We start from the raw sequence: 57,671 nt of genomic DNA on the forward strand, positions 1-57,671 counted from the left end.
CGCCCGCGACCCTCGAATCCTCACTGCGCGCGGCGGATATGGCGTGCTACATGGCCAAGGAAAAAGGCCGCAACCGGGTTCAGGTGTATCACGCCGACGATTCGGAGTTGTCCCTGCGTTTTGGCGAAATGGCCTGGGTCCAGCGCCTGCATATGGCTCTGGAGGAGGACCGTTTTTGCCTGTACTCGCAGGAAATTTCCGCGCTGGGTCAGACCGATCATGCAGAGGGTCATGTAGAAATCCTGCTGAGACTGCATGATGAAGCGGGGCGGATGATCCTGCCCGACAGCTTTATCCCGGCGGCCGAGCGCTACGGATTGATGAACCAGCTGGACCGCTGGGTGGTGCAGAACGTGTTCAAGGTGGTTGCCCAGTGCATTGCCCTGAAGCGCGAAGAGCCGATGGCGATGTGTGCGATCAATCTGTCAGGCACTACCATCGGCGACGAGAACTTCCTCGGCTTCCTCCACGAGCAATTTGCCCTGCACGGGATTCCGCCGCAGTTGATCTGTTTTGAAATCACTGAAACCAGCGCTATTTCCAACCTTGGGAGCGCCATTCGTTTTATCAATGAACTCAAAGGTTTAGGTTGTCACTTCTCTCTGGATGACTTTTGTGCGGGCATGTCTTCATTCGCATATCTTAAACATTTGCCTGTAGACTTCCTGAAGATCGATGGAAGTTTCGTAAAGGATATGCTGGACGACCCGATTAACCGCGCCATGGTCGAAGTGATCAACCACATCGGCCATGTCATGGGTAAGCGAACCATTGCAGAGTTTGTTGAAACGCCGCAGATCGAGCAGGCATTGCTGGAGATCGGTGTGGATTATGCTCAGGGCTATGTGATCGAACGCCCGCAGTTGTTCACGTGCGACAGTCTGCTGTGTCGACCCGCGCGACCTCGACCCTTGCTGTTCAGGGCGCCTGGCACGTTCCGCTGAAACCTTCGCCGGTCTGCACAATCACCACTCAAAAGGAGCTCGACAGTGATCGACACATTCAGCAGAACCGGCCCGCTTATGGAAGCCTCCAGTTACCCCGCATGGGCACAACAGCTCATTCGGGACTGTAGCGAGAGCAAGCGCCGGGTTGTCGAACACGAACTTTACCAGCGGATGCGCGACAACAAGCTGAGCGCGAAAACCATGCGTCAATATCTGATTGGCGGCTGGCCGGTGGTAGAACAGTTTGCGTTGTACATGGCCCAGAACCTCACCAAGACCCGCTTTGCCCGCCATCCTGGCGAGGACATGGCGCGTCGCTGGCTGATGCGCAATATTCGCGTGGAGTTGAACCATGCCGATTACTGGGTGCACTGGAGCCGCGCCCATGGCGTCACCCTCGAAGACCTGCAGGCGCAACAGGTTGCTCCTGAGCTGCATGCCCTGAGCCATTGGTGCTGGCATACCAGCTCGGCGGATTCGTTGGTGGTGGCGATTGCCGCGACCAACTATGCCATCGAAGGGGCCACCGGCGAATGGTCGGCGCTGGTCTGCTCCAACGGCGTCTACGCGGCGGCGTTCCCTGAAGAGGAGCGCAAGCGGGCAATGAAGTGGCTGAAGATGCACGCCCAGTATGATGATGCCCATCCGTGGGAGGCGCTGGAGATCATCTGTACCCTGGCTGGCATGAACCCGGGCAAGGCTCTGCAGGTCGAGCTACGCCAGGCCGTCTGCAAGAGCTACGACTACATGTACCTGTTCCTGGAGCGGTGCATGCAACTGGAAAAGACTCCGGTCGCCCGTGAGCGCCAGGCAGAACTCGCTGAAAGCTGAGTTGACAGGTGGCGGGGGTTACCCCGCCATTGCCAGTCGGTTGCGACCTTCGCGCTTGGCCACATACAGGGCGCTGTCCGCGCGCCGCAGCAGGCTTTCCGTTGATTCCCCCGCCAGCAAGGTGGCACAGCCCAGGCTCACCGTCAGGCTGATGGTCTGCTCGTTGGCCGCGTAATCCTGACCCTGCGCTGCCTGGCGCAGGCGTTCACCCACCAGGGCCGCAGCTTCGCGGCTGGTGTTGGACAGGACGATCAGGAATTCTTCCCCGCCATAACGAAACACCATGTCGATATTACGCAACTGGCTCTTGATCGAGACGGCGACGGCCTTGAGTACCTGGTCGCCGGCACTGTGGCCGTAGCTGTCGTTGATGCGCTTGAAGTGATCGATATCGAGCATCAACAGCGAGAGCGGCTGGCTGTGGCGACGTGCCAGTTCAGTCTCTCGCTGCAGGGTCTGTTCCATGGCGATGCGATTGCCGGTCTCGGTCAGTGGGTCGCGCAGCGCACTCTGGGTGGCGGAGCGATACAGCAAGGCGTTACGTACCGGATAGAGCAGGCAGGAAAGCAGTGACTCCAGGTTGCCCAGTTCCTGTTCGGTGAAGCGCTGGTTGCGCCGGAACAGCAGTTCCCCCAGGTGCTCGCCCTCATGGCTGAGGCTGTAGCTGACCGAGTGATGACCGCGTTGACCGAATTCGAGGCGCAGGTCGCTGCTTTGATGCACGTAGATCAGCGAGTGCAGGGGGACCAGGCGCTGAATTTCGCGGAAAAACAGGCCGAGAATGCGTTCCGGTTCCAGGCTGGTCTGCAACTGCAGGCCGAGTTGCTGGCGCAGTTGGGTCAGCGTGGTGGGGCGTTGGAAAAGACTGGGGGCCTGACCGAAACCCAGGCGCTGCAACTTGGCACTGTCGAAGTCGATGGTGTTGGTCTGGATCGGTGTCTTCATGGTGGTCAGCCCCTGGGTACAGCATGCGGTCTTACAGGCTGGTGAGAGCGGCTTGGGGGCTGCGCGTCGTACTGATCCATCAGTCCCGTAGGACAATTGGCATCAGTCTAATCGTTTCGCCCGGGCTTGGTAGCCCAAGCCGATGGAACGCCCCGTGGCTTTCACACAACCTGTCTGAGGGAAGTTAGAGCGAAAGTCGTGCCAACCGGTTCAAATCAATAAAACTCTTTGAAATTCATTAGCTTGGTTTTTTGACGAAGGCAAAAACCGGGGAGGGGCGGCAATTGTTTGACTTGCCGTACTGGCTTTTTGAGATGCCCGGATTGCCGTGCCGGTATTCCGGCACGGGGGGGCAAGGCGGGGTGTATTACTGGGCGTTGAAGGCCTGGCCGTTGATGCCGGTACTGTCGGGGCCCATCAGGTACAGGTAGACCGGCATGATCTCTTCAGGCGTCGGATTGTTCTGCGGGTTCTCCCCGGGATAGGCCTGGGCGCGCATGCTGGTGCGGGTGGCGCCGGGGTTGATGCTGTTGGCGCGCACGGGTGCGACGTTATCGAGCTCGTCAGCCAGGGTCTGCATCAGGCCTTCGGTGGCGAACTTGGATACCCCGTAGGCACCCCAGTAGGCGCGGCCTTTGCGGCCGACGCTGCTGGAGGTGAAGATCACCGAGGCGTCCCGGGACAGCTTGAGCAGGGGCAGCAGGGTACTGGTCAGCATGAACATGGCGTTGACGTTGACCTGCATGACCCGCATGAAGTTTTCGCCCGAGAGTTGTTCGATCGGTGTGCGCGGGCCGATGATCGAAGCGTTGTGGAGCAGGCCGTCGAGGTGGCCGAACTCGGTTTCGATCATCGCCGCCAGTTCGTCGTACTGGTGCGGCAGGGCGGTTTCCAGGTTGAACGGAATCACCGCCGGTTGTGGATGACCGGCGGCTTCGATTTCGTCATAGACCAGGGTCAGGTTGGCTTCGGTCTTGCCCAGCAGCAGTACGGTGGCGCCGTGGGCGGCGTAGGTCTTGGCGGCGGCGGCGCCAATGCCGCGACCGGCACCGGTGACCAGGATCACCCGATCCTTGAGCAATTCGGGGCGGGCGGAGTAATCAAACATGGCTAAACCTCAACAAATCTAATACAGGTGTGCGGTTCACATGGAATTGTATGCACTGGCTTGTGTAGGGGCTGGCTTGCCAGCGATCAGGCCCTCGAGCCTTGCACCGCATGACCGGTCGCCATCGCCGGCAAGCCGGCTCCTACAGGGGCGCGGTGTTTGCAATATCCTGGTTCAGCAACTGCACAGCGCGTTATCCAGCACCTTGCGCAACTCCAGCGGATGATCCACCACGACATCGGCCCCCCAGTGATCGGGGTTATCGTCCGGGTGGATATAACCGTAGCGCACGGCAGCGGTCCGGGTCCCGGCATCGCGACCCGATTCGATATCGCGCAGGTCGTCGCCGACGAACAGGACGCTGGCCGGGTCCAGGTCGAGCATCTTGCACGCCAGAATCAGCGGCTCCGGATCAGGCTTGCTGTTCTTTACGTGGTCCGGGCAGATCAGCAGGGCGGAGCGCTCCGCCAGGCCGAGCTGCTGCATGATCGGCTCGGCGAAGCGCAACGGTTTGTTGGTGACCACGCCCCAGAAGAGATTGGCTTTCTCGATATCCGCCAGCAATTCACCCATGCCGTCGAACAGCTTGCTGTGGACGGCGCAGGCCTTCAGGTAACGTTCGAGGAACTCCTGACGAAGATCCTCGAAGCCCGGCGACTCGGGGTCCAGCATGAAGGTCACCGCGACCATCGCGCGGGCACCGCCGGAAATCTCGTCGCGAATCAGCCGGTCGGCAATCGCTGGCAGCCCGCGATCAGCCAGCATGGCCTGGCAGATGGCGATAAAGTCCGGCGCGGTATCGAGCAGGGTACCGTCCATGTCGAAGAGAACCGCTCTCAAGCGCATCGGTCATTCCTCGCGCAGGGTCTGGATCATGTAGTTCACCGCCACGTCGGAGGCCAGCTTGTAGTGCTTGGTCAGCGGATTGTAGGTCAGGCCGATGATGTCCTTGACCGCCAGGCCGGCGTCGCGACTCCAGGCACCCAGTTCGGAAGGGCGGATGAATTTCTTGAAGTCGTGGGTGCCGCGTGGCAGCAGGCCCATGATGTATTCGGCACCGACGATGGCAAACAGATAGGCCTTCGGGTTGCGGTTGATGGTGGAGAAGAACACCTGGCCGCCGGGCTTGACCATGCGGAAGCAGGCACGGATCACTGACGACGGGTCGGGCACGTGCTCAAGCATTTCCAGGCAGGTGACCACGTCGAACTGTTCGGGCATTTCCTCGGCCAGGGCCTCGGCGGTGATCTGCCGGTACTCGACGCTGACACCCGATTCCAGCTGGTGCAACTGGGCCACGGCCAGGGGCGCTTCGCCCATGTCGATGCCCATGACCGTGGCGCCGCGCTGGGCCATGGCTTCGCTGAGGATGCCGCCGCCGCAACCGACATCGAGGACTTTCTTGCCGGCGAGCTTGACCCGCTCGTCGATCCAGTTGACCCGCAGCGGGTTGATGTCGTGCAGCGGCTTGAACTCGCTTTCACGGTCCCACCAGCGATGGGCGAGGGCTTCGAATTTGGCGATTTCGGCGTGGTCGACGTTGCTCATGGGACTATCCTCTGAAAACTTGAAAACAGGGTGATCCAGGGTCGCTCGGACCCGGGATGATCAAATCAGTGCGCATGACCGTTAATGCGCTGGCCCCAGGCCCGGGCCGTGGCGCTCAGTCGTTGTTCGTCCAGGCGGGTCAGGCGCCGGTCGTCGAGCAGTTGCTTGCCGCCAACCCACAGGTGTTGCACGCAATCGCGGCCGCTGGCGTAGATCAGGGTGGACACCGGATCATAGACCGGTTGCTGGGCCAGGCCCGAAAGGTCGAAAGCGACCATGTCCGCGGCCTTGCCCACTTCCAGGGTGCCGATCTCACTCTCCAGGCCGAGGGCGCGCGCACCGTTGAGGGTGGCCATGCGCAGGGCGCGATGGGCATCCAGGGCGCTGGCGGAGCCGGCAACGGCCTTGGCCAGCAGGGCAGCGGTGCGGGTTTCTCCCAGCAGGTCGAGGTCATTGTTGCTCGCCGCGCCATCGGTGCCTACTGCCACATTGACGCCGGCCTGCCACAAGCGTTCCACCGGGCAGAAACCACTGGCCAGTTTCAGGTTCGATTCCGGGCAGTGGATCACGCTGGTGTTGCTTTCTACCAGCAAGGCCAGGTCGTCATCGCTGATCTGGGTCATGTGCACGGCCTGGAAGCGTGGTCCCAGCAGGCCGAGGCGAGCCAGGCGGGCCAGTGGCCGTTCGCCGTTCTGTTCGACCGCCTGCCGGACCTCGAAAGCGGTCTCATGCACATGCATATGGATCGCGGCGTCGAGTTCTTCGGCGATGACACGGATTTTTTCCAGGTTTTCGTCACCAACGGTATAGGGGGCGTGGGGGCCGAAGGCTATCTTGATGCGTGGGTGATGCTTGAGGTCGCCGAACAGTTCGATGGCCTGGCGCAGGGATTCGTCGCTGCTGGTCGCGCCGGGGATCGGGAAATCGAGGATCGGCACGGCGATCTGGGCGCGAATACCGCTGTCGTGTACGCACTCGCTGGCAACTTTCGGGAAAAAGTACATGTCCGAGAAGCAACTGATGCCGCCCTTGAGCTGCTCGGCAATGGCCAGGTCGGTACCGTCGCGGACGAACGCTTCGTCGACCCACTTGCCTTCGGCGGGCCAGATATGTTGTTCCAGCCAGGTCATCAGCGGCAAGTCGTCGGCCAGGCCGCGGAACAGGGTCATGGCGGCATGCCCGTGGGCATTCACCAGTCCCGGGGCGAGCAGTGTTCCCGGCAGCTCCCGGATTTCGCCGGCCTTGAGTTTCAAGGCCTCGGCCCGTGGTCCGATAAACACGATGCGCCCATCGCGGATGCCCAGGCCGTGTTCCTTGAGGACCACGCCGGCGGGTTCGACAGGCACCAGCCAGGAGGGCAGCAACAGCAAGTCGAGCGGGGCGGCGATGTTCGGCATCGAGGACGGCTTCCAGGCTTTATGCAAAAGGACGGCGAAGTATACCCGAGCGTCTTGGCGGGGGGCTCGCTATAATCGGCGGCTTTTGTTTCCCAGTGCGGAGTGAATCATGCGCGATCGGTTGTTGGCAGCGGAAAAGGTCAAGGCCATCGATTGGCGCCAGGGGGCCTTGTATCTGCTCGACCAGCGCACCCTGCCGTTCGAGGAAAGCTGGCTGGCCTGTAGCAGCGCGGTGGGGGTGGCCGAGGCGATTCGCTCCATGGTCGTGCGCGGTGCGCCGGTCATCGGTATTGCTGCCGCCTACGGCCTGGTGCTGGCGGCGCGCGCGCGGTTTGCCGAAGGTCTTGGCTGGGTCGCTGCGCTGGAAGAGGATTTTGCCCTGCTGGCCGCTTCGCGACCGACCGCGGCCAACCTTTCCTGGGCGCTCGGGCGCATGCGCGAACGCCTGGAGCGCGCCCGCGACAGCGCCGATCCGCTGGCGGCGCTGGAGGCCGAGGCCATTGCCATCCATGAAAGCGACCGTGAAGCCAACCTGACCATGGCGCAGTTGGGTGTCGACCTGATTCGCAAGCACCAGGGCAATGCCCAGGCGATCCTCACCCACGGCAATACCGGGGCTTTGGCGACCGGCGGTTTCGGCACCGCGCTGGGCGTGATTCGCGGTGCGTTCCTCGAAGGCATGGTCGAGCGCGTCTACGTCGACGAAACCCGGCCCTGGCTGCAGGGTTCGCGGCTGACCGCCTGGGAACTGGCCAACGAGGGCATCCAGGTGACCGTGAACGCGGACTCCGCCGCCGCCCACATTTTGAAGACCAAGGGAGTGACCTGGGTCGTCGTCGGCGCCGACCGGATTACCGCCAACGGTGACGTGGCGAGCAAGATCGGTACCTACCAGTTGGCCGTCTGCGCCATGCACCACGGCGTTCGGTTCATGGTGGTGGCGGCGAGTTCGACCATCGACATGAATCTGGCCAGCGGCGACGATATCGTGCTGGAGGAGCGTGAAGGCGACGAACTGCTGAGCGTCGGCGGGCAGCGGCTCGGTGTGGCGGTCGAAGCGTTCAATCCGGTATTCGATGTGACGCCGGCGGACCTGATCGATGTCATCGTGACCGAAAAGGGTATCGTCGAGCGACCGGATGCCGCAAAGATGACTCAATTGATGTGCCGCAAACGCCTGCACTGAGCCGGTTTTTTCCAGGCCGGCTGATTTTTTCGGGGTCTGAATGCAGGCATTTTGCTTTTAAGCCCCTCTCGATGCGCTCTCGAAGGGTTTCGTTGGTCGCCTGTCTACTTCCTTATGTATCCGGGGATAGGTGCGTGGCGGCGATTGTGATAACATCCGGCGGTTTCCAGGGCTGTCCGAACGGTCTGCCCTTACTGCGCAGATCCATGGCATAACTCGTTGATTTGTCGTAAGTCGCTGCCAGGCATCAGGTCGGCAGCGGCAAGCTTCGTTCGTCCCATATGGATGTGACGAAGTTTCACCAGAAAAAGGAATCAGGCTTCTCATGGGCGAACTGGCCAAAGAAATCCTCCCGGTCAATATCGAAGACGAGCTGAAACAGTCCTACCTCGACTACGCGATGAGCGTGATTGTCGGGCGGGCGCTGCCCGATGCACGCGATGGCTTGAAGCCCGTGCACCGGCGTGTCCTGTTTGCGATGAGCGAGCTGGGTAACGACTGGAACAAGCCGTACAAGAAATCTGCCCGTGTGGTCGGTGACGTGATCGGTAAGTATCACCCTCACGGTGATACCGCGGTGTACGACACCATTGTTCGGATGGCGCAGCCGTTCTCCCTGCGTTATCTCCTGGTCGACGGCCAGGGCAACTTCGGTTCGGTCGACGGTGACAATGCCGCGGCCATGCGATACACCGAAGTGCGCATGACCAAGCTGGCGCACGAGTTGCTGGCCGACCTGCACAAGGAAACCGTGGACTGGGTGCCGAACTATGACGGCACCGAACAGATCCCGGCGGTCATGCCGACCCGTATCCCCAACCTGCTGGTCAACGGTTCCAGCGGTATCGCCGTGGGCATGGCGACCAACATCCCGCCACACAACCTCGGCGAAGTGATCGACGGTTGCCTGGCGCTGATCGACAACCCCGAACTGACCGTCGACGAACTGATGCAGTTCATCCCGGGGCCGGACTTCCCGACCGCCGCGATCATCAACGGCCGTGCCGGGATCATCGAGGCCTATCGTACCGGTCGCGGGCGCATCTACATGCGTGCCCGCTCGACTGTCGAGGATATCGACAAGGTCGGTGGCCGCCAGCAGATCGTCATCACCGAACTGCCGTACCAGTTGAACAAGGCTCGCCTGATCGAGAAGATCGCCGAGCTGGTCAAGGAGAAGAAGCTCGAAGGCATCACCGAGCTGCGCGACGAGTCCGACAAGGACGGTATGCGCGTAGTGATCGAGCTGCGTCGTGGCGAAGTGCCAGAGGTGATTCTCAACAACCTCTACGCCCAGACCCAGTTGCAGAGCGTGTTCGGCATCAACATCGTCGCATTGATCGACGGTCGCCCGCGGATCCTGAACCTCAAGGATCTGCTGGAAGCCTTTGTCCGTCACCGTCGCGAAGTCGTGACCCGGCGTACCGTGTTCGAACTGCGCAAGGCCCGCGAACGAGGTCATATCCTCGAAGGCCAGGCCGTTGCCCTGTCGAACATCGACCCGGTCATCGCCCTGATCAAGGCGTCGCCGACGCCGTCGGAAGCCAAGGAAGCGCTGATCAGTACGCCTTGGGAGTCCAGTGCGGTGATGACCATGGTCGAGCGTGCCGGGGCAGACTCCTGCCGCCCGGAAAACCTCGATCCGCAATACGGTATGCGTGACGGCAAGTACTTCCTGTCGCCGGAACAGGCGCAAGCCATCCTGGAACTGCGCCTGCACCGTCTGACCGGCCTGGAGCACGAGAAGCTGCTGGCCGAATACCAGGAAATCCTCAACCAGATCGGCGAACTGATCCGCATCCTCAACAGCGCCACGCGCCTGATGGAAGTGATCCGCGAGGAGCTGGAAGTCATTCGCGCCGAGTACGGCGATGCGCGTCGCACCGAAATCCTCGATGCGCGCCTCGACCTGACCCTGGGCGACATGATTCCGGAAGAAGAGCGCGTGGTGACCATTTCCCACAGCGGCTACGCCAAGACCCAGCCGCTGTCGTCCTACCAGGCCCAGCGTCGCGGTGGTAAAGGCAAGTCGGCGACCGGCGTCAAGGATGAAGACTACATCGCGCACCTGCTGGTTGCCAACAGCCATGCCACGCTCCTGCTGTTCTCCAGCAAGGGCAAGGTGTACTGGCTCAAGACCTACGAGATTCCCGAGGCGTCCCGTGCCGCTCGCGGCCGACCGCTGGTCAACCTGCTACCGCTGGACGAAGGTGAGTACATCACCACCATGTTGCAGATCGACCTGGAAGCCCTGCAGCAGAGCGCCGGTGCCGATGACGACCTGGACGATGCCGACGATGCGGTGATCGAAGGTGAAGTGATCGAAGCCGATGACGCGGTTGACGCGGCCGAAGAGGTCGATGGCGACACGGCGGAACTGGTGGCCGAGCCGACCGGTGCCTATATCTTCATGGCCACGGCTTTCGGTACGGTCAAGAAGACCCCGCTGGCACAATTCAGCCGTCCACGCTCCAGCGGCCTGATCGCCCTGAAGCTGAAGGAAGGCGACACCCTGATTGCTGCCGCGATCACCGACGGTGCCAAGGAAGTCATGCTGTTCTCCAACGCCGGCAAGGTGATTCGTTTCGCCGAGAGCGTGGTACGCGAGATGGGCCGTGGCGCCCGTGGTATCCGCGGCATGCGCATCGGCAAGGGCCAGCAGTTGATCTCCATGCTGATCCCGGAATCGGGTGCGCAGATCCTTACCGCTTCCGAGCGCGGTTTCGGCAAGCGCACCCCGCTGAGCAAGTTCCCGCGTCGCGGACGTGGCGGTCAGGGCGTGATCGCCATGGTCACCAAGGATCGCAACGGCCAGTTGATTGGCGCGATCCAGGTGCAGGAAGGCGAGGAAATCATGCTGATTTCCGATCAGGGCACCCTGGTGCGTACCCGTGTCGACGAAGTTTCCAGCCTGGGTCGTAACACCCAGGGCGTGACCCTGATCAAGCTGGCCAGCGACGAGACACTGGTGGGCCTGGAGCGTGTACAGGAGCCGTCGGAAGTCGAAGGCGAGGAGCTGGAAAGTGAAGAAAGCGTCGAGTTCGATGGCGAAGTGATGATCGACGGCGTGGCCGACGACTCGTCGCTGGACGCGGCGACCGATGAAGTTGAACCGCAGGATTAATCAAGCGCCTGCGCCTGACGTTGTAGCTACTGTAGGGCAACCGATCGAAGTGTGATGGGTTGTGATCGAACGCGGAGCGGTCGTTGTCGGACCGCTTCGTCGTGTCAGGAGTATCGAGATTCGTCGACCTTGGGTCGGCGGTTCTTTCCTGCAGGGCGCCGGGCAGGACGGGCGGCGTGTATATCTCCAAGCAAAGCGAGAGTGGATGTGAGCAAACGAGCCTATAACTTCTGCGCGGGTCCCGCTGCGCTGCCTGAAGCTGTCCTGTTGCGTGCCCAGTCGGAATTGCTGGACTGGCACGGCAAAGGGCTGTCGGTCATGGAAATGAGTCATCGCAGCGATGAATTCGTCTCCATCGCTACCAAGGCCGAGCAGGATCTGCGTGACCTGCTGGATATCCCCTCGAACTACAAGGTGCTGTTCCTGCAGGGCGGCGCCAGCCAGCAGTTTTCCCAGATTCCCCTGAACCTGCTGCCGGAAAACGGCAAGGCCGACTATATCGACACCGGTATCTGGTCGCAGAAAGCCATCGAGGAAGCCTCGCGTTATGGCGCTGTCAATGTGGCGGCCACGGCCAAGCCCTACGACTATTTCGCCATTCCCGGGCAGAACGAGTGGAGCCTGTCCAAGGATGCCGCCTACGTTCACTACGCGCCGAACGAAACCATCGGTGGCCTGGAATTCAACTGGATTCCGCAAACCGGCGATGTACCGCTGGTCGCCGACATGTCTTCGGACATTCTCTCGCGTCCTGTGGATATCTCGCGTTTCGGCATGATCTACGCCGGCGCGCAGAAGAACATCGGTCCGAGCGGGATCGTCGTGAACATTATTCGCGAAGACCTGCTGGGGCACGCGCGTTCGATCTGCCCGACCATGCTCAACTACAAGGTCGCGGCCGACAACGGCTCCATGTACAACACCCCGCCGACCCTGGCCTGGTACCTCTCCGGGCTGGTATTCGAGTGGCTGAAGGAGCAGGGTGGTGTGGCAGCCATTGGCAAGCTCAACGAAGTCAAGCAGCGCACCTTGTACGACTTCATCGATGCCAGCGGCCTGTACAGCAACCCGATCAACAAGACCGACCGTTCGTGGATGAACGTGCCGTTCCGTCTGGCTGACGACCGCCTGGACAAACCGTTCCTGGCCGGCGCCGACGCTCGCGGCCTGTTGAACCTCAAGGGTCACCGTTCGGTGGGCGGCATGCGTGCCTCCATCTATAACGCCGTCGACATCAATGCGGTCAATGCGTTGGTGGCGTACATGGCAGAGTTCGAGAAGGAACACGGCTAATGTCTGAACAAGAACTCAAGGCACTGCGCCTGCGCATCGACAGCCTCGACGAGAAAGTCCTCGAACTGATCAGCGAGCGCGCACGCTGCGCCCAGGAAGTCGCGCGGGTAAAGATGGCCTCGCTGGCCGAAGGCGAAGTGCCGGTGTTCTATCGTCCAGAGCGTGAAGCCCAGGTGCTCAAGCGCGTCATGGAACGCAACCAGGGGCCGTTGGGCAACGAGGAAATGGCGCGGCTGTTCCGCGAGATCATGTCCTCCTGCCTGGCGCTGGAGCAGCCGCTGAAAGTGGCTTATCTGGGCCCTGAGGGCACGTTCACCCAGGCGGCGGCGATGAAGCACTTCGGTCATGCGGTGATCAGCAAGCCGATGGCGGCCATCGACGAAGTGTTCCGCGAAGTCGCCGCCGGTGCGGTGAACTTCGGTGTGGTGCCGGTGGAAAACTCCACCGAGGGTGCGGTCAACCATACCCTCGACAGCTTCCTCGAGCACGACATGGTGATCTGTGGCGAGGTCGAGTTGCGTATCCACCACCATCTGCTGGTGGGCGAAAACACCAAGACCGACAGCATCAGCCGTATCTATTCCCACGCCCAGTCCCTGGCCCAGTGTCGCAAGTGGCTGGACGCCCATTACCCGAATGTCGAGCGCGTGGCGGTGTCGAGCAACGCCGAGGCGGCCAAGCGGGTCAAGGGCGAGTGGAATTCGGCGGCCATTGCCGGCGATATGGCGGCTGGCCTGTATGGGCTGACCCGCCTGGCCGAGAAAATCGAGGACCGTCCGGACAACTCCACGCGGTTCCTGATGATCGGCAGCCAGGAAGTGCCGCCGACCGGCGACGACAAGACCTCGATCATTGTTTCCATGAGCAACAAGCCCGGCGCGCTCCATGAGCTGCTGGTGCCGTTCCACGACAACGGGATTGACCTGACGCGAATCGAAACCCGACCTTCGCGCAGCGGTAAATGGACGTACGTGTTCTTTATCGACTTCGTCGGCCATCACCGTGATCCGCTGGTCAAGGGTGTGCTGGAGAAGATCAGTCAGGAAGCGGTGGCCCTCAAGGTGCTGGGTTCCTACCCGAAAGCGGTTCTCTAAAGGCGTTGAACATGAGTGGCGACTTCCTCGCCCTGGCGCAGCCGGGCGTGCAACAACTTTCGCCTTACGTTCCGGGCAAGCCCGTGGACGAATTGGCGCGCGAGCTGGATATCGATCCGGCGCGCATCATCAAGCTGGCCAGCAATGAAAACCCGCTGGGTGCCAGTCCCAAGGCCCTGGCAGCGATTCGTGACGAGTTGGCGGAGCTGACCCGCTATCCGGACGGCAATGGCTTCGAGCTGAAGCAGCGCCTGTCTGAGTTGTGCGGTGTGCAGGCCAACCAGGTGACCCTGGGCAACGGTTCCAACGATATCCTCGAACTGGTTGCCCGCGCCTACCTGGCGCCGGGCCTGAATGCGGTTTTCAGTGAACATGCCTTCGCGATCTATCCGATCGTGACCCAGGCCGTGGCCGCCGAAGCCCGCGTGGCGCCGGCCAGGGATTTCGGGCACGACCTGCCGGCGATGCTGGCGGCGATCGACGAGAACACTCGCGTGGTGTTTATCGCCAACCCGAACAACCCGACCGGTACCTGGTTCGGCCCGCGGGCGCTGGAGTCCTTCCTCGCGGCGGTGCCTGGCAATGTGCTGGTGGTGCTGGATGAAGCGTACATCGAGTATGCCCAGGGCCAAGACCTGCCGAATGGCCTGAACTACCTGTCGACCTATCCGAACCTGCTGGTTTCCCGCACCTTCTCCAAAGCCTACGGCCTGGCGGCGTTGCGTGTCGGCTACGGGCTGTCGTCGCCGGCGGTGGCGGACATCCTCAATCGTGTGCGCCAGCCGTTCAACGTGAACAGCCTCGCCCTGGTGGCAGCCCGCGCCGCGCTGGATGATGCCGAGTACGTGGCGCGCAGTCGCGAACTGAACGAAGCCGGCATGCAACAACTGGAGGACGGCTTCCGGCAGATGGGCTTGAGCTGGATTCCTTCCCGGGCCAACTTCATTGCCGTCGACGTCGGCCGCGATGCCGGGCCGGTGTACCAGGGGCTGTTGCGCGAGGGCGTGATCGTGCGTCCGATCGCCGGTTACGGCCTGCCGCGGCACTTGCGGATCAGTATCGGCCTGGCCAGTGAAAACAGCCGTCTGCTCGAGGCCCTGGCCAAGGTCCTGGCTCGTGGTTGATGTCATGCCGATGCAATCTGTGACGCCTATGATCGGCCGCCTGGTGGTGGTCGGTCTCGGGTTGATTGGCGGCTCCTTCGCCAAGGGGCTGCGCGAAAGTGGCCTCTGCCGGGAGGTGGTCGGTGTCGATCTCGATCCGCAATCACGCCAACTGGCGGTAGAGCTGGGGGTGGTCGATCGCTGCGAGGAAGATCTGGCAACCGCTTGTCGGGGTGCCGATGTGATCCAACTGGCGGTGCCGATCCTGGCCATGGAGAAGATGCTCGGCCTGTTGGCGGGCATGGACCTGGGTCAGGCGATCCTGACGGATGTCGGCAGCGCCAAAGGCAATGTGGTGCGTGCCGCCTGCTCGGCGTTTGGCGCCATGCCGCCACGGTTTGTGCCCGGGCACCCGATTGCCGGGTCCGAGCAGAGCGGGGTGCAGGCCTCCAACGGCAAGCTGTTCCGTCGGCACAAGGTGATACTGACCCCATTGGAGGAAACCGATCCGTCGGCGGTGGCCACGGTTGACCGGCTGTGGCGTGCCCTGGGCGCGGATGTCGAGCATATGCAGGTCGAGCGCCACGACGAAGTGCTGGCGGCAACCAGTCATTTGCCGCATCTGCTGGCTTTCGGCCTGGTGGACTCCCTGGCCAAACGCAACGAGAACCTGGAGATTTTCCGTTACGCCGCGGGCGGATTCCGTGATTTCACGCGAATTGCCGGCAGCGACCCGGTCATGTGGCACGACATCTTCCTGGCCAATCGCGAGGCGGTGTTGCGTGCACTGGATACCTTCCGCAGCGACCTGGATGTCTTGCGCGACGCCGTCGACGCGGGTGATGGGCATCAATTGCTGGATGTGTTCGAGCGGGCCCAGGCGGCTCGCGAACATTTCGGCAGGATCTTGGCCCGACGGGCCCGTAAGGACACAATGAACGCCAACGATGATCACAAAGAGGCTCAGTCGTGAATATTCAAGCTCCAGTCATCGCCATCGACGGACCCAGCGGCTCGGGCAAGGGCACTATCGCCGGTCTGCTGGCCAAGCGTCTGGGCTGGTGCCTGCTGGACTCGGGCGCGCTGTATCGGTTGCTGGCCTTCGCCGCCCGCAATCATGGCGTCGACCTGACCAACGAAGAGTCCCTCAAGCTGCTGGCTGCTCATCTCGATGTGCAGTTCATCGGTGCGACCGACGGCCAGCCGCAGTGCATCATTCTCGAAGGGGACGATGTCACCCAGGATATCCGCAACGAATCGATCGGTGCCGGCGCTTCCCAGGTCGCGGCCTTGCCGGCGGTGCGTGATGCCCTGCTACAACGCCAGCGCGCGTTTCAGGAGCCGCCGGGACTGGTGGCCGACGGTCGCGACATGGGCACCGTGGTGTTTCCCGACGCGCCTCTGAAGATTTTCCTCACCGCAAGCGTCGAGGAGCGGGCACGTCGCCGGTACTTGCAGTTGAAGGCCAAGGGCGATGATGTTAGTCTGTCGAGTCTGCTAGATGAGATACGTGCACGCGATGAGCGTGACACCCAGCGAGCGGTAGCCCCGCTCAAACCGGCGGCTGACGCCATACAGCTGGATTCCACGGAGTTGTCCATCGAGCAGGTGTTGGAACGCATCATGAGCGAGATCGCCATTCGCGATATCGCCGGGTGACCAAGAGGCGTGCAGGGGACCAGTCATAGTCCTGCATGGCTTCTTTCATATGAACGTAACCCTCACCGTCTGGGGTGTGGCAGATGGGCGTATTCTTCGCCCTTATCAACAGGAATTAAAATGAGCGAAAGCTTTGCGGAACTCTTTGAAGAGAGCTTGAAGACCCTTAATCTTCAGGCTGGTTCGATCATCACCGGTGTTATCGTTGATATCGATTACCAGGCTCGTTGGGTCACTGTCCACGCTGGTCTGAAGTCTGAAGCTCTGATCCCGCTGGAACAGTTCTACAACGATGCTGGCGAGCTGAACATCAACGTCGGTGACGAAGTTCACGTGGCGCTGGATTCGGTTGAAGATGGCTTTGGTGAAACCAAGCTGTCCCGTGAAAAAGCCAAGCGCGCTGAATGCTGGATCGTTCTGGAAGCAGCCTTCGCAGCCGAAGAAGTGGTCAAGGGCGTTATCAACGGTAAGGTTAAAGGCGGCTTCACTGTCGACGTTAACGGCATCCGTGCGTTCCTGCCAGGTTCTCTGGTTGACGTCCGTCCAGTGCGCGACACCACGCACCTGGAAGGCAAAGAGCTCGAGTTCAAGGTCATCAAGCTCGACCAGAAACGCAACAACGTCGTCGTTTCCCGCCGCAGCGTCCTGGAAGCCGAGAACTCCGCCGAGCGTGAAGCTCTGCTGGAATCCCTGCAGGAAGGCCAGCAAGTCAAGGGTATCGTCAAGAACCTCACCGACTACGGCGCATTCGTCGATCTGGGTGGCGTCGATGGCCTGCTGCACATCACCGACATGGCCTGGAAGCGCATCAAGCATCCATCGGAAATCGTCAACGTTGGCGACGAGATCGATGTCAAGGTTCTGAAGTACGATCGCGAGCGCAATCGTGTTTCCCTGGGCCTGAAGCAACTGGGTGAAGATCCATGGGTTGCTATCAAAGCCCGTTACCCGGAAAGCACCCGCGTTACCGCGCGTGTAACCAACCTGACCGACTACGGCTGCTTCGCTGAGCTGGAAGAAGGCGTTGAAGGTCTGGTACACGTTTCGGAAATGGACTGGACCAACAAGAACATCCACCCTTCGAAAGTCGTACAAGTCGGCGACGAAGTGGAAGTCATGGTTCTGGACATCGACGAAGAGCGTCGTCGTATCTCCCTGGGCATCAAGCAGTGCAAGTCGAACCCATGGGAAGACTTCTCTGGCCAGTTCAACAAGGGCGACAAGATCTCCGGCACCATCAAGTCGATCACCGATTTCGGTATCTTCATTGGTCTGGACGGCGGCATCGACGGTCTGGTTCACTTGTCCGACATCTCCTGGAACGAAGTGGGCGAAGAAGCCGTACGTCGTTTCAAGAAGGGCGACGAGCTGGATACCGTCATCCTGTCGGTTGACCCAGAGCGCGAGCGCATCTCCCTGGGCATCAAGCAACTGGAAAGCGACCCGTTCTCCGAGTACGTCTCGGTTAACGACAAAGGCGCCATCGTTAAAGGCACTGTGAAAGAAGTTGACGCCAAAGGCGCCATCATCGTTCTGGCCGACGATATCGAAGCGACTCTGAAAGCCTCCGAAATCAGCCGTGACCGCGTTGAAGACGCGCGTAACGTCCTGAAAGAAGGCGAAGAAGTAGAAGCCAAGATCATCAGCGTTGACCGCAAGAGCCGCGTGATCCAGCTGTCGATCAAGTCGAAAGACGTTGAAGACGAGAAAGAAGCCATCCAGAGCCTGAAAGCAGCTCCGGAAGGTGAAGCAGCTGACACCACCATGGCTGCGCTGCTGCGTCAAGCAATGGCCAAACAGAACTGAGTTCTGTCTGACTGTTGAAAAAGGGCGACTTCGGTCGCCCTTTTTTATGGCTGGGATTTGAGTGTTTCACGGGTGAAACCAAAGCGGACATGCTACGGTCACATTTACAAGTGTAAAGATGTGTGTGTCTGGATCAGCCATTGTCAGCCGTCGAAGGCTTTTCTCAGGGTGTCACCTTGATAAGGATGTGAATGAGCAGGCTCATAGCAGTATTCGCCCTGGCGTTGCTTGCCGGATGTACCACCAACGCCAAGACCCATGTCAGGCACGGTGTGAGCGGCATCGAAATCGACTGCTCGGGATTGGGTTCCGGCTGGGAAAAGTGCTACAAGCGTGCGGCCCGCGAGTGTAAGGCTCAGGGTTACAGGGTCGTCACCAAGTCCAGTGATGCCAAGGACGAGGAGGGCGACTATCTCTTTGGCTGGAATCCGGCAGGTTATGCCACCCGCACGATGCTGGTGATCTGCAACTAGTCGATATGCATCGCTCGGCCTGGACGTATCTGGCATGCAGATAAGTCAATAGATGGGCTGTTCAAAATCCTCCGGTCATGCTAAAACCTTCGAAGCGCTTTTCCTAGCTGCTTGAAAAAGAAGGGAAAAATATGACGAAGTCGGAGTTGATCGAACGAATTGTCACCCATCAGGGGCTGCTCTCATCCAAGGATGTCGAGCTGGCCATCAAGACCATGCTTGAGCAAATGTCCCAGTGCCTGGCGACTGGGGACCGGATCGAAATTCGTGGGTTCGGTAGCTTTTCCCTGCACTATCGCGCACCGCGCGTGGGGCGTAATCCGAAGACCGGGCAGTCGGTGAGCCTGGATGGCAAATTCGTGCCGCACTTCAAACCGGGGAAGGAGTTGCGGGATCGGGTAAATGAAGATGAAGAGCATGATGATGCCTGATCATCTTCGCCAGGTGCGTATGCGTCTGGCCTGGTGATCTGTCCCGTCGTTCATCACCCTGCGGGCGATTGTATCTATCCTGATAAACCGGCATTCCGTTTGTTGGATGGCATCCGGGATTGACCCGTTCGGTTCGCTGTCTCCTTTTGTGCTCCGGGATCGGTTCGGTCGGAGCGGCTATTTCCCCGTTATCTCTTCCCCTCTGTATTTCGCTGGTTTTCTTGTCCATGGTGGCAAGTGTCGAGTTATTGCGTAGAGTCGTCTATATTCGCGGGCCCAACTGCCAGGTCGAGTATTTTCTGGCTTGGCCTCCTGTTTTTTACGACGCGTAAAGTTTCCGGGTCTGGCGAATAAAAGCTGCTCGTGAATATCGTTATTTAAGTGTGGCAAGGATCTTGGCTTGATGATGATTTTGTTGTGCTGTTTGGTCGTGTTGATGGCGTCGTTATTGTTGACGGGCGCTCTTCGTCATTACGCGTTGGCGCGCAGCCTGATGGATATTCCCAACGAGCGCAGCTCTCATTCTGTCGCCACTCCCCGTGGTGGTGGCGTGGCCATCGTCGTCAGTTTCCTGGCTGTCTTGCCTGTCCTGGCGTTTACCGGCATCGTGCTTTGGCCCATCGTCTGGGCGCTGCTGGGTGCCGGCGCCTGTATCGCGCTGGTGGGGTTTCTCGACGATCATGGCCATGTAGCTGCTCGCTGGCGCTTGTTGGCTCATTTTTCGGCGGCGGCCTGGTTGCTTTTCTGGATGGGTGGCCTGCCGACTCTTGATATCATGGGCGCACGTATCAACCTGGGGTTGGTCGGTGATGTATTGGCCGCTTTCTATCTGGTGTGGATGCTCAATCTTTATAATTTCATGGATGGAATCGACGGGATCGCCAGCGTAGAAGCGTTGACGGCGTGCCTCGGCGCGTGTCTTGTCTATACACTCACAAACAATGCGGGCCTGATCTGGCCGCCGTTGCTGCTGGCGATGGCGGTCGGTGGTTTTCTATACTGGAATTTTCCACCTGCCAGGATATTCATGGGTGATGCCGGCAGCGGTTTTCTCGGCGTGATGCTCGGCGGGCTTTCCCTCCATGCAGCCTGGGCTGAACCTCGGTTATTGTGGGTGTGGCTGATTTTGCTGGGTGTGTTCATTGTCGACGCGACATTTACGCTGATGCGGCGTCTACTGCGTGGTGACAAGGTTTATGAAGCTCATCGCAGTCATGCTTATCAGTTCGCCTCGCGACAGGTGGGCAGTCATTTGCCGGTGACTCTGGCGGTAGCCGGAATCAACCTTGGCTGGTTGTTGCCGATCGCCTTGTGTGTCGGGTTGTCGATAGTGGACGGCTTTATCGGGCTGATTGTCGCGTATGTGCCGTTGGTATTCCTGGCCTTCAGGTTTCACGCGGGCGAGTTGGAAAAAGCGGGCTGAGCGTTATCGCCTTTCCAGCTGGCTTGGACATGCCTGTATCGGATACAGCATGTGTATTGCCGTTTTTTGGATATTGGCCTTAGAGGGGTTATGGATAAGATACGAGCCTGTTTGTTGGGCCTCCCGCGTCGGCAGAAACGCATTCTTCAAGTCATTGCCGACATCTTTCTGGTGTGGCTGGCGCTGTGGATGTCGTTTGTCGTCAGATTAGGCCTGGACGACGCGATCAACCCGTTTACCCAGCACCGCTGGTTGTTTCTCTCCGCGCCTGTGGTGGCTATTCCGCTGTTTGTAAAATTCGGGTTGTACCGAGCGGTGATGCGTTATTTCGGCAATGATGCCCTGATCGCCATCGTCAAGGCGGTGAGCCTGTCCGCGCTGATCCTCGGTGTGGTGGTCTATCTCTATAGCAACCACCAGACAGTGGTGCCGCGATCCATCATGTTCAACTACTGGTGGTTGAGCCTGATCATGATCGGTGGTCTGCGTCTGGTGATGCGCCAGTACTTCCTGGGGGATTGGTTTGGTGCCTCCCAGCATATGCCTTTTGCCAATCGTGATAGCGGGCTGACGAAGGTGGCGGTGTACGGAGCCGGTTCCGCGGGTAACCAACTGGTTGCTGCGCTACGCATGGGCCGCGCCATGCAGCCCGTTGCCTTTATTGACGATGACAGCAGTATTGCCGATCGCAGTATTTCCGGGTTGCAGGTCTACAAACCCAAGCATATCCAGCAGATGATCGATACCACGGGAGCCCAGGAGATCCTGTTGGCGATTCCTTCCTCTTCCCGTGGCCGGCGTCGTGAAATCCTCAGTCTCTTGGAGGGCTACCCTTTACACGTGCGCAGCGTGCCCGGTTTCATGGATCTGGCCAGCGGACGGGTCAAGGTCGACGATATCCAGGAAGTCGATATCGCCGATCTGCTCGGGCGCGACGCCGTGCCTGCCCAGGCTGGACTGCTTGAGCATTGTATCAAGGGGCGTGCGGTGCTTGTCACCGGAGCCGGCGGCTCCATTGGTTCTGAGCTGTGCCGGCAGATTCTTGCCTTGCGCCCGACGACGCTTCTGCTCTTCGAGCACAGTGAATTCAATCTCTACAGTATCTTGTCGGAGCTGGAGCGGCGCGTGGCGCGTGAGTCGCTGTCCGTGCGCCTGCTGCCGATCCTCGGGTCGGTGCGTAATCCGGAAAAGCTGTTGTCCGTCATGAAAACCTGGCGTGTGGAAACGGTCTACCATGCGGCGGCGTACAAGCACGTGCCCATGGTCGAGCACAACATCGCCGAAGGCGTGCTGAACAATGTGATCGGCACCCTGAACACCGCTCAGGCGGCATTGCAGGCCGGCGTGGCGAACTTCGTGCTCATTTCCACCGACAAGGCAGTGCGTCCGACCAATGTCATGGGCAGCACCAAGCGTCTGGCCGAGATGACCCTGCAGGCCCTCAGTCGTGAGCTGGCGCCGGTGCTCTTTGGTGATTCGGGTAATGTGTCCCGCGTCAACAAGACCCGTTTCACCATGGTTCGATTTGGCAACGTGCTGGGTTCGTCGGGTTCGGTTATTCCGTTGTTCCACAAGCAGATCAAGGCGGGTGGGCCACTGACGGTGACTCACCCGAAGATCACGCGTTACTTCATGACTATCCCTGAAGCCGCTCAACTGGTTATCCAGGCCGGCTCGATGGGGCATGGGGGCGATGTGTTTGTCCTGGACATGGGGGAGCCGGTAAGAATTGTCGAATTGGCGGAAAAGATGATTCACCTTTCCGGCCTGAGTGTCCGTTCCGACAAGAACCCTCATGGTGATATCGCAATCGAGTTTTCCGGCTTGCGACCTGGAGAAAAACTTTACGAAGAGTTGCTGATCGGCGACAACGTAGCGGCGACCCAGCATCCGATGATCATGACCGCCAATGAGGACCTGCTTCCCTGGGAGGCGCTCAAGTTGCGCCTGTCCGAATTGCTTGCGGCTGTCGAGACTGACGACTACGCGCGTGTACGTCAGTTGTTGCGTGATACTGTCAGTGGTTATGCCCCGGACGGTGAGATAGTGGACTGGATCTATCAGCAACGGCGCATGGATCCTTGAAGTTACACAACCGGTAACGGCCTCGTTTTTGACAAGGCTCCAGCATCACCTAGGTTTGGAAAGCAGCTTCGGAAAAGCTGCTTTCCCCTTACGATGTCATGGAGTGTCACCTATGCGTACAGGCTTTCTCCCCTCCCTGTTGTTAACCTTCCTGCTCGGCGCCAGCGGCGCGGTCAACGCCGCACCAGCCGCCCAGGCCGCTCAGCCAGCCGCACCCGCCAGCCAGGCCGCACCTGCCACAAAGACTGGCAAGATCAATCTGAACACCGCCGATGCCGAGACCATCCAGCGTGAGCTCTCGGGTATCGGCGAGGCCAAGGCTCAGGCCATCGTCGCCTATCGGGAGGCGAACGGGCCTTTCTCATCGGTAGATGAGCTGCTTGAGGTCAAGGGGATTGGCAAGGCGATTCTCGACAAGAACCGCGACCAGATGGATATCAACTGAGGCGCTGATCCAGCGCTCGGAGACCGATCGAAGGATCGGTCTCTTTTCCTTGGGGAGCCCTGGTCGAGGGCTCTGGCGGGCGTTACTCGACCTGATCCTTCAAATGCGCCCTGGTCACATCCAGGATCTTCTGCGCCAGTTCCGCATCTTCCGCACTGCGTGATAGCACCAGCGCCCCGACCAGCGTCGCCAGCATCACGATACTCTGATCCTGTGCGTCCGGTCCGCCACCCAGCGCATCCTCGACCTGCTTGAGTCGGGACTCGATCACCGTATCAGTGGTCGAACTCGGTGCTCCCCGTTGTCCCAGCTCCGAGCACATGGTCGGCAATGGGCATCCTTGTTCAGGCGTCGTCAGGTGCCATTCGGACAGGTAGCTGTCGATAAACGCCTGCACCGGTTTGTCCTGGCTGAACAGCATGTCGCAATGCACGTCCAGCTCCGCCGCGGCTTCCTGCAGGGCCTTTTCGACCAGTTCGTCCTTGGATTTGAAGTGCGCGTAAAAGCCGCCATGGGTCAAGCCCAGGGCTTTCATCAAGGGTTGCAGGCCGGTTGCGCCAATGCCGTCACGGCGAAAGCGGGCCGCGGCTTCCTTGATGATGCGCTCGTGGGTCTGGGCTTTGTGATCTTGTGAATAGCGCATGGCCGAACCTCCAAATCTATAGCCAATGATAACTGTGACTTGTCGGCAACTGGCTACATTTTTTGAGGGTCGGTTCAAAAACGTTCAAATGCGTAATGGCGGTATCAGCGATCCTGCGCGTCCTTGGCATCCATCTCCGCGTTGCGTTCCTGCACGCGCTTGCGTTGCTCGTCGGTGAGTTCCACTTTGGTGGCGGTATCGCGCAACATCATCAGTCCGCCGACGATGGAGCCGATGGCGACCACGATGATCAACCAGGCATACCAGGGCATAGGGTTCTCCTTGATGGGCCGATCCCGCACGAGAGGTTCGTGCGGGATGCCGGCCCTTACCACTTTGAGTCAGAGGATTTCTCAGTGGTTCAATTGTAAGCCTGTTCTGCCCCGATAGCTCTCACAGTCCGGTCAGCATCGCATCCGCCGGTGCGTCGGCGCGCAGTTGCGCGGTCAGCAGGAAGTACAGGAAGCCGGCCGCCATGAAGCCGACGAAGATCAGGCCGATCAGCGCGTTGAACCAGGCCATGGCGATCAGGCAGACCACGGCCAGGAACAGGGCGATGGCCGGGACAAGCGGATAGCCTGGCGCGCGGAAGGTGCGCTCCAGGTTCGGCTCGCTTTTGCGCAGCTTGAACAGGCTGAGCATGCTCATGATGTACATGACAATGGCGCCGAACACCGCCATGGTGATCATGGCCGCGGTGAGGGTCATGCCGCTGAGGTTGATCAGGCCGTCGCTGTAGATGGCGGCGATGCCGATCAGGCCGCCGACGATAATGGCGCGGTGCGGGGTCTGGAAACGCGACAGCTTGGCCAGGGACGCGGGCAGGTAGCCGGCGCGGGCCAGGGCGAAGAACTGCCGCGAGTAGCCGAGGATGATCCCGTGGAAGCTCGCCACCAGGCCGAACAGGCCGATCCACACCAGCATGTGCAACCAGCCGGAGCTGTCGCCGACCACGGCTTTCATCGCTTGGGGCAGGGGGTCGTTGATGTTCGACAAGGTCCGCCAGTCACCGACGCCGCCGGCAAAGAACATCACGCCCATGGCCAGCAGCACCAGGGTCAGGATGCCGCTGATATAGGCCTTGGGAATGGTTCGTTTCGGGTCCTTGGCCTCTTCGGCAGCCATCGCGGCACCTTCGATCGCGAGGAAAAACCAGATGGCGAACGGAATGGCCGCGAACATCCCGGCAATCGCCGGCGCGCCGAAGCTGTCGGCTCCGGCCCAGCCGTTCAGGGCGAAATGGCTGAAGCTGAAGGCCGGTGCGACCACGCCCATGAACACCAGCAACTCGGCCACTGCCAGGACGCAGACCACCAGTTCGAAAGTGGCCGCCAGTTTCACCCCGAGGATATTCAGCCCCATGAACACGATGTAGGCCCCCACGGCCGCATGCTTGGGATCGAGCGCCGGAAACTGTACGTTCAGGTAGGCGCCGATGGCCAGGGCAATGGCCGGTGGCGCGAAGACGAACTCGATCAGTGTCGCCAGGCCGGCGATCAGCCCGCCTTTCTCGCCAAATGCCCGACGACTGTAGGCAAAGGGGCCGCCTGCATGGGGAATGGCCGTGGTCAGTTCGGTGAAACTGAAGATGAAGCAGGTGTACATCGCGGCGACCATCAACGATGTCACCAGGAATCCGAGCGTACCGGCAACGCCCCAGCCGTAGCTCCAGCCGAAATACTCGCCGGAGATCACCAGGCCGACCGCGATGCCCCACAGATGCAACGTGCCCAGCGTGGGCTTGAGTCGAGTGTTCATATGTTTCTCCCTGAACCGTTTGGATACTGCTCGGGTCAGGGTGGGTGCAGCGGGCGTGCCAGCGCCGGCAAGGGCGTCGCAAAGGGTGAAAAAGCTGTCGTATCGAGGATATTTCGCCGATGTTGCCCGGGATTTCGACTTTAATTGGTGCAAGTGGGGACGTTTATGGCGCGCAGTCGGCACATTTGCCGATCGCCGGGTCCCGATCAGCCCCGGCTTGCGCTACAATCCGCGCCGATTTCGACTTGCCTGAGAGCCCATCCATGTCCGCCTGCCAGACTCCTATCATCGTCGCCCTGGATTACCCCACCCGTGACGCCGCCCTGAAGCTGGCCGATCAACTGGACCCGAAACTGTGCCGGGTCAAAGTCGGCAAGGAACTGTTCACCAGTTGCGCCTCGGAAATTGTCGGGACCCTGCGTGACAAGGGCTTCGAAGTGTTCCTGGACCTCAAGTTCCACGACATTCCCAACACCACCGCGATGGCGGTCAAGGCAGCTGCCGAGATGGGTGTCTGGATGGTCAATGTCCATTGCTCCGGTGGCCTGCGGATGATGGCTGCCTGCCGTGACGTGCTTGACCAGCGCAGCGGCCCGAAGCCGTTGCTGATCGGCGTGACCGTGCTGACCAGCATGGAGCGTGAAGACCTGGCGGGTATCGGCCTGGATGTCGAGCCACAGGTGCAGGTGCTGCGCCTGGCGGCCCTGGCCGAGAAGGCCGGACTCGATGGCTTGGTGTGCTCGGCACTGGAAGCCACGGCCTTGAAGGGTGCCCATCCGGGCCTGCAACTGGTGACCCCGGGGATTCGCCCGGCGGGCAGCGCCCAGGACGACCAACGGCGGATCCTGACGCCACGCCAGGCACTGGAAGCCGGTTCCGACTATCTGGTGATCGGTCGCCCAATCAGCCAGGCAGCGGACCCGGCCAAGGCCCTGGCTGCGGTCGTGGCCGAGCTGGCCTGATCCGGCCAGCCGGTGGGGGAGTGGTGCTTGTGTGGGAGCGGGCTTGCCCGCGAAGAGACCGATTCGGTCTCGCGACAAGCCTGCTCCTACCGGTCGTGGTGAGCAGTCCTTTCAGACCTTCAGCACCAGCTTGCCGAAATTCTCGCCACTGAACAGCTTGCCCAGGGTTTCGGGGAAGGTCTGCAGGCCTTCGACGATATCCTCCTTGCTCTTGAGCTGCCCCTTGGCCATCCAGCCGGCCATTTCCTGCCCGGCGGCGGCGAAGCGCGCGGCGTAGTCCATGACCACGAAACCTTCCATGCGCGCGCGATTGACCAGCAGCGCCAGGTAATTGGCCGGGCCCTTGACCGCCTCCTTGTTGTTGTATTGGCTGATGGCGCCGCAGATCACCACGCGGGCCTTGAGGCTCAGACGGGTCAGTACGGCGTCGAGGATATCGCCGCCGACATTGTCGAAATACACGTCGACACCCTTCGGACACTCACGTTTCAGGCCGGCAACGACGTCCTCGCTCTTGTAGTCGATGGTGCCGTCGAAGCCCAGTTCGTCGATCAGGAACCGGCACTTCTCGGCACCCCCGGCAATCCCGACCACGCGACAGCCCTTGAGCTTGGCGATCTGTCCGGCAATGCTGCCCACGGCCCCGGCTGCACCGGAGATCACCACGGTTTCACCGGCTTTCGGCGCGCCGACATCAAGCAGGGCGAAGTAGGCGGTCATCCCGGTCATGCCCAGCGCCGACAGGTAGGCCGGCAGCGGCGCGAGCCGCGGATCGACCTTGTAGAAGCCCCGCGGCTCGCCGAGGAAATAATCCTGCACACCCAGCGCACCGTTGACGTAGTCGCCAACCGCGAATCCTGGGTTGTTCGAAGCAATCACCTTGCCGACCCCCAGCGCACGCATCACTTCGCCCAGGCCCACCGGCGGGATATAGGACTTGCCCTCGTTCATCCAGCCACGCATGGCTGGATCCAGGGACAGGTATTCGTTGCGGACCAGGATCTGGTTGGCTCCCGGCTCGCCCACCGGGACTTCCTGGTAAGTGAAGGTGTCACGGGTCGCAGCCCCGACCGGGCGTTTGGCCAGGAGGAATTGGCGATTGTTCTGGGTGGTCATGGCAGGCACTCGAAGCGATCAAAGAAGCCTTGTAGATAGACCCTGATCGGCACCACGGCAAGTTTTGCCCGCCGGGCGAATAGGCAGCGATCCACTGCAATGATGGTGGTCCTGGCGTTGTTATCACCACAACTTATCACTGTGGCGCATAAGGCGATAACCGGCCTTCTGATAGTGCTGCCCCGCAGAGCCGGCCACTGGCTAGACTCGCCTCACGCGATCATTCACGCACTCAGCGAGGACATAACCATGAGCATGACGTTTTCCGGCCAGGTGGCCCTGGTGACCGGCGCTGCTGCCGGGATTGGCCGGGCGACCGCCCAGGCATTTGCCGCCGAAGGCCTGAAGGTGGTGGTCGCCGACCTGGATGTGGCGGGCGGCGAGGGGACCGTCGAACTGATCCGTGCCGCCGGTGGCGAAGCGATCTTCGTGCGCTGCAACGTTATCCTGGAAGCCGATGTGCGCAAGCTCATGGAGCAGGTTGTCGGCGCCTATGGCCGGATCGACTACGCCTTCAACAATGCCGGGATCGAGATCGAGAAGGGCAAGCTGGCCGATGGCACCCTGGACGAGTTCGACGCGATCATGGGGGTCAATGTCAAAGGGGTCTGGTTGTGCATGAAGTACCAGTTGCCGTTGATGCTCGCCCAGGGCGGCGGGGCGATCGTCAACACGGCGTCGGTGGCCGGCCTCGGTGCCGCGCCGAAGATGAGCATCTATGCCGCTTCCAAGCACGCGGTGATCGGCCTGACCAAGTCGGCGGCGATCGAATACGCGAAGAAGAAAATCCGCGTCAACGCCGTATGCCCGGCGGTGATCGACACCGACATGTTCCGTCGCGCCTATGAGGCCGATCCGAAAAAGGGCGAGTTCGCCGCGGCCATGCACCCGGTCGGCCGTATCGGCAAGGTCGAGGAGATTGCCAGCGCGGTGCTCTACCTGTGCAGCGACGGCGCGGCATTCACCACCGGCCATGCCCTTGCGGTAGATGGTGGAGCCACCGCCATTTGATCTGTCGTGCTGTTCGCCGCTGCCTGTAGCCCCCAGGTAAAAGAACCCGCCCAGTGCGGGGTTTTTTATGTCCGGCAGTGTGGCGAATACCGTCGGGACATTCCTTTGCGTTTGTCAGTCGAGCGCTGCAGGCCACGGTGTACGGGGCTTTCAGGGGGACGCAGGGAGGCTTTTTGTGCAAGCGGAGGTGCCGGGCTTTTGTGTTTAACTGTTTAACGAGAAATAACCGTGCTTTGGAGCGTCACACACAATGGATCTGGAAATTGATCGACAGGCACTGGTGCCTGTCGTGCAGCAAATCGTCAGTGCTATCGTCGAATGGACCCGTCTGACCCGGGCCTGTCCGGGGACACGCCTGCCGTCGGTGCGGCAGTTGGCCAAGGAAAACTCTCTCAGCCAGGCCAATGTCACAGAGGCCTATGAGCGCCTGGTCATGCAGGGCGTACTGGCGTCACGCAATGGCTCGGTATTCATTGTCGCCGACAGCGGCGCAGCATCCTGCCCGGGCGCCGAGCAAGAGTGGTACGAGGGGCTGGAAACACAGTGGGGAGCGTTCAGCGAGCATCCGCTGGGGGAGTTGAAACTGGGCTGTGGCTGGATTCCCCAGGGCTGGCGCGAAAGCGATGATATCGGTTATGCGGTGCGTGAAGTCAGTCGGACACAGATGCAGGGCCTGTTCCACTACAGCACCCCGTTGGGCTTGCCCGCCTTGCGCCAGCAATTGCACAAGCGCCTGACCCTGAAAGGCATTCAATCGACCGATGGCGAGGTCCTGACCACCCTGGGCATCACCCAGGGCCTCGACCTGCTGGTGCGTACGCTGCTCAAGCCGGGAGATTGCGTGCTGGTCGAGACACCGGGCTACGGGAATCTCTACAAGCTCCTGGGTCTGCAGGGCATCGAATTGCTGGAGGTCCCCAGGACACGCACGGGGCCTGACATCGAGGTGCTGCGTGCGCATCTGCACAAGCACCGGCCGAAATGCCTGTTCATCAACAGCCTCTACCACAACCCGACGGGCAGCAGCCTGACTCTTCCGGTCGCCACGCAGTTGTTGCAGTTGGCGCAGTCGGAGGACTTCCTGATTGTCGAGGATGGCGCCTTCAGCGATCTGCAGGGTGGCCCCGGGGTGCAACTGGCGGCGCTGGACTCCCAGCAACGGGTCATCTACCTCGGCGGTTTCTCGAAGACCCTGAGCAGTGCGTTGAAAGTCGGATTCATCCGCGCCCACGCCGGGTTGATCCAGCGCCTGGCCGAGGTGAAGATGATCACCAGCCTGGGAGCTTCGCGATTTGCCGAGTGTGTGGTCGCCACGTTGCTGGCCAATGGTGCCTATCGCAAGCTGGTGCAGCGCCTGCGCCAGCGACTGGGAACGGAAATGGCCACGACCCTGGACCTGCTCGAAGAGACGGGCTGGGAGGTCTTCAGCGAACCGTCCGGCGGTATGTTCGTCTGGGCGCGCAGCCGGCGTTACAGTCCTACCCAGGTCCAGGCCGGTGCCCACAAACTCGGGGTATTGCTTGCACAGGATACGGCCTTCACCCCGAAGGCAGCTTCCGCCGGTTGGCTACGGATCAACGTGGCCTATGCGGCGGATCCACGGGCGCAGAAATTCTTCCGTTTGCTGGGCGATACCGAATCGACCTCGACCATTCTGAAAACGACGCGGGTGTAGCTTTTGGCCATTATTCCGGCGCCAAAGGCTTGTGCTTCACCGGTCGTGGTTGCGAATCTGCACGAATCTTGAATGGCTTGTGCGCCTTCAGCATTCGAACGGGGATTAAGCACCATGATTTCTGCCGTGCAAGGACGTTTTGCCAACCTGGGTATGGCGAAGAAGCTGGGCATCGGTTTTGCCCTGGTATTGCTGCTGACCGGATTGGTGGCGGCAATTGGCGTCTGGTCCTTGCAGACCATCAGTCTGCGTTTCGAAGGGCTGAAACACATGTCCTCGCTCAACAGCAGCCTGCTCAAGGTGCGCCTGCTGGAGCAGGACTATGCCCTGCATTCGGACGCCAAGACGGTCGATGCCCTGCACGAGGGCGTCGATGCCCTGGCGGCACAGGCAGAGGCCCTCAAGGCGCAATCGCCGGCCAACGTACCGGTGATGACGGATGTCGAGCAGGCCCTGGTGGCTTATCGCAAGGCCTTCGACGAGTTCGTCGAGCTGACCCAGGCCAAGGACCTGGCGCTGGAGATGGCCAGTTGGTCGGTGTCCAGCGTGGCCAACAACCTCGATGTACTGCAGGCCGGTCTGGCCGATGACGGCAGCTACGGGCTCAAGCAGTCCGAGGGCAAGGAGGGCAGTGAGTTCATCGAGCAGGCCGGTCAGGTCAGTCACGTTTCGCAGTTGATGCTGCAGGCGATGAACGAGGCGCGGGTGCGTCTTGATCAAAGCCGCAAGGGTGACGAGGAAAACCAGAACCAGGGCAAGATCGAACAGGCGGACCAGGCATTGGCCGGGGTCGAGCAGCTCAAGACCGCGGTCAAGGATCCCGGTTACCAGACGGTCCTCAATGAGGTTGGCGGCCATATCGCCAGTTTCGGCGAAAAGCTCACCGAATACACCGGTCTGCTGGAGCAGGAAAAGAAGGTCTACCAGCAACTGCACGAGCGTGCGGCCCAGGTGGTCGAGCGGGTCAACCAGGCCTATGCGGCCGAAGACCAGTCGATGCAGGCCGAATTGAAGAAGAACTCGATACTGATCATCGGCTCGTCGGCCCTGGCCTTGCTGGTCGGCCTGGTGGCGGCGCTGGTGATCACCCGCTTGATCGTCGCGCCGCTGCGTAGCGTGATCCGGGTGGCCCAGCAGATTGCCGCCGGCGACCTGACCGGTACGGTGGAGGTCAAGCGCCGCGACGAGATCGGTCAGTTGATGCTGGCCATGCAACAGATGGGCGCCGGCCTGAGCGGTATCGTCAGTGGTCTGCAAGCCGGAATCGAGCAGTTGGCGACCTCGGCGCATTCCCTGTCGGCGGTGACCGAACAGACCAATCTGGAGGTCAGCACGCAGAAGGAAGAAACCGAACAGGTGGCGACGGCGATGAACCAGATGACCGCCACGGTCCACGATGTCGCGCGTAATGCCGAAGAGGCCGCGCTGGCGGCACAGACCGCCGACGACAAGGTCGACAGCGGTCAGCAAGTGGTGCGCCAGAGCATGCAGCGCATCGAGCAACTGGCGGACTCGGCCAACTCGGCCAGCCTGAGCATCGAAAGCCTGAGTGCGGAAATCCAGAATATCGGCACCGTGCTCGGCGTGATCAAGAGCGTGGCCGAGCAGACCAACCTGTTGGCGCTCAATGCCGCGATCGAGGCCGCCCGTGCCGGTGAGCAGGGGCGCGGTTTCGCGGTGGTCGCCGACGAAGTGCGGGCCCTGGCCAAGCGCACCCAGCAGTCCACGGAAGAGATCGAACGGCTGGTCAGCGCCTTGCGCTCAGCCGCGCAGTCGTCGGTGCAGCAGATCCGCAGCAGCGGTGAACTGGTGAAGCTGGCGGTCAGCGACGCCCTGCAGACCGAAAGCGCTTTGGGCAGCATCGCTGCGGCGGTGTCGCTGATCCAGCAGATGAACCAGCAGATTGCCGCGGCCGCCGAGGAGCAAAGCTCGGTGGCGGAGGAGATCAATCGCAGCGTGACCAGCATTCGTGCCAGTGCCGATCAATCGGCGGTAGCGATGCAGGGCAATGCGGCCTCCAGTATCGAACTGGCGCAGTTGGGCACGGAACTGAAGGGCATGGTCGGGCATTTCCGCATCTGATCCATTCAGATCGGGCTGAACGCGTTTCCGTGTAGGAGCTGGCTTGCCGGCGATGGCGTCTGCAAGATCGATGCAAGGCTTGCTGGCCTCATCGCCGGCAAGCCTGGCTCCTACAGGTTTTGCCGTGTCTTCGGGGCTAGGCCTTGCGCCAATTGAGGATCATCAGCGTCAGCACGCCCGCGACAATCCCCCAGAATGCCGAGCCCACCGAAAACAGGGTAAAGCCCGATGCGGTGACCATGAAGGTGATCAACGCCGCTTCCCGTTCCCTGGGTTCGTTCATGGCGATGCTCAGGCCGTTGATGATCGAGCCGAACAGCGCCAGCGCGGCAATCGACAGCACCAGTTCTTTTGGCAATGCGGCGAACAGCGCCGCCAGCGTGGCGCCGAACGTCCCGGCAATGCCGTAGAAGATCCCGCACCACACCGCTGCGGTGTAGCGCTTGCTCTTGTCCTCATGGGCATGGGGCCCGGTGCAGATCGCCGCGCTGATGGCCGCCAGGTTGATGCCGTGGGAGCCGAACGGCGCCAGCAGCAGCGAAGCGATGCCGGTCACGCTGATCAGCGGCGAGGCCGGCACGTTGTAGCCGTCGGCCCGCAACACGGCGATGCCTGGCATGTTCTGCGAAGTCATGGCCACCACGAACAGTGGAATCCCGATGCTGATGGTCGCCGCCAGCGAGAACGACGGGGTGGTCCATACCGGCGTCGCCACTTCCAGGTGAAACCCGCTGAAATCCAGCAGGCCCAGCAGCCCCGAAAGGGCGGTGCCGACCAGCAGCGCGGCGAGCACCGCGTAACGCGGCGACAGGCGCTTGACCACCAGATAGGTGAAGAACATCCCCAGTACCAGGCCGGTACGGTGCTGGGCGGCGACAAAAATCTCGCTGCCGATCTTGAACAGGATGCCGGCCAGCAGCGCCGCCGCCAGTGACGAAGGCAGGCGTTTGACCAGCTTCTCGAAGCTGCCGGTCAGGCCGCAGATCGTGACCAGTACCGCGCAGGTGATGTAGGCGCCGATCGCTTCGCCATAGGTGACACCGGACAGGCTGGTGATCAACAGCGCTGCCCCGGGTGTCGACCAGGCCACAGTGACGGGCGTGCGGTAGCGCAGGGACAGGCCGATGCTGCAGATCGCCATGCCGATGGACAGCGCCCAGATCCACGAGGAAATCTGCCCGTTGCTCAGGCCGGCGGCTTGTCCGGCCTGGAACATCAACACCAGGGAGCTGGTGTAGCCGGTCATCATCGCAATAAAGCCGGCGACCACCGCGGAAGGCGAGGTGTCGGCCAGCGGGCGCAAGCGCGCTTGAGTGATGTCGGTCATGGCGGGTATTCCTTGTTCTGAAAAAGCTGCGTGAAAACGGGAGTTGATGCCCCTTGCAGCCTAAACGTAAAGGTAACCGCTTATTGCAATACAGCCGTGGCCGCAAATAGCCGTACAGTTGTAATCAAAGGCCGCAGCAGGCGGTGTACAATGCGCCATGATTTTACGCGATACTTGTCAGCGACCCACTGTGCTGTATTACAGTCCATTCGCCGCCGTTTTCCGACTCGAGTGCCCATGAACGAACAGTTGCAGCCCCTCAAGAAACAACCGCGAGCAGGCAAGGCCGGCCGCAGCGGAACCCAGGACGATATTGTCTACGCGCATATCTTCGAGGCGATCCTCGAACAACGTCTGGCGCCCGGTACCAAATTGAGCGAAGAGGCACTGGGAGAGATTTTCGGGGTCAGCCGGACCATCATTCGCCGTGCCTTGTCGCGCCTGGCCCACGAAGGCGTGGTGCTGCTGCGGCCGAACCGTGGCGCGGTGGTGGCCAGCCCGAGCGTCGAGGAAGCCCGCCAGGTGTTCTTTGCCCGGCGCATGGTGGAGAAGGCGATCACCGAACTGGCGGTGCAGTACGCGACGGCCGAGCAGTTGGCCGAGTTGCGGCAAATGGTCCACGACGAGCGCGAGAGTTTTTCCCGCGGTGATCGCGGGGCAGGGATCCGCCTGTCCGGCGAGTTCCACCTGAAGCTAGCGGAAGCGGCGAAGAATGCGCCGCTGATCAGTTTCCAGCGCAGTCTGGTTTCCCAGACCTCGCTGATCATTGCCCAGTATGAAAGCGGCAACCGCTCGCACTGTTCCTATGACGAGCACACCCAGTTGATCGATGCCATCGAAGCGCGGGACGCGGCCCTGGCCGTGGACCTGATGATGCACCACATGGACCATATCGACAGCAAGCTCAACCTCGACGAAGAGAGCGCCTCGGACGACCTGCACGCGGTGTTCTCGCACCTGCTGCTGGCGAAGAAGCCGGGTCGGCCCGCGGCAAAGCCGTAGAATCGCCCTGACCTGCGGTTGACGCGGTCCTGTGTAGGAGCCGGCTTGCCGGCGATGAGGCCAGAGAGTTGCTGATCGTTCCCACGCTCTGCGTGGGAATGTCTCTCTGGACGCTCTGCGTCCGCTGTTGTGACACGGAGCGTCACGGACTGCATTCCCACGCGGAGCGTGGGAACGATCACGATCAATGATCAGGTCGAGTGCATTCAGCGCTGATGCACCAGATTCCCCGCCGCGTAGGTCTGCTTCACCGTCCGGTCATCCCCCAGGGTCATCAACACGAACAGCGTCTCGGCGATGGTCTTGGCCTGCTTCAGGCGATAGCTGAGCAACGGCGTGGCGTGGTAGTCGAGCACCAGGAAGTCGGCGTCGCTGCCGGCCTGCAGGTTGCCGATCCGTTCTTCCAGGCGCAAGGCCCGGGCGCCGCCGAGGGTTGCCAGGTACAGCGATTTGAACGGGCTCAACCGCGCTCCTTGCAACTGCATGACTTTGTACGCCTCGTTCAGCGTCTGCAGGATCGAGAAGCTGGTGCCACCGCCGACGTCCGTACCGATGCCGACATTCAGCTTGTGCTTCTCGGCCATCGGCAGGTTGAACAGGCCGCTGCCGAGGAAGAAGTTCGAGGTCGGACAGAATGCCACCGCCGAACCGGTCTGTGCCAGCCGCGCGCACTCGTCGTCGCACAGGTGCACGCCGTGGGCAAACACCGAGCGCTCGCCCAGCAGGCGATAATGGTCGTAGACATCCAGGTAGCCCTTGCGCTCCGGGAACAGTTCCTTGACCCATGCCACTTCCTGCAGGTTTTCGCTGATATGGGTCTGCATGTACAGATCCGGGTACTCGCCGAGCAACTGGCCGGCGAGGGTCAATTGTTCCGGGGTCGAAGTCGGCGCAAAGCGCGGTGTCACCGCATAGTGCAGGCGGCCCTTGCCGTGCCAGCGCTCGATCAGCGCCTTGCTTTCCAGATAGCCCGACTCTGCGGTATCGGTCAGGTAGTCCGGGGCATTGCGGTCCATCATCACCTTGCCGGCGATCATCCGCAGGTCGAGCTTTTCGGCTGCTTCGAAAAAGGCATTGACCGACTGCGGGTGCACGCTGCCGAACACCAGCGCGGTAGTGGTGCCGTTGCGCAGCAGTTCCTTGATGAAGATATCCGCGACTTGCGCGGCATGGGTCGGATCGGCGAACTGGCTTTCACAGGGGAAGGTGTAGGTGTTCAGCCAGTCGAGCAACTGTTCGCCATAGGCACCGACCATGCCGGTCTGCGGCAGGTGGATATGGGTGTCGATAAAACCCGGGGTGATCAGCGCGTCGGTGTAGTGGGTGATATCGATATCGGCCGGCAGCGTGGGCAGCAGCTCGCCGGCATGGCCGATGGCGCTGATCTTGCCGTTCTCGACCACCAGCAGGCCATCCTCGAAATACTCGTAGGAGGCCTCGATGCCGACTTCGGCCGGGTCGGCAATGCTGTGCAGGAGGGCGGCGCGGTAGGCTTTGCGGGTCAGGGGCATGGTCTGTCTCAATTAATTCGCGGCTTGGCTACGGCGTGAGGCCGGCAGCAGTTTGGCAATGGGTTCGGCGCTCGCACTGTGCTGGCCGAAATTCGCGTTATAGGTGGCGATGACCTCGGCGGCGATGGAGATGGCGATTTCCACCGGCAGCTTGCCCTTGACCTCGGCCAGGCCCATCGGGCAGCGCATGCGTTGCAGTGCCGCGTTGTCGTAGCCGCGTTCGCGCAGGCGGTGTTCGAACTTCACCCGCTTGGTCTTCGAGCCGATCAGGCCGAAGTAGGCGAAGTCGTCGCGCTTGAGGAGCGCGGCGCTGAGTTCCAGGTCGAGCGGATGATTATGGGTCATGATGATGCAGTAGCTGCCGGCGGGCAGATGGTCGATTTCCTCCACCGGCTCGTCACTGACGATCTTGCGCACGCCGCTGGGGATCTGCGCCGGAAACTCCTGCTCCCGGGAGTCGATCCAGCGCACCCGGCAGGGCAGGCTGGCGAGCAACGGCACCAGGGCGCGACCGACATGACCGGCGCCAAACACGGCGATCTCCGCCTGGACCTGGCCCATCGGCTCGAACAGCAGTACCGTGACCCCGCCGCAGCACTGGCCGAGGCTGGCGCCCAGGCTGAAGCGCTCCAGGTGGGTGTTCTGCTGGCCGCTGGCGAGCATGTCCCGGGCGATCTGCGTGGCTTTGTATTCCAGGTGGCCGCCGCCGATGGTATCGAAGGTGCCGGTGATGCTGACGACCATTTTCGAACCGGCATTGCGCGGCGTCGAGCCGAGCTCCTCGATAATGGTCACCAGCACACAGGGTTCACCCTGGTTCTGCAGGTCGGCGAGCGCACTGATCCAGTTGTTCATAGACACCTCTCTGTTGTCTGCTCGGTCGCGATCGCTGGCAAGCCAGCTCCTACAAGAGTCCTGTGCACAATCTGGAGGAGCCGGCTTGCCGGCGATCCGGGTGCGCAGCGCCCGGTCATGACGACACCGTTTCCTGGCCGGCCACCGCGGCCTGCGCGGCCTTGACCTGGCGCATCTGCTCGCAACCCCACAACACCCGCTCCGGCGTCGCCGGGGCGTCGATCTTCGGTTGCACCCGGTAATCGGCCAGGCTCGCCACCGCATCCTTGAGCGCGCACCAGACAGCAATCCCCAGCATGAACGGCGGCTCGCCGACGGCCTTGGAGTGGAACACCGTGTCTTCCGGGTTCTTGCGGTTCTCCACCAGCCTGACCCGCAAGTCCAGCGGCATGTCCGCCACCGCCGGGATCTTGTAGCTGGCCGGGCCGTTGGTCATCAGCTTGCCCTTGGCGTTCCACACCAGTTCCTCCATGGTCAGCCAGCCCATGCCCTGGACAAACCCGCCTTCGACCTGACCGATATCGATGGCCGGGTTCAGCGAGGCGCCGACGTCATGCAGGATATCGGTACGCAGCATCTTGTACTCGCCGGTCAGGGTGTCGACGATCACCTCGGCGCAGGCCGCGCCATAGGCGAAGTAGTAGAACGGCCGGCCGCGGGCCTGGCTGCGGTCGTAGTAGATCTTCGGCGTCTTGTAGAAGCCGGTGCTCGACAGCGATACCTGGGCGAAATACGCCTGCTGGATCAGCGCCTCGAACGTCAGGATCTGCTCGCGCACCCGCACATGGCCGTTGCGGAACTCGACATCTTCCGCGCTGACCTTGTACTGCCGCGCGGCGAATTCCACCAGCCGCTGCTTGATGATTTCGGCGGCATTCTGGGCCGCCTTGCCGTTCAGGTCGGCACCGCTGGAGGCGGCGGTGGGCGAGGTGTTCGGCACCTTGTCGGTATTGGTGGCGGTGATCTGCACCCGGTCGATTTCCACCTGGAACACCTCGGCCACCACCTGGGCCACCTTGGTGTTCAGCCCCTGGCCCATTTCCGTGCCGCCATGGTTCAGGTGGATGCTGCCGTCGGTATAGACGTGCACCAGAGCGCCGGCCTGGTTGAGAAAGCTGGCGGTGAACGAAATGCCGAACTTCACCGGGGTCAGCGCCAGGCCTTTTTTCAGGATCGGGCTGTGGGCGTTGTAGCGGCGAATGGTTTCCCGGCGCTCGGCGTACTGGCTGCTGGCTTCCAGTTCAGCGGTCATCTCTTCGAGCATGTTGTGCTCGACGGTCTGGTAGTAATGGGTGACGTTGCGCTCGGTCTTGCCGTAGTAGTTGGCCTTGCGCACCGCCAGCGGATCGAGGCCCAGGTGACGGGCGATGCTGTCCATCACTTCCTCGATGGCGACCATCCCCTGCGGGCCGCCGAAGCCGCGGTAGGCAGTGTTGGAGGCGGTGTGGGTCTTGCAGCGATGGCCGTTGACCGTCGCGTCGCCCAGGTAATAGGCGTTATCGGAGTGGAACATCGCCCGGTCGACAATCGACGCCGAGAGGTCCGGCGAACAGCCGCAGTTGCCGGCCAGTTCCAGGTTGATCCCGTGCAGGCGTCCGTTGCTGTCGAAGCCGACGTCATACTCGATATAGAACGGATGGCGCTTGCCGGTCATCAGCATGTCTTCGACCCGCGGCAGGCGCATCTTGGTCGGTTGCCCGGTCAGCTGCGCCACCACCGCGCACAGGCACGCCGGGCTGGCCGCCTGGGTCTCCTTGCCGCCGAAGCCACCGCCCATGCGCCGCATATCGACGACGATCTTGTTCATCGACACATCCAGCACCTCGGCCACCAGCTTCTGCACTTCGGTGGGGTTCTGGGTCGAGCAGTAGACAATCATGCCGCCATCTTCGGTGGGCATCACCGAGGAGATCTGGGTTTCCAGGTAGAAATGCTCCTGGCCGCCGATATGCAGGTTGCCCTGGATCCGGTGTTCGGCGCCGGCCAGCGCGGCGGCCGAGTCGCCGCGTTTGTGGGTGTGGCTGTCGAGGACGAAATGCCGCTTGCGCAGGGCCTCGACCACATCCAGCACCGGCTCCAGGTCCTCGTATTCAATGACGGCCGCCATGGCTGCCTTGCGCGCGGTTTCCAGGTCTTTCGCGGCGACGGCAAGCACCGGCTGGCCGACGAACTCGACCTTGTCGATCGCCAGCAGCGGGTCGCCGGGCAGCAGCGGGCCGATGTCCTTGAGACCGGGAATATCGTCGTGGGTGATGACGATACGCACGCCTTCAAAGGCATGGCAGGGCGCGGTGTCGACACTGATGATCCTCGCATGGGCGCGGTCGGACAGGCGCGCATAGACGTGCAACTGGTTCGGGAACTCCAGGCGGTCATCGATATACACCGCTTCGCCGGCGACATGCTTGTCGGCGCTGTCGTGCTTGACGCTGCGCCCGACACCGGTGGTCAGGTCCCGGGCGAACAGCTCGGCGAGCTCGGCCTGGGTTTTTTCCACAAGAGGATGGTTAGACATAAGCGGTCACCCGGGTCTCGATGTGCGGCGTTTGCAGTTCGATGAAGTATTTGCGCAACAGGTTCTGCGCGCTGAGCAGGCGGTATTCCTTGCTGGCGCGGAAGTCCGACAGCGGTGTGAAGTCCTCGGTCAATGCCCGGCAGGCGCGCTCGATGCTGGCAAGGTTCCAGGCCGCACCGACCAGTGCGGTTTCGCAGGCCCTGGCCCGTTTCGGAGTCGCCGCCATGCCACCGAAGGCGATCCGCGCGTCAGCGACCACGCCGTTTTCGACGCGCAGATTGAACGCGGCGCAGACCGCGGAAATATCATCGTCCAGGCGTTTGGACACCTTGTAGGCGCGGAACCGTTGTTCGGCGCTGGCCCGTGGCACGATGATCTTCTCGATGAATTCGCTTTCCTGGCGGGCGGTCACCCGGTAGTCGATGAAATAGTCTTCCAGTGCCAGGGTGCGACTTTGGGCACCTTTGCGCAGGACCAGTTGCGCGTTCAGCGCGATCAGCAGGGGCGGCGAGTCACCGATGGGCGAGGCGTTGCCGATATTGCCGCCGAGGGTGCCCTGGTTGCGGATCTGCAGCGAGGCGAAGCGTTGCAGCAGTTCGCCGAAATCCGGGTATTCGGCCTTGAGAGCGGCATAACAATCCGACAGCGGGGTGGCGGCGCCGATTTCCAGGCGATCGTCGAAGGTCTCGACACGCTTGAGCTCGGCGACATTGCCGACATAGATCATCACCGGCAGGGCGCGGTGGAACTGGGTGACTTCCAGGGCCAGGTCGGTACCGCCGGCCAGCAGCCGGGCTTCCGGGTGCGAGCCATAGAGTTCGGCCAGATCGGCGACAGTCAAAGGCACCAGGCAGCGCTTGTCGCCGCTGTTCAATTCGCCGGTTTCGGTCGGGGCGATGGCCTTCAGGCGGGCGATGGTCTGGGCTTCGCGGGCGTCGAACTGATCGGCGGGCTTGTTGCGGCAGGCCTGCGCGGCGGCGGCGAGGATCGGCCGGTAGCCGGTGCAGCGGCAGAGATTGCCGGCCAGGGCTTCGTGGGCCTTGTGACTGTCCGGGGACTCGCTGTTCTTCTGCAGGGCGAACAACGACATGACAAAGCCCGGCGTGCAGAAGCCGCACTGTGAACCGTGGCACTCGACCATGGCCTTCTGCACGCTGTGCAACTGGCCCTGGTGCTTGAGGTCCTCGACGCTGATCAGTTGCTTGCCGTGCAGCGAGGAAACGAAGGTCAGGCACGAATTGAGGCTGCGATAGCGAATCCGCTCGGTGCCCGCATCGTCCGTGTGCAACTCGCCGACCACCACGGTACAGGCACCGCAGTCGCCACTGGCGCAGCCTTCCTTGGTGCCTGGCTTGCCCAGGTGCTCGCGCAGGTAGTCGAGCACCGTCAGGTTCGGGTCCAGGGCGTGCTCGCTACGGAGTTCCTGGTTGAGTAAAAACTGGATCACGGAAGGCCTCGCAGACTCATTATTGTTGTTGACCGTTGAGGCAGAATCTAGTGATGTCTGACTTTCAGGTCAATAAAAATCTGACCGAAAGGTCAGGAAAATCCACCGTCCAGGAAAAGCCCTTTGAATTCAAAGGCTGCGTTCGCCAGGCGGAGTGATGAACGGCAGGCCCTGCTTTAAGTCTAGCTGTGGATCAAATGCGTATTCCGTGCCAAATTCCGCCCACTGGGCCCTGCGCCACCACGTACCAATTGCGCTACACTGCGCCGCTTGCACTGATCAAAGATTTTGAAGGAAAACCATGACGTTCAAGGCGCCGGACAGCCTCGCCGAGCAAATTGCTCACCACCTCGCCGAACGCATCATTCGCGGCGAACTCAAACCCGGGGAGCGCATCCAGGAACAGAAAGTCACGCTGGCGCTCAATGTCAGTCGTGGCTCCGTACGCGAAGCCTTGTTGATTCTCGAACGCCGCCATCTGATCGCCATCCTGCCGCGACGGGGCGCCCACGTGACCGAACTCACCGCCCACAAGGTGCAGAGCCTGTGCACCCTGATGAGCGAGTTGTATATCCTGCTGGGCAACGCCGTGGCCCAGCGCTGGGAAGTGCAGACCGACCTGGCGCCGTTCCTGCAGTTGCAGCAGCGCCTGAGCGCCAGCTACGAACGCCAGGATATCCGTACCTTCGTCGAAGACAGCTTCAACGTGATGCGCGTGGCGTATCCGTTTGCCGATAACCCGTACCTGCAGGAAACCGTCGAGAACCTGCAACCGGCGATGAGCCGTGCCTATTACCTGGCGCTGGAGCAACGCAAGGCGGAAATGACCGAATACCTGGAGCTGTTCGCGCAACTGCTGGCGGCGGTGATCGCCCGTGACCTGCCGTTGATCCGTGAAGTCCTGGCCAGCTACGCCCAGCGCAGCTGCGACATCGTATTGTCTGCCCTGGCGGTCGACTAAGCGTGCGGCTCAAGTGCATCAAGTTGGCGGGGTTCAAGTCCTTCGTCGACCCGACCACGGTGAACTTCCCCAGTAACATGGCGGCGGTGGTCGGGCCCAATGGTTGCGGCAAGTCGAACATCATCGACGCCGTGCGTTGGGTGATGGGCGAGAGCTCGGCGAAGAACCTGCGCGGCGAGTCGATGACCGACGTCATCTTCAACGGCTCCACCAGCCGCAAGCCGGTCAGCCAGGCGAGCATCGAACTGGTGTTCGACAACTCCGACGGCACCCTGATCGGCGAGTACGCGGCCTACGCGGAAATCTCCATTCGCCGCAAAGTGACCCGCGACAGCCAGAACAGCTATTTCCTCAACGGCACCAAGTGCCGGCGCAAGGACATTACCGACATCTTCCTCGGCACCGGCCTGGGGCCGCGCAGCTACTCGATCATCGAGCAGGGGATGATCTCCAAGCTGATCGAGGCCAAGCCGGAAGACCTGCGCAACTTCATCGAAGAAGCGGCGGGGATCTCCAAGTACAAGGAGCGTCGCCGGGAAACCGAAAACCGTATCCGCCGTACCCACGAGAACCTGGCTCGCCTGACCGACCTGCGCGAAGAACTCGAACGCCAGCTCGAACGCCTGCACCGCCAGGCCCAGGCCGCCGAGAAGTACCAGGAATACAAGGGCGAGGAGCGTCAGCTCAAGGCCCAACTGTCGGCCCTGCGCTGGCAGGCGCTGAATGAACAGGTCGGCCAGCGCGAGTCGATCATCGGCAACCAGGAAATCAGCTTCGAAGCCCTGGTGGCCGAGCAGCGCAACGCCGATGCCAGTATCGAACGCCTGCGCGACGGGCATCATGAATTGTCCGAACGCTTCAATCTGGTGCAGGGGCGCTTCTATTCGGTTGGCGGTGATATCGCACGGGTCGAACAGAGCATCCAGCATGGCCAGCAGCGCCTGCGCCAGTTGCAGGACGATCTGCGCGAGGCCGAGCGCGCGCGCCTGGAAACCGAGTCGCACCTGGGCCATGACCGCACCTTGCTGGCGACCCTCGGCGAAGAGCTGGCGTTGCTCGAACCCGAGCAGGAACTGACCAGCGCCGCCGCCGAAGAGGCCGCCGCCGCTCTGGAAGAGTCCGAGACCACCATGCACGGCTGGCAGGAGCACTGGGACGCCTTCAACCTGCGTTCGGCCGAGCCTCGGCGACAGTCGGAAGTGCAGCAGTCGCGGATCCAGCAACTGGAAGCCAACATGGAGCGTCTGGCCGAACGCCAGCGCCGCTTGACCGAGGAGCGCGCGTTGCTTTCGGCGGATCCTGAAGACGCGGCGATCCTCGAGCTCAACGAGCAACTGGCCGAAAGCGAGCAGACGCTGGAAGACCTGCAAGCCAGTGAAGAAGGGCAGGTCGAACGCCTCGAACAACTGCGCCAGGACTTGCACAAGGCCACCCAGGACCAGCAACAGGCCCAGGGCGACCTGCAACGGCTCAACGGCCGTCTCGCTTCCCTGGAGGCCTTGCAGCAGGCGGCGCTCGATCCCGGCACCGGCACCGCCGAATGGCTGCGTGAGCAGCACCTGGCCGAGCGTCCGCGTCTGGCCCAGGGCCTGAAGGTCGAGGCCGGCTGGGAACTGGCGGTGGAAACCGTATTGGGTGCCGACTTGCAGGCGGTACTGGTGGACAACTTTGCCGGCCTCGACCTGGGCAGTTTCCAGCAGGGCGACCTGCGCCTGCTCAGCCCGGCGGCCGATGGTACGCGGGTGCCTGGCAGCCTGCTGGAGAAAGTCGAGGCGGATATCGATCTGTCGCCGTGGCTGGGCCAGGTCAGGCCGGTCGAGAGCCTGGAGCAGGCACTGGCCTTGCGCGGCCAGTTGGCGGTCGGGGAAAGCCTGATCAGCCGCGACGGCTTCTGGGTCGGCCGGCATTTCCTGCGGGTACGCCGTGCCAGCGAAGCGGAAAGCGGCATGCTCGCCCGTGGCCAGGAAATCCAGCAACTGGGCCTGGAACGCGAAGAGCGCGAAGAGACCCTGGCGGCCCTGGAAACCCATCTGCAAACCCTGCGGGCCACCCAGCGCCAGCAGGAAACCGGTCGCGAACACCTGCGCCGCTTGCTGCAGGACGAAGCTCGCCAGCAAGGCGAGCTGAAAGCCAAGCTGTCCGCCGGCAAGGCCAAGGCCGAGCAGTTGCAGTTGCGTCGTACCCGTCTCGACGAAGAGCTCGGCGAACTGGGCGAGCAACGAGCCCAGGAACATGAAGAAGTCGGCGAGGCGCGCCTGCAATTGCAGGAAGCCCTCGACGCCATGGCCGTGGACACCGAGCAGCGCGAGCTGCTGCTGGCCCAGCGCGACAGCTTGCGCGAACGCCTCGATCGGGTGCGCCAGGAAGCGCGCCAGCACAAGGACCATACCCACCAGTTGGCGGTGCGCCTCGGCTCGCTGAAGGCCCAGCACGACTCCACCCGCCAGGCTCTTGAACGCCTGGAGTTGCAGTCCGAACGCCTGACCGAAAAACGCGAGCAGTTGAGCCTGAACCTGGAGGAGGGCGAGGCACCGCTGGAAGAATTGCGCCTCAAGCTCGAAGAACTGCTCGACAAGCGCATGAGCGTCGATGTCGAACTCAAGACCGCGCAGATTGCCCTGGAAGATGCCGACCGCGAACTGCGCGATGCCGAAAAGCGTCGCAGCCAGGCCGAGCAGCAATCCCAGCTGATTCGCGGCCAGCTCGAACAGCAGCGCATGGAGTGGCAAGCCCTGAGCGTGCGTCGCAAGACCTTGCAGGACCAGTTGCTCGAAGACGGCTACGACCTCCACGGCGTGCTCGCCACCCTGACGGCCGAGGCCAGCGAGAAGGCCGCCGAGGAAGAGCTGGAGCGGATTGCTGCGCGCATCCAGCGCCTGGGCGCGATCAACCTCGCGGCCATCGACGAATACCAGCAACAATCGGAGCGTAAACGTTATCTGGATGCGCAGGACGCCGACCTGGTCGAGGCCCTCGACACCCTGGAAAACGTCATTCGCAAAATCGACAAGGAAACCCGCAATCGCTTCAAGGACACCTTCGACCAGATCAACGCCGGCCTACAAGCTTTGTTTCCAAAAGTGTTTGGCGGTGGCAGCGCTTATCTGGATCTTACCGGTGATGATCTGCTTGATACCGGGGTCACGATCATGGCGCGGCCCCCGGGGAAAAAGAACAGCACCATCCATTTGCTCTCCGGTGGTGAAAAGGCCCTGACGGCCCTGGCCCTGGTTTTCTCCATCTTCAAGTTGAACCCGGCACCGTTTTGTATGCTCGACGAAGTTGACGCCCCGCTGGATGACGCTAACGTTGGACGTTATGCCCGGTTGGTCAAGGAAATGTCGGAATCGGTGCAGTTCATCTATATCACCCACAACAAGATCGCCATGGAAATGGCCGATCAATTGATGGGCGTGACGATGCACGAGCCCGGCTGCTCGCGGCTGGTGGCGGTGGATGTCGAGGAGGCCATGGCCATGGTCGACGCCTGAGGCGACGACTGACGGAACCCGCAGATTCGAGACGCAAGGGGTTTTCCTGGGACTTTGCGGGAACTAGCACTGATCCTTGGGGACTTATTAATGCATACCCTGTACGACAGACGGTGTAAAGTTGCCTTTGGTCGTGTTAATTTAATGTCCAATTTTCTTGTGCGTGGGAAAAAACGCCTGTCAGAACATAGAGTTGGCGCCACGCTTTAAAGGGTTTTCCGCCCTTTCTTCATAGAACCATTATTAGAGGCACGGGATTACATGGAAATCGGTCTGCGCGAGTGGCTGATCGTCATCGGCATCATTGTCATTGCCGGTATTCTTTTTGATGGCTGGCGCCGGATGCGCGGCGGCAAGGGCAAGCTCAAGTTTCGTCTGGATCGCAGCTTCTCGAATCTGCCGGACGACGACTCCAGTGCCGAATTGCTGGGGCCGCCCCGTGTGCTGGAAACCCACAAGGAACCCGAGCTCGATGAGCATGATTTGCCTTCGGTGAGCATGCCGGCGCGCGAGCCTCGGGAGAAGCCGTCCAAGCGCGGCAAACGCAACAGCGAGCCGAGCCAGGGTGACCTGAATCTGAACCTGGATCTGGAAGAAGGTCCGAGTTTCAGCAGCCGTGACGACGATTTCCCGGACGAACACAAGCCGGCCGCACGCCAGGACAAGGACCAGCCAGCGGCTGAGGAAGTGCTGGTGATCAGCGTGATCAGCCGTGATGCCAACGGCTTCAAAGGCCCGGCACTGCTGCAGAACATCCTCGAAAGCGGCCTGCGTTTTGGTGAGATGGATATCTTCCATCGCCACGAAAGCATGGCCGGCAATGGCGAAGTCCTGTTCTCCATGGCCAACGCGGTCAAGCCGGGTGTATTCGATCTTGACGATATTGACCACTTCAGCACCCCGGCCGTGAGCTTCTTCCTCGGCTTGCCGGGACCGCGTTATCCGAAGCAAGCCTTCGACGTGATGGTGGCTGCTGCCCGCAAGCTGTCCCAGGAACTCAATGGCGAGCTGAAGGACGACCAGCGCAGCGTGCTGACCGCCCAGACCATCGAGCATTACCGCCAGCGTATCGTCGAGTTCGAGCGTCGTGCCCTGACCCAGAAGCGTTAAGCGCCGAATTTCTTGGGCGATTTTGAGGACCCTTTCGCGGGCAAGCCCGCTCCCACGAATTTTGTGTTCGACTCACCTCTATTGTGGGAGCGGGCTTGCCCGCGAAGAGGCCCGACGTTCCACCGCAAAAAAAACGCACTAACATAGGGAGCAGCCTCGGCTGCTCTTTTGCTTTACGAGAGACCCCCATGACTGCTGCCCATACCCGCATTCTAGAGCTTCGCGCTGAGCTGGATCAGCACAACTACCGCTACCACGTGCTCGACGAACCGAGCATTCCGGACGTCGAATACGACCGGCTGTTCCACGAGCTCAAGGCCCTGGAGGCCGAACACCCGGAGCTGGTCAGCGCCGATTCGCCGACCCAGCGTGTCGGCAGCGCCGCGCTTTCGGCCTTCACCCAGGTCCGTCACGAAATCCCGATGCTGAGCCTGGGCAACGCCTTCGAAGAAACCGACATGCGCGAGTTCGATCGCCGTGTCAGCGAAGGCCTCGACCTGCCGGTCGGCGACCTGTTCGGCGGCGGCAGCGAAGTCGAATACAGCTGCGAACCGAAACTGGACGGCCTGGCGGTCAGCCTGTTGTACCAGGACGGCGCTCTTGTACGCGGCGCCACCCGTGGCGACGGCACCACCGGCGAAGACATCAGCATCAACGTGCGCACCGTGCGCAATATCCCGCTCAAGCTCCACGGCAGCGGCTGGCCGGCGACCCTCGAAGTGCGCGGCGAAGTGTTCATGTCCAAGGCCGGTTTCGAGCGCCTCAACGCCATGCAACTGGAAGCCGGCGGCAAGACCTTCGCCAACCCGCGCAACGCCGCGGCGGGCAGCCTGCGCCAACTGGATTCGAAGATCACCGCCAACCGTCCGCTGGAGTTCTGCTGCTACGGGCTGGGCCAGGTCTCGGCGGATATCGCCGACACCCATATCGGCAACCTGCAGCAACTCAAGGCCTGGGGTATGCCGGTCAGTCGCGAACTGAAGCTGGCCAAGGGCATCGGCGAGTGCCTGGACTACTACCGCGATATCGGCGAGCGGCGCAACGCGCTGCCCTATGAAATCGATGGCGTGGTGTTCAAGGTCAACAGCCTGGCGTCACAGCGCGAACTGGGCTTCCGCGCCCGCGAACCGCGCTGGGCGATTGCCCACAAATTCCCGGCCATGGAAGAACTCACCGAACTGCTCGATGTGGAATTCCAGGTCGGTCGTACCGGTGCGGTCACGCCGGTGGCGCGCTTGAAGCCGGTCAAGGTGGCTGGCGTCACGGTGTCCAACGCCACCTTGCACAATATGGACGAAGTGGCGCGCCTGGGCCTGATGATCGGCGACACGGTGATCATCCGCCGTGCCGGCGACGTGATCCCGCAAGTGGTGCAGGTCGTCGCCGAGCGCCGCCCGGAAAGCGCCCGGGCCGTCGAGATACCGCAGAGCTGCCCGGTCTGCGGCTCCCATGTCGAGCGCACGCAACTGATCAAGCGCAGCAAGGGCCGCGAAACGGTCAGCGAGGGCGCGGTGTATCGTTGTGTCGGCCGCCTGGCCTGCGGTGCGCAACTCAAGCAGGCGATCATCCACTTCGTGTCGCGACGGGCGATGGATATCGAAGGCCTGGGCGACAAGACCATCGAGCAACTTGTGGATGAAAAGCTGATCGCCTCGCCGGCCGACCTCTACACCCTGAAGCACGAAGACATCGTCGACCTCGAAGGCTTTGCCGAACTGTCGACCCGCAACCTGCTGGAAGCCATCGCCGACAGCAAGCAGCCGAGCCTGGCGCGCTTTATCTACGCATTGGGCATTCCCGATGTGGGCGAGGAGACCGCCAAGGTCCTGGCACGCTCCCTGGGCTCGCTGGAGCGGGTCATGCAGGCCCTGCCGTCGGTACTGACCTACCTGCCGGATGTCGGCATGGAAGTGGCCCATGAGATCCACAGCTTCTTCGAAGACGAACACAACCGCACGGTGATCGCCCAGTTGCTCGAGCGTGGCCTGACGCTGCAAGACCAGGGCGGGCTGGGCGCCGAGTTCGCCGCCAGCACCACCCTGGCCGGGCTGGTCGCCAAGCTGGATATCAGCTCGGTGGGGCCGACGGCAGCGGAAAAGCTGGCGGCCAAGTTCGGTTCGGTCGAAGGCATCATCAACGCCGACTGGCTGGATCTGCGCCAGGCGCTGAATGAAAAACCGGCCAATGCCGTACGCGAATTCTTCGAGTTACCGGGGAATGCCGAGCGGGCGTTGGCGATCGAAGTGCAACTGCGTGATTTCGGCATGCACTGGCAGAGCGAGAAAAAGGCGGTTGAAGGCCTGCCGTTGACGGGTCAGACCTGGGTGCTGACCGGCTCGCTGGAACTGATGAGCCGCGACATCGCCAAGGACAAGCTGGAAAGCCTGGGGGCCAAGGTCGCCGGCTCCGTCTCGGCCAAGACCCACTGCGTGGTCGCGGGCCCGGGCGCGGGTTCGAAACTGGCGAAGGCCAACGAACTGGGGCTCAAGGTGCTGGACGAAGAAGCGTTCGTGGCCTTTCTGAAAGGACACGGAATCGAAATCTGAAGTCCTGCATCAGCCCCCTGTAGGAGCCGGCTTGCCGGCGATGGCGTCCTCAAAACCGCCAAAAGCTCGCTGGCAAGCCAGGCTCCTACAGATTTTTCATGATCGTTCCCACGCTCCAGCGTGGGAACGATCTGGGTTCCGGCCTAAATGGAACCCGCTGCCACTTCCCATGATCTAGTCTTGGCAAGTCCCAGGGAGAGATCGCCATGTACCGCTTCTTCGAACGTCTCAGTTCCCGCATCGCCGCGCCTTTGGCTGCCGAGCCCTCGCGCAACAGCAAGGTCTGGCATTGCCGCTGCGGCCAGTCGGTGTTCTTCCGCAACAGCCAGTGCCTGGCCTGTTCCGCTGCCCTGGGTTACGAACCCCAGGGCAGCCACCTGTCCTCCCTGCAACCGGGCCCGTACCCGGACAGCTGGCAGCTCGATGCCGACCCCGAGGCCGGTCTGTTCCGCCGCTGCGGCAACCTCGATACCGCGGCGGCCTGCAACTGGCTGATCCCCTATGCCCACAGCAGCCCCCTATGCACCGCGTGCAGCCTCAACCGCACCATCCCTGACCTGTCCGTCCCGGAAAATCCCGAGCGCTGGCGCAAGGTCGAAACCGCCAAGCGCCGCCTGGTGGCACAACTGATCACCCTCGGCCTGCAAGTCATCCCGAAAACCTGGAACGAAGAAAACGGCCTGGCCTTCGACTTCGTCGGTGTCGACCTGGAAGGCAAATCGCCAATGACCGGCCACGCCAATGGCCTGATCACCCTCGATATCAAGGAGGCCGACGATGCCCACCGGGAAAAGGTCCGGGTACAGATGCGCGAACCGTACCGCACCTTGCTCGGCCATTTCCGCCATGAAGTCGGGCATTACTACTGGGACCGGCTGATTGCCAACGACCAGTGGCTGGAACCGTTTCGCGGCCTGTTCGGCGACGAGCGCGCGAGCTACGCCGACGCACTGGAGCGCCACTACCAGAACGGCGCACCGGCGGACTGGCAGCAGCGCTACGTCAGCGCCTACGCCACCATGCACCCCTGGGAAGACTGGGCGGAAACCTGGGCGCACTACCTGCACATGATGGACGCGGTGGACACGGCGCTGGGCTTCGGCATGAGCGCCCGCGAATCGGACTTCGACTACCAGCCGTTCCCCACCAGCGTGCTCTATGACCCGCAGCATCCGGAAGGCCCGGCGTTCCTGTCCTTCGTCAACGCCTGGATCGAACTGGCGGGCATGCTCAACGAACTGTCCCGCAGCATGGGCCAACCGGATTTCTACCCCTTTGTCCTGCCGCCGGCGACCATCGCCAAACTGCACTTTATCCACCTGGTGATCCAGGAGGAGGGTGGTCGGGCGGATGAGGTGTTGCAGCTTGCGCCTTGAGTGAAGGCTGTTTGCTTAATCTCCTGTATTTGATCGTTCCCACGCTCCGCGTGGTAACGCTTCCCTGGGCGCTCTGCGTCCGCTGTTGTGACGCAGAGCGTCACGGGCTGCATTCCCACGCGGAGCATGGGAACGATCGGATGTGTGCGTTTACACCGTGGTTGCAGGCATGGACCGATTGTCCGGGGGAAGGCTTCAGTGGGGGCGTGCTCACCAGCATCCACTCGATGAATGGTGTGATGTTGTCGAAAGATCTCTTTCCCTTGCCTGAAGTTTCCTAGAAAATCCCAGCCCGTTGCGTCTGCTCTGGCTGGGTACTAGTCTGCGTCTTGTCACCGCAAATTCGGTGATACGGACGTGCAAGTCCGGACCGCAAGATCAGACGCACTGATTCATCCTGCACCTTCAGGCATTTTCATGTTTGAGGTTCGTGTTATGGCGGCTGTGCGTGGGAGATCTTCGGGATCTGCCGGGTTTCCTATCTTGCCCCGGTCTTGCACACCTGCGTACAGCTGCCACCCTAACTCGCGTGCAAGCGGACGGGTGATGGCTCCCATCCAGCAAGCTAGGACTATCGCCATGTTCAAGATCACCCCAACCCCCCCCAACCGAAAACCTGTCATCCCCTGCAAGTCGCCAGGCTGTCGACCGCGCTTTTGCCCTCTACGAAGCTTCCTCGACCACCAATCGACACCGCCAGCGCGAGCCGTTGAACGCCGAAGACTCTCTGGTTCAAATCGACGAAATCCTCCAGTCCGCATCGGCGACCGCCTACGAATGCGCGGACCAGATGCAAGGTTCCGCGCGTAAACTGGCCTTGGCCGTTGTGCATCTGGTCGATCTGGCCCAGGTCCGGGTCGACGAATTGCTGGCAGCACAAGCGGCAACGGCCTGACCCACAACCCCTTCAGGAGCGCACTGCTGCTCACTGAAGGCCGACATAGTTCCTGTGGGAGCCGAGCTTGCTCGCGAAGAGGACCTGGAGGCCGCTAAAAGCTTCGCGGGCAAGCACCGCTTGATCATTCCCACACGCAGCAAAGGAATTCAGATCGTTCCCACGCTCTGCGCTCATCGTTCTACACAAGTCCCACTGAATAAATGCAGCCCACTGTGGCCAACCCCGCTTTCCGGGCTCCTCAGGACTTGTGTAGAACGATGAGCGCTCTGCGTGGGCATGCAGCCCGTGATGCTCCGCGTTACAAGAGCGGACGCGGAGCGTCCAGGCAGGCGTTACCACGCGGAGCGTGGGAACGATCGGCGGTGCGCTGAGCAACGCAGACAAGTGCTTGAGCCCCATCGAATTTTTATCGGCGCCTGGCGGTTGTAACTTCTCGTTATCTAGGTACAATGGCGCGGCTCGCTGCCAGGCGAGCGTCGTTATGGTGACCCCATCGGTCCCCCCGCAACGATTACCCGTTAACCTGGTCAGGCCCGGAAGGGAGCAGCCACAGCGGGAACATTGTGTGCCGGGGTGTGGCTGGTGGGGTTGCCTCCATAACGCCTCCTGCTAAACCCTATCTCCCGCATATCGAATAAAGTGCCGAATCAAGATCAGCGCTTCATTTTGCCATGCCCGGTTTTTCTCTCCTCCAGCTATCCAGCGTGGGGGCCAAGGCCGTGTTCCCCGGCGGATCCCTGCATCACGCAACGAAATGGGGTATCGAAGTGGAGGTGAGGGTCTTTGGCATCGGCTGCACGCTGGTCGAGCCGGGTGGCGCCCGTACCCGGTTCCGCTATGGCAGTGCCAGGCTCGGACCGAAGAATGACGCCTACGATGTTTCGCCCGCCAGCTATGCCCGGAGGATGATCGAGGATGGCACCGTCATGCCGATCGGCGACCCGGCAAAAATGGTCCGGCTGATGATCGAAAGCGTCGATCAACACCCCGCGCCGAAGCGACTGGCGCTGGGCAGCGATTCGTTCATGGTGATGCACAAGCAGCTTAGTGAGCGCCTGGCGGAACTGGAGGCACAGCGAGGCCTGGCCTTTTCGACCGATTGGGTTGGGCAGCTCTAGGCGCGCATTTGATGCGGCAAGTCAGGATTTCGGCGTGTCGCTTCAGAAAGCCGCGGCTTTTATGAAGGCTTCATCCAGCGACTTTGTATCATGGGCTTGCATAAAAGCTTGGCGGCTGCCAAATCGGTTGAACTGCTTTTGGCTCAACATATAAAAATAGTTGCAGTGATCAACAATTTCATCAACGTTATGTGAGGAAATCAGAATGGCAGTGCCGCTGCTTGCCGCCCCGTGCAGGCACTGCCAGATATAGTGACGAAACTCCGGATCGACGCCAGCCGTGGGCTCATCCAAGATGATGAAATCTGCGCCTAATGATAAAAGCGAAAGTGTAAAAAACCATCGTTTTTCGCCATAACTGCATAAGGCTGACTTTTTTCTCCATATTTCTTTATAGCGATTTATGACGCTGGGACTCCATTGTGAAAGCTTATCCAGTACTTGTATCTGAGTGTTGTGTGTTGAAGAGCAAAGCAGGTTGGTCATTTTGAATATGTCGAACATTCGTAAGGCAGGTGGTGTCATTAACGTCTGAGACAGGTAAAGCTCCTTTGAGAAACCATTTTTTATAGTTCCACCGGAGGGGTGCTTCAGTTTGCAAATGATATCAAAGAGTGTTGTTTTTCCAGACCCGTTTGGGCCGAGTACCCCGATAATGGTTCCAGGCTGTACACTCAGTGTTGCACCTTCAAAAATTACCTTGTCACCATATCGGAAAAATAATGAATCTATCTCGAGATTTTTCATCAGTAACGGCTCCAGATAGGGTTTATGCGCAAAAACCTGATAGCTATTAATAAGCTCGAAATAAATATTGGCAAGATTGATAGTGTAAGGTTTATTTTGGCTTGTAAGCCATGCTTGATCAGTTCGGTTGCGTGTACTAATGGGTTGCCAAGGTTTACGGTGTGAAGCAGAAAATTTGTTGAAAGCGAATTTGAAATGCCAAGGATCAGTGTGCAGAACGAAAAAATAGAGAAAAGAGTGTTGGTATTCTGGAAATTTATAGGAAGTAAGCTAAAGAAGATTCCGATTGAGCAAAATAATAAGTAGCAGATATAGAATTTTGAAATTATGTTCAACAGTTCCAGAAGTGAGTAGGCGCCAAATGGCAGGCGTGTGGCAAGATAGAAAACGCTACAGTAAATTATAGCGATTACTGAATAGGCAAGGGTTTGTGCCAGAATAAAGACAAGCTTTGCTTCATGGTTATAAATAAAGGATCGAATGTAACCGCTTTCTCGACGACCTATGATGTAAAAGGAAAATCCGAACAAGGCAACACTTGAAGAGATGTAGGCGTAGAACCAGGCTGTGTGTTCTGTATAATCCCCTGAGAGTAACTCTAATCTGCCTCTGGATAAGGCCAGGAGATAAAAGGCTGCGCATGGTGAAATAATAATCCAGAATAAGGAGATGGGCTCCTTGAGTTGTTCTTTTATGAATAGCCATGCCAAACGACTTGAGCGATAATAAAGTCGGGTTTTCATCGATCTGTCCTTTATGGGAATGGGACCATCACCGCTTTTCGTGCCGGGATGATGTCCTGTTGGAAGTCGGATGAATATTTGTTATTTGTGTTTATATTCTTTGAGTTATCCATGTGAGTGAACAGGTCTGGTGAAATGAATTTACTCGTCGTGCAAATGCTGCCGTCCAATAGGTGTGTATTTGTATAAAGGTAACCAAGTATATTTTGCTCTATAATAGCTTGCCTGATGCCGTTGAAGTTGAATGAATGGTTTGTATGTTTTTTGTTGTCGTTAGTTATTATGTAGGTGCTCATGGTTTTAAATGTTTCATAGCTGTTGCAGTTCAGGAAATGCTTTATATACGGATCGTGAAGTTCGTGTGGTTGTCCATTTATGCTTGAGAATAAATTTATAAATCGAAAGGTTTGCCATAGTTCGTTGGTTGCTTTTTCTAAAGCAATTGCTTCGGTTTCGGCATAAGATAATCCTGCGCAATATAGTACATTGTGAGATTTGTTTTTCTGTCCGTACACCACAAGCAAGCATTTCCCCGGGAATCTGTTGTCGGATATATCAAGGGCTATAAGCTCTCCGGATTTGCATAGTACTTCGTGTAGTCTGGTTGTGGTGTGATTGCTTAAGCGTTTTATTATTTCAACGGCCCCCAATACGGCAGAGCTTTTTTTTGTAAGCCAGAATCTTGATAAAAATTGCCGTTCTAAACTTTCTTTCAGTGCGCCGAGCATAGATTCCTCGGCACTCCAGTGAAAGCTACAGCCGCAGGTGTCTCGTGACGGATAAATTTCATTGTCGCTACCTAGATTTAATGAACTTAGAGAGATGCATGCCGTTGGGATATAGCAAGGAGCGAAATCGGAGAGTCTTGATACTTTTGTTAGCTTATATCTATGTGATATTAATTCAGGGGTTTTAAGGTTTTTTGAATTTGTCTGACGAAATGCTTTAATAAAGGATTTTACCTCTTTGGCGGAAAGGCTGCTGGAAAGGGTGCCTTCTAAATGTTGAGGGATATCTATGTAAAAGTGGCGCCTTTCAAAGTACTCTCCTATGGCGGATTTTATAGCACTAGAACCTGAGCCTATTCCGGATCCAGCATTCAAGTAAAAATCAGATGCTTCGGCCACTGCCGGGACGTCTAGAGTAGCAGAAGGTTGATAGCATATTTTGTTGGGAAGGGCGGTTCCAAAATCATTATTTATAATATTCATTTTCTGGATCCAATGAGATGGCAGCAAATTGGCGAAAATAAGGCCGGGTTCAGTCCTATTGCTTTGGATAGCATATGATCCGTGTAGCCAGTCCATAATCTACAATTCAATCCAAGGTCAGCCGCTTGGAGTTCTATCAGCATGTAGATTGAACCTGCTTCCATTAGGGCTAGGCGGTACCCACGATATCTATATTTGAATGTGGTTTTAGGGAGATAAGCCACGTAAATTAGTGCAATGCTAGGGCTGCCAATGTTTTTAAAGTTGGATAATATTGTTTTTCTTAAGTGCTGCGCACTACAGTTGGTTGGCAAGATTTCAAAGGATTTTGACGCTGGTAGAAGGTGTAAAATTTTTTGAGGGTACGGCCAGTCTTCATTTTTTTCATCTAATGAGCATATAAACGTCTCTATTGGATAGAGTGCTCCCCCACTCGGGTAGTTTCTTTTTTTGGGGTTTGAGTTTTTTGTCAAAAGTGGAGCTACCAACCGTTGAACAGTTGAAAATTCCAGTTCTGAATTTTCAAAAAAATCGCATGATTCATTTCTATTGAATGTGTTTGTTTTTTTTATGTTGTCAGGTAGGTGGTGTGTTAGATCCAAATCTGGATAGAGGCTTAATTCGTTCGCAGATAAAATGTTGAGTTGTTCTTCGGTTAGCTGGTGTAGATAGCTGGTTTGCTCGAATGCTTCATGAATTGTATAGTTTCCCTTGTTGTGAAAGTTTTGTACTTCTTCAAATACTTTTTGGTCAATGAATTTTAGATAATAATCGTGAGGTATGGTTTTCATGTTTTTGATCTCAAACAGTCGCACATAAACCAGTGAGATAAATTTTCTTCAGTGATCAGCCCTTTGTGTATATCTATATGTGATGTTAGAAATATACTGTCTTGATGACGCTTTTCGTTTCCTGGTGTAGTGTAAAAATTTATATGGTTGGCAATGGCCCCAAGAATCATACTTCTTTGAAGTAGCGTGTGTTGGCTGGGCGGGATGGGTGAGTTGCGACCCTTGAAAAATTTAAGCAGTTTTATCCAGTTATTTTCCCTTTGGCTTGACTGATCGTTGGATTCTAATCGATCTACATTGCAGAAGTGGCATGGATTGCCTATCTCAGGAATATAAGGTGGGCTTATATAGAATGAGTTTCCTATCATCGAGCCTACCGAAATGGCACTTTGTGGCGCGTTAGATGCTATTTCAAAATATAGTTTTTTTAGTGATGCATAATCATAACTGTTTAGTAAAATGAAAAAAAATTTCCGGTTTTTATTTTTTATTTTCGATGTTGGTGAAGGGAAGTGATGAAAATCTACAGGGAGATAGAGTTCCGTGGCTAGGGTTTTTTCTAATTCCGATTCTTGGAAGTCGTGAATGATTGCTATTTTTTTAAAGAAATAGTCACTGATCGGTTTTTTGATGTTCAGCGTTTTTTCCAAGAAGGAAAATGCTGCTTCGGGATCTAGGTCATTTTCTATAAGAATTTCATTTATTTCTTCTTTTGATATATTTTTTTGATTGCGATTTTTTATGGTTTTCAATGCGTTTAGTAATGAGAGGGAACTGATTTTAGATATTCCCCTCTCTGAGACTATTAAGTCTTCGTTAGGAAAGTTAAGTATTTCGTAATTTTGTATACTTATGTTCATGGGCGCTTCCTTGATATTCTGCTGCAAAGGTTATGGAGCGCGCCGCTGAATAACCTTTGCATGGTTGTGATATTTAATTTTCACGCGAAGCTGTTTCTAGTTTGTCTTTATCATTGCCGGTGATTGCATTTCCTCCCGACCCTCCACTGCCACCGCTACCGCCATTACACCCACCTCCACCACCACATCCACCGCTACCGCCGCATCCGCCTTGGCCACCTGAGCCACCGTTGTTGGCTTGAGGGCTCTTGTCGAAGCTGGGGATGTGTTTAAAGTTGAAGAGTGTTTCTCCAAATGTATCGATGTTCATGTGATTTTCTCCACAAAAAACAGTTTGATTGATGAATGGCCTGTTCAGGCTACTGCTGCTGGGTAGCAGTGAATGTAGCTATAGTTTCCTTGCTATAGCCACGTCAAATACCAATGTGGTTGTTTGTAGGAAGTTTCACTGGTTTTTCGAGTGTTTAGGAACGTGGCGATTTTTCTAACGGCAGACTTTTATCTGAGCTGCTGTGAGTTTTTTGAAAAGAAATTTATGATTTTTTGTAGGATATTTCACTCGCTTTATGGGGGGGCTGCTATTCGTGAGGCGACGAACGGTATCCAAAGCAATGCTCCTTTTTGGGGTTGTCTTCAGGTAATTTCATTCGTTGATTGACTGGAAGGATAATTTTCTTTGTTGCGGGGAAATTGGTATGGGGCGAGTTGAAGAGTTTTTCTAGTGAGAAATGTGCGGTTGAAATAAACACCGGTACTTGGCAGGTTTGTTCTTTGTCTTGAACTACAAAACCCCTCGCAACTCCCTCGGCGACAATCCGTAATGCTTGCGAAAGCGCACGGCGAAGCGTGACGCCGAGGCATAGCCGCTGGCCGCGGCTATTTCCCCTATCGGTCGCGGCGTGGTCTGCAGCCATTGCAAGGCCATGCCCAGCCGGACGTTTTCGAGGATATTGCTGAAGCTGTCGTCTTCGTTTGCCAACTGGCGGCGCAGGGTCGAGGCACCCAGGTTCAGCCGTT

General features: G+C 59.7%; 47 protein-coding genes, 1 other RNA gene and 2 pseudogenes (2 of these 50 only partly in view). 29 read left to right on the forward strand and 21 right to left on the reverse strand.

What is annotated here, in order from left to right:
- Nucleotides 1-944: the 3' end of an EAL domain-containing protein gene (locus HX851_RS10625; RefSeq protein WP_177056592.1), read on the forward strand. 1,516 nt of this gene lie to the left of the window's left edge; 944 of the gene's 2,460 nt are visible here — the last part of the coding sequence; the start codon falls outside the window, past its left edge; its stop codon occupies nt 942-944.
- A gap of 78 nt (nt 945-1,022) precedes the next feature.
- Nucleotides 1,023-1,778, forward strand: coding sequence for an iron-containing redox enzyme family protein (locus tag HX851_RS10630; protein WP_218170436.1), 756 nt, complete (start codon nt 1,023-1,025; stop codon nt 1,776-1,778).
- An 18-nt stretch (nt 1,779-1,796) separates the two neighbouring features.
- On the opposite strand, the gene HX851_RS10635 is transcribed toward HX851_RS10630, so the two are convergent.
- From HX851_RS10635 to HX851_RS10655, 5 genes are all read right to left on the reverse strand, one after another.
- The gene (locus tag HX851_RS10635) at nt 1,797-2,723 is read right to left on the reverse strand and encodes a GGDEF domain-containing protein (protein WP_177056590.1); all 927 of its coding nucleotides are present in this window, start codon (nt 2,721-2,723) and stop codon (nt 1,797-1,799) included.
- A gap of 367 nt (nt 2,724-3,090) precedes the next feature.
- Complete coding sequence (locus tag HX851_RS10640) at nt 3,091-3,831, reverse strand: YciK family oxidoreductase (RefSeq protein WP_177056589.1); 741 nt, start codon at nt 3,829-3,831, stop codon at nt 3,091-3,093.
- Nucleotides 3,832-4,005: 174 nt separating this feature from the next.
- Nucleotides 4,006-4,677 (reverse strand): N-acetylmuramic acid 6-phosphate phosphatase MupP, encoded by a 672-nt coding sequence (gene mupP / locus HX851_RS10645; protein WP_177065332.1) that lies wholly within the window; start codon nt 4,675-4,677, stop codon nt 4,006-4,008.
- Between the two features lie 3 nt (nt 4,678-4,680).
- Nucleotides 4,681-5,379 (reverse strand): bifunctional 2-polyprenyl-6-hydroxyphenol methylase/3-demethylubiquinol 3-O-methyltransferase UbiG, encoded by a 699-nt coding sequence (ubiG, locus tag HX851_RS10650; protein WP_177056587.1) that lies wholly within the window; start codon nt 5,377-5,379, stop codon nt 4,681-4,683.
- Between the two features lie 65 nt (nt 5,380-5,444).
- The gene (locus tag HX851_RS10655) at nt 5,445-6,776 is read right to left on the reverse strand and encodes a TRZ/ATZ family hydrolase (protein WP_177065333.1); all 1,332 of its coding nucleotides are present in this window, start codon (nt 6,774-6,776) and stop codon (nt 5,445-5,447) included.
- Nucleotides 6,777-6,885: 109 nt separating this feature from the next.
- Here HX851_RS10655 and mtnA point away from each other — a divergent pair, with 109 nt between their 5' ends.
- The 13 genes and pseudogenes from mtnA (at nt 6,886) to HX851_RS10720 (ending at nt 22,898) form a co-directional block, all read left to right on the forward strand.
- Nucleotides 6,886-7,962, forward strand: a complete 1,077-nt coding sequence (gene mtnA / locus HX851_RS10660; protein ID WP_177065334.1) for an S-methyl-5-thioribose-1-phosphate isomerase — start codon at nt 6,886-6,888, stop codon at nt 7,960-7,962.
- 325 nt (nt 7,963-8,287) lie between these two features.
- Entirely contained in the window at nt 8,288-11,086 is a 2,799-nt protein-coding gene (gyrA, locus tag HX851_RS10665; protein ID WP_177065335.1) for a DNA gyrase subunit A, read from the forward strand.
- Between the two features lie 207 nt (nt 11,087-11,293).
- Nucleotides 11,294-12,379, forward strand: coding sequence for a 3-phosphoserine/phosphohydroxythreonine transaminase (gene serC / locus HX851_RS10670; RefSeq protein ID WP_177065337.1), 1,086 nt, complete (start codon nt 11,294-11,296; stop codon nt 12,377-12,379).
- Nucleotides 12,379-13,473 carry a prephenate dehydratase gene (pheA, locus tag HX851_RS10675; RefSeq protein ID WP_017129662.1) on the forward strand — a complete coding sequence of 365 codons (1,095 nt, stop codon included), beginning with the start codon at nt 12,379-12,381 and terminating at the stop codon, nt 13,471-13,473. Before serC ends, pheA begins: the two co-directional genes overlap by 1 nt.
- Before the next feature lie 11 nt (nt 13,474-13,484).
- The gene (hisC, locus tag HX851_RS10680) at nt 13,485-14,597 is read left to right on the forward strand and encodes a histidinol-phosphate transaminase (protein WP_177065338.1); all 1,113 of its coding nucleotides are present in this window, start codon (nt 13,485-13,487) and stop codon (nt 14,595-14,597) included.
- A gap of 28 nt (nt 14,598-14,625) precedes the next feature.
- A pseudogene (locus tag HX851_RS10685) lies at nt 14,626-15,525 on the forward strand (prephenate dehydrogenase/arogenate dehydrogenase family protein); the annotation flags it as partial.
- 20 nt (nt 15,526-15,545) lie between these two features.
- A complete protein-coding gene (cmk, locus tag HX851_RS10690; protein WP_177056581.1) occupies nt 15,546-16,235 on the forward strand; it encodes a (d)CMP kinase in 690 nt (229 codons plus the stop codon).
- Nucleotides 16,236-16,355: 120 nt separating this feature from the next.
- Entirely contained in the window at nt 16,356-18,041 is a 1,686-nt protein-coding gene (rpsA, locus tag HX851_RS10695; RefSeq protein ID WP_017129659.1) for a 30S ribosomal protein S1, read from the forward strand.
- Between the two features lie 191 nt (nt 18,042-18,232).
- Nucleotides 18,233-18,514, forward strand: a complete 282-nt coding sequence (locus HX851_RS10700) for a hypothetical protein (RefSeq protein ID WP_177056580.1) — start codon at nt 18,233-18,235, stop codon at nt 18,512-18,514.
- A gap of 131 nt (nt 18,515-18,645) precedes the next feature.
- Nucleotides 18,646-18,945, forward strand: coding sequence for an integration host factor subunit beta (ihfB, locus tag HX851_RS10705; RefSeq protein ID WP_017129657.1), 300 nt, complete (start codon nt 18,646-18,648; stop codon nt 18,943-18,945).
- Nucleotides 18,946-19,348: 403 nt separating this feature from the next.
- Nucleotides 19,349-20,368, forward strand: coding sequence for an MraY family glycosyltransferase (locus HX851_RS10710; protein WP_177056579.1), 1,020 nt, complete (start codon nt 19,349-19,351; stop codon nt 20,366-20,368).
- 90 nt (nt 20,369-20,458) lie between these two features.
- A complete protein-coding gene (locus tag HX851_RS10715) occupies nt 20,459-22,453 on the forward strand; it encodes a polysaccharide biosynthesis protein (RefSeq protein WP_177065752.1) in 1,995 nt (664 codons plus the stop codon).
- A gap of 112 nt (nt 22,454-22,565) precedes the next feature.
- Nucleotides 22,566-22,898, forward strand: a complete 333-nt coding sequence (locus HX851_RS10720) for a ComEA family DNA-binding protein (RefSeq protein WP_177065340.1) — start codon at nt 22,566-22,568, stop codon at nt 22,896-22,898.
- A gap of 82 nt (nt 22,899-22,980) precedes the next feature.
- Here HX851_RS10720 and HX851_RS10725 read toward each other — a convergent pair whose 3' ends face one another.
- The 3 genes from HX851_RS10725 to eat all read right to left on the reverse strand — a co-directional run bounded on the left by HX851_RS10725 (nt 22,981) and on the right by eat (nt 25,299).
- Nucleotides 22,981-23,541: a TetR/AcrR family transcriptional regulator gene (locus HX851_RS10725; protein WP_177056577.1), complete on the reverse strand. Its 561-nt coding sequence runs from the start codon at nt 23,539-23,541 to the stop codon at nt 22,981-22,983.
- Between the two features lie 104 nt (nt 23,542-23,645).
- Complete coding sequence (locus tag HX851_RS10730) at nt 23,646-23,813, reverse strand: DUF2897 family protein (RefSeq protein ID WP_017129652.1); 168 nt, start codon at nt 23,811-23,813, stop codon at nt 23,646-23,648.
- Nucleotides 23,814-23,934: 121 nt separating this feature from the next.
- Nucleotides 23,935-25,299 carry an ethanolamine permease gene (gene eat / locus HX851_RS10735; RefSeq protein ID WP_177065341.1) on the reverse strand — a complete coding sequence of 455 codons (1,365 nt, stop codon included), beginning with the start codon at nt 25,297-25,299 and terminating at the stop codon, nt 23,935-23,937.
- A 263-nt stretch (nt 25,300-25,562) separates the two neighbouring features.
- Here eat and pyrF point away from each other — a divergent pair, with 263 nt between their 5' ends.
- Entirely contained in the window at nt 25,563-26,261 is a 699-nt protein-coding gene (gene pyrF, locus HX851_RS10740) for an orotidine-5'-phosphate decarboxylase (RefSeq protein ID WP_177056575.1), read from the forward strand.
- A 111-nt stretch (nt 26,262-26,372) separates the two neighbouring features.
- On the opposite strand, the gene HX851_RS10745 is transcribed toward pyrF, so the two are convergent.
- On the reverse strand, nt 26,373-27,377 hold the full coding sequence (locus HX851_RS10745) for an NADP-dependent oxidoreductase (protein WP_177065342.1): 1,005 nt from the start codon (nt 27,375-27,377) through the stop codon (nt 26,373-26,375).
- A 249-nt stretch (nt 27,378-27,626) separates the two neighbouring features.
- Here HX851_RS10745 and HX851_RS10750 point away from each other — a divergent pair, with 249 nt between their 5' ends.
- The 4 genes and pseudogenes from HX851_RS10750 (at nt 27,627) to HX851_RS45420 (ending at nt 32,145) form a co-directional block, all read left to right on the forward strand.
- Nucleotides 27,627-28,388 (forward strand): SDR family oxidoreductase, encoded by a 762-nt coding sequence (locus HX851_RS10750; protein WP_177056573.1) that lies wholly within the window; start codon nt 27,627-27,629, stop codon nt 28,386-28,388.
- Nucleotides 28,389-28,638: 250 nt separating this feature from the next.
- Nucleotides 28,639-30,063, forward strand: a complete 1,425-nt coding sequence (locus HX851_RS10755; protein WP_177056572.1) for an aminotransferase-like domain-containing protein — start codon at nt 28,639-28,641, stop codon at nt 30,061-30,063.
- A 996-nt stretch (nt 30,064-31,059) separates the two neighbouring features.
- Nucleotides 31,060-31,236 (forward strand): annotated as a pseudogene (locus HX851_RS45415) (HAMP domain-containing protein); the annotation flags it as partial.
- 204 nt (nt 31,237-31,440) lie between these two features.
- Complete coding sequence (locus tag HX851_RS45420; protein ID WP_439899218.1) at nt 31,441-32,145, forward strand: methyl-accepting chemotaxis protein; 705 nt, start codon at nt 31,441-31,443, stop codon at nt 32,143-32,145.
- 136 nt (nt 32,146-32,281) lie between these two features.
- On the opposite strand, the gene HX851_RS10765 is transcribed toward HX851_RS45420, so the two are convergent.
- Nucleotides 32,282-33,472 carry a benzoate/H(+) symporter BenE family transporter gene (locus HX851_RS10765; protein ID WP_177056570.1) on the reverse strand — a complete coding sequence of 397 codons (1,191 nt, stop codon included), beginning with the start codon at nt 33,470-33,472 and terminating at the stop codon, nt 32,282-32,284.
- A 237-nt stretch (nt 33,473-33,709) separates the two neighbouring features.
- On the opposite strand from HX851_RS10765, the gene HX851_RS10770 reads away from it, so the two are divergent.
- A complete protein-coding gene (locus HX851_RS10770; RefSeq protein WP_177056569.1) occupies nt 33,710-34,474 on the forward strand; it encodes a GntR family transcriptional regulator in 765 nt (254 codons plus the stop codon).
- Nucleotides 34,475-34,680: 206 nt separating this feature from the next.
- Here the strand turns inward: HX851_RS10770 and guaD are convergent, their stop codons facing one another.
- From guaD to xdhA, 4 genes are all read right to left on the reverse strand, one after another.
- Nucleotides 34,681-35,985, reverse strand: a complete 1,305-nt coding sequence (gene guaD / locus HX851_RS10775; protein ID WP_177056568.1) for a guanine deaminase — start codon at nt 35,983-35,985, stop codon at nt 34,681-34,683.
- Between the two features lie 12 nt (nt 35,986-35,997).
- The gene (gene xdhC / locus HX851_RS10780; protein WP_177065343.1) at nt 35,998-36,840 is read right to left on the reverse strand and encodes a xanthine dehydrogenase accessory protein XdhC; all 843 of its coding nucleotides are present in this window, start codon (nt 36,838-36,840) and stop codon (nt 35,998-36,000) included.
- A gap of 115 nt (nt 36,841-36,955) precedes the next feature.
- The gene (xdhB, locus tag HX851_RS10785; RefSeq protein WP_177056566.1) at nt 36,956-39,355 is read right to left on the reverse strand and encodes a xanthine dehydrogenase molybdopterin binding subunit; all 2,400 of its coding nucleotides are present in this window, start codon (nt 39,353-39,355) and stop codon (nt 36,956-36,958) included.
- The gene (gene xdhA, locus HX851_RS10790) at nt 39,348-40,802 is read right to left on the reverse strand and encodes a xanthine dehydrogenase small subunit (protein WP_177065344.1); all 1,455 of its coding nucleotides are present in this window, start codon (nt 40,800-40,802) and stop codon (nt 39,348-39,350) included. The genes xdhB and xdhA overlap by 8 nt, the downstream gene beginning before the upstream one ends.
- A 301-nt stretch (nt 40,803-41,103) precedes the next feature.
- Between xdhA and HX851_RS10795 the strand changes: the two genes are divergently transcribed.
- The 8 genes from HX851_RS10795 (at nt 41,104) to HX851_RS10830 (ending at nt 52,302) form a co-directional block, all read left to right on the forward strand.
- Nucleotides 41,104-41,763: a GntR family transcriptional regulator gene (locus HX851_RS10795; protein ID WP_177056564.1), complete on the forward strand. Its 660-nt coding sequence runs from the start codon at nt 41,104-41,106 to the stop codon at nt 41,761-41,763.
- Nucleotides 41,764-41,765: 2 nt separating this feature from the next.
- Nucleotides 41,766-45,254, forward strand: a complete 3,489-nt coding sequence (gene smc / locus HX851_RS10800) for a chromosome segregation protein SMC (RefSeq protein ID WP_177056563.1) — start codon at nt 41,766-41,768, stop codon at nt 45,252-45,254.
- Between the two features lie 261 nt (nt 45,255-45,515).
- Nucleotides 45,516-46,364: a cell division protein ZipA gene (zipA, locus tag HX851_RS10805; RefSeq protein WP_177056562.1), complete on the forward strand. Its 849-nt coding sequence runs from the start codon at nt 45,516-45,518 to the stop codon at nt 46,362-46,364.
- A 188-nt stretch (nt 46,365-46,552) separates the two neighbouring features.
- Nucleotides 46,553-48,910: an NAD-dependent DNA ligase LigA gene (gene ligA / locus HX851_RS10810; RefSeq protein WP_177056561.1), complete on the forward strand. Its 2,358-nt coding sequence runs from the start codon at nt 46,553-46,555 to the stop codon at nt 48,908-48,910.
- A 206-nt stretch (nt 48,911-49,116) separates the two neighbouring features.
- On the forward strand, nt 49,117-50,286 hold the full coding sequence (locus HX851_RS10815) for a zinc-binding metallopeptidase family protein (protein WP_177056560.1): 1,170 nt from the start codon (nt 49,117-49,119) through the stop codon (nt 50,284-50,286).
- 709 nt (nt 50,287-50,995) lie between these two features.
- Nucleotides 50,996-51,181, forward strand: coding sequence for a DUF6124 family protein (locus HX851_RS38645; protein ID WP_256262325.1), 186 nt, complete (start codon nt 50,996-50,998; stop codon nt 51,179-51,181).
- Between the two features lie 494 nt (nt 51,182-51,675).
- An RNA gene (gene ffs / locus HX851_RS10825) (signal recognition particle sRNA small type) lies at nt 51,676-51,772 on the forward strand.
- An 83-nt stretch (nt 51,773-51,855) separates the two neighbouring features.
- The gene (locus tag HX851_RS10830; RefSeq protein WP_177065345.1) at nt 51,856-52,302 is read left to right on the forward strand and encodes a Rossmann-fold NAD(P)-binding domain-containing protein; all 447 of its coding nucleotides are present in this window, start codon (nt 51,856-51,858) and stop codon (nt 52,300-52,302) included.
- Nucleotides 52,303-52,344: 42 nt separating this feature from the next.
- Here the strand turns inward: HX851_RS10830 and HX851_RS10835 are convergent, their stop codons facing one another.
- The 7 genes from HX851_RS10835 to HX851_RS10865 all read right to left on the reverse strand — a co-directional run.
- A complete protein-coding gene (locus HX851_RS10835; protein WP_177065346.1) occupies nt 52,345-53,049 on the reverse strand; it encodes an ATP-binding cassette domain-containing protein in 705 nt (234 codons plus the stop codon).
- Complete coding sequence (locus HX851_RS10840; RefSeq protein WP_177065347.1) at nt 53,049-53,792, reverse strand: ABC transporter permease; 744 nt, start codon at nt 53,790-53,792, stop codon at nt 53,049-53,051. Before HX851_RS10840 ends, HX851_RS10835 begins: the two co-directional genes overlap by 1 nt.
- Nucleotides 53,793-53,803: 11 nt before the next feature.
- Nucleotides 53,804-55,003 (reverse strand): YcaO-like family protein, encoded by a 1,200-nt coding sequence (locus HX851_RS10845; RefSeq protein ID WP_177065348.1) that lies wholly within the window; start codon nt 55,001-55,003, stop codon nt 53,804-53,806.
- On the reverse strand, nt 55,000-55,794 hold the full coding sequence (locus HX851_RS10850; protein WP_177065349.1) for a SagB/ThcOx family dehydrogenase: 795 nt from the start codon (nt 55,792-55,794) through the stop codon (nt 55,000-55,002). Before HX851_RS10850 ends, HX851_RS10845 begins: the two co-directional genes overlap by 4 nt.
- Nucleotides 55,791-56,654, reverse strand: coding sequence for an McbB family protein (locus HX851_RS10855; protein ID WP_177065350.1), 864 nt, complete (start codon nt 56,652-56,654; stop codon nt 55,791-55,793). Before HX851_RS10855 ends, HX851_RS10850 begins: the two co-directional genes overlap by 4 nt.
- 73 nt (nt 56,655-56,727) lie before the next feature.
- On the reverse strand, nt 56,728-56,964 hold the full coding sequence (locus tag HX851_RS10860) for a hypothetical protein (protein WP_177065351.1): 237 nt from the start codon (nt 56,962-56,964) through the stop codon (nt 56,728-56,730).
- Between the two features lie 471 nt (nt 56,965-57,435).
- Nucleotides 57,436-57,671, reverse strand: partial view of a helix-turn-helix transcriptional regulator gene (locus HX851_RS10865; RefSeq protein WP_177065352.1) — the 3' portion only. It continues 586 nt past the right edge of the window; only the last 236 of its 822 coding nucleotides appear in the window; the start codon falls outside the window, past its right edge; its stop codon occupies nt 57,436-57,438.

The sequence above is a fragment of the Pseudomonas gingeri genome (assembly GCF_013385635.1).
GTDB lineage: Bacteria > Pseudomonadota > Gammaproteobacteria > Pseudomonadales > Pseudomonadaceae > Aquipseudomonas > Aquipseudomonas gingeri_A.

Excerpts from the sequence above, each read along its gene's own strand:
- HX851_RS10630 (WP_218170436.1), top strand. The coding sequence starts at position 1,023 with ATGGAAGCCTCCAGTTACCCCGCATGGGCACAACAGCTCATTCGGGAC.
- HX851_RS10635 (WP_177056590.1), bottom strand. The coding sequence starts at position 2,723 with ATGAAGACACCGATCCAGACCAACACCATCGACTTCGACAGTGCCAAG.
- HX851_RS10640 (WP_177056589.1), bottom strand. The coding sequence starts at position 3,831 with ATGTTTGATTACTCCGCCCGCCCCGAATTGCTCAAGGATCGGGTGATC.
- mupP (WP_177065332.1), bottom strand. The coding sequence starts at position 4,677 with ATGCGCTTGAGAGCGGTTCTCTTCGACATGGACGGTACCCTGCTCGAT.
- ubiG (WP_177056587.1), bottom strand. The coding sequence starts at position 5,379 with ATGAGCAACGTCGACCACGCCGAAATCGCCAAATTCGAAGCCCTCGCC.
- HX851_RS10655 (WP_177065333.1), bottom strand. The coding sequence starts at position 6,776 with ATGCCGAACATCGCCGCCCCGCTCGACTTGCTGTTGCTGCCCTCCTGG.
- mtnA (WP_177065334.1), top strand. The coding sequence starts at position 6,886 with ATGCGCGATCGGTTGTTGGCAGCGGAAAAGGTCAAGGCCATCGATTGG.
- gyrA (WP_177065335.1), top strand. The coding sequence starts at position 8,288 with ATGGGCGAACTGGCCAAAGAAATCCTCCCGGTCAATATCGAAGACGAG.
- pheA (WP_017129662.1), top strand. The coding sequence starts at position 12,379 with ATGTCTGAACAAGAACTCAAGGCACTGCGCCTGCGCATCGACAGCCTC.
- hisC (WP_177065338.1), top strand. The coding sequence starts at position 13,485 with ATGAGTGGCGACTTCCTCGCCCTGGCGCAGCCGGGCGTGCAACAACTT.
- rpsA (WP_017129659.1), top strand. The coding sequence starts at position 16,356 with ATGAGCGAAAGCTTTGCGGAACTCTTTGAAGAGAGCTTGAAGACCCTT.
- HX851_RS10700 (WP_177056580.1), top strand. The coding sequence starts at position 18,233 with ATGAGCAGGCTCATAGCAGTATTCGCCCTGGCGTTGCTTGCCGGATGT.
- ihfB (WP_017129657.1), top strand. The coding sequence starts at position 18,646 with ATGACGAAGTCGGAGTTGATCGAACGAATTGTCACCCATCAGGGGCTG.
- HX851_RS10710 (WP_177056579.1), top strand. The coding sequence starts at position 19,349 with ATGATGATTTTGTTGTGCTGTTTGGTCGTGTTGATGGCGTCGTTATTG.
- HX851_RS10715 (WP_177065752.1), top strand. The coding sequence starts at position 20,459 with ATGGATAAGATACGAGCCTGTTTGTTGGGCCTCCCGCGTCGGCAGAAA.
- HX851_RS10720 (WP_177065340.1), top strand. The coding sequence starts at position 22,566 with ATGCGTACAGGCTTTCTCCCCTCCCTGTTGTTAACCTTCCTGCTCGGC.
- HX851_RS10725 (WP_177056577.1), bottom strand. The coding sequence starts at position 23,541 with ATGCGCTATTCACAAGATCACAAAGCCCAGACCCACGAGCGCATCATC.
- HX851_RS10730 (WP_017129652.1), bottom strand. The coding sequence starts at position 23,813 with ATGCCCTGGTATGCCTGGTTGATCATCGTGGTCGCCATCGGCTCCATC.
- eat (WP_177065341.1), bottom strand. The coding sequence starts at position 25,299 with ATGAACACTCGACTCAAGCCCACGCTGGGCACGTTGCATCTGTGGGGC.
- pyrF (WP_177056575.1), top strand. The coding sequence starts at position 25,563 with ATGTCCGCCTGCCAGACTCCTATCATCGTCGCCCTGGATTACCCCACC.
- HX851_RS10745 (WP_177065342.1), bottom strand. The coding sequence starts at position 27,377 with ATGACCACCCAGAACAATCGCCAATTCCTCCTGGCCAAACGCCCGGTC.
- HX851_RS10750 (WP_177056573.1), top strand. The coding sequence starts at position 27,627 with ATGAGCATGACGTTTTCCGGCCAGGTGGCCCTGGTGACCGGCGCTGCT.
- HX851_RS10755 (WP_177056572.1), top strand. The coding sequence starts at position 28,639 with ATGGATCTGGAAATTGATCGACAGGCACTGGTGCCTGTCGTGCAGCAA.
- HX851_RS45420 (WP_439899218.1), top strand. The coding sequence starts at position 31,441 with ATGACCGCCACGGTCCACGATGTCGCGCGTAATGCCGAAGAGGCCGCG.
- HX851_RS10765 (WP_177056570.1), bottom strand. The coding sequence starts at position 33,472 with ATGACCGACATCACTCAAGCGCGCTTGCGCCCGCTGGCCGACACCTCG.
- HX851_RS10770 (WP_177056569.1), top strand. The coding sequence starts at position 33,710 with ATGAACGAACAGTTGCAGCCCCTCAAGAAACAACCGCGAGCAGGCAAG.
- guaD (WP_177056568.1), bottom strand. The coding sequence starts at position 35,985 with ATGCCCCTGACCCGCAAAGCCTACCGCGCCGCCCTCCTGCACAGCATT.
- xdhC (WP_177065343.1), bottom strand. The coding sequence starts at position 36,840 with ATGAACAACTGGATCAGTGCGCTCGCCGACCTGCAGAACCAGGGTGAA.
- xdhB (WP_177056566.1), bottom strand. The coding sequence starts at position 39,355 with ATGTCTAACCATCCTCTTGTGGAAAAAACCCAGGCCGAGCTCGCCGAG.
- HX851_RS10795 (WP_177056564.1), top strand. The coding sequence starts at position 41,104 with ATGACGTTCAAGGCGCCGGACAGCCTCGCCGAGCAAATTGCTCACCAC.
- zipA (WP_177056562.1), top strand. The coding sequence starts at position 45,516 with ATGGAAATCGGTCTGCGCGAGTGGCTGATCGTCATCGGCATCATTGTC.
- ligA (WP_177056561.1), top strand. The coding sequence starts at position 46,553 with ATGACTGCTGCCCATACCCGCATTCTAGAGCTTCGCGCTGAGCTGGAT.
- HX851_RS10815 (WP_177056560.1), top strand. The coding sequence starts at position 49,117 with ATGTACCGCTTCTTCGAACGTCTCAGTTCCCGCATCGCCGCGCCTTTG.
- HX851_RS10830 (WP_177065345.1), top strand. The coding sequence starts at position 51,856 with ATGCCCGGTTTTTCTCTCCTCCAGCTATCCAGCGTGGGGGCCAAGGCC.
- HX851_RS10835 (WP_177065346.1), bottom strand. The coding sequence starts at position 53,049 with ATGAAAAATCTCGAGATAGATTCATTATTTTTCCGATATGGTGACAAG.
- HX851_RS10840 (WP_177065347.1), bottom strand. The coding sequence starts at position 53,792 with ATGAAAACCCGACTTTATTATCGCTCAAGTCGTTTGGCATGGCTATTC.
- HX851_RS10845 (WP_177065348.1), bottom strand. The coding sequence starts at position 55,003 with ATGAATATTATAAATAATGATTTTGGAACCGCCCTTCCCAACAAAATA.
- HX851_RS10850 (WP_177065349.1), bottom strand. The coding sequence starts at position 55,794 with ATGAAAACCATACCTCACGATTATTATCTAAAATTCATTGACCAAAAA.
- HX851_RS10855 (WP_177065350.1), bottom strand. The coding sequence starts at position 56,654 with ATGAACATAAGTATACAAAATTACGAAATACTTAACTTTCCTAACGAA.
- HX851_RS10860 (WP_177065351.1), bottom strand. The coding sequence starts at position 56,964 with ATGAACATCGATACATTTGGAGAAACACTCTTCAACTTTAAACACATC.